The following is a 55,846-nucleotide window of genomic DNA, read 5'->3' on the forward strand; positions in this document are numbered from 1 at the left end:
ACACCCCCATCGGAGTGCTGCGCAGCGTCCAACGACCGGTCTACGACACGCTGATGTCAGACCAGCTGGACACCGCCCTCGAACGCGACGGCAAGGGCGACCTCGGTTCGCTCCTCGCCGGGAACGACACCTGGACGGTCGTCGGCTGAGCTCCGACCGTACGCGCGCCGCCCGGGGTTCGGGCCCGGTTCTCCCAGGGGATCAGGCCCGGGCCCCGTCGTATGCCCGGCGGGCCGCCTGCACCGCGTCCACCTGGCGTTCGGTCCAGCGGGCGAGCGCCCACACCTGCTCGGCGGCCTCGACGCCGAGCGGCGTGAGCGAGTAGTCGACGCGGGGCGGGATCACCGGCTTCGCGTCCCGGTGGACGAAGCCGTCGCGTTCCAGCGTCTGGAGGGTCTGGGCCAGCATCTTCTCGCTGACCCCGGCCACCGCGCGGCGCAGTTCGCTGAAGCGGCACGAGCGCTCCAGCAACGCCGCCAGCACGAGGACGCCCCAGCGGCTCGTCACGTGCTCCAGGATCAGCCGGGACGGGCACATGGGCTGGTTGACGTCCCAGGACAGGACAGAGGAAAGAGCCGCACCCCCGCCCGGAGCCGCGCCCCCGCCCGAGCCCTGTGAAGCCTCCACGCCCGGCGATCCCTCCGGTCGCTCCGCATTCTGCGGGCTCTGCGGGCTCTGCGGGCTCTGCGCAGTTTCCGGGCTCTGCGGGCTCGTCGCGTTCTTCGCACTCACTGCCATGCCAGTACCTTACTTCAAAGTGGGTACTTTCTCTCAGTTAGCGCTACCCGTAAGGTCGTGACCGAGGCGCGCAAGCGGGCCGAACCACCGGGTCCGAGCCGCCGCTCCCGAGCCTCAGTCCGAAACCGAAACCCGAACCCGAACCCGAATCCCAGAAAGCGGAGACCCACATGAGCATCGTTGTCACCGGAGCCACGGGCGCACTCGGCCGCCTCGTCGTCGACGCCCTGCTGGCCACCGTCCCAGCAAGCGAGGTCGTCGCGGTCGTACGCGACAAGGAGAAGGCCGCCGCCCTCGCCGCCCGAGGGGTGGAGCTGCGCATCGCGGACTACGACCGCCCCGAGACCCTCACCGGAGCCTTCCGCGCCGGCGACCGCGTGCTGCTGATCTCCGGCAGCGCGGTGGGCCGGCGGGTGCCGCAGCACGCCGCGGTCATCGACGCGGCGAAGGCGGCGGGCGTCGCCCAGCTCGCGTACACCGGCATCCTCGGCGGGCCGGAGGCGGACTTCACGCTGGCCGACGAGCACCGGACCACCGAGCGGCTGATCCTCGACTCCGGACTGCCGTACACCTTCCTGCGCAACGGCTGGTACACGGAGAACTACACCGCCAACCTGGCCCCGGTCCTGGCGCACCGCGCGGTCGTCGCGAACGCGGGCGACGGCCGTGTCGCCTCCGCCGCCCGGGCCGACTACGCCGCCGCCGCGGCCGTCGCACTGACCGGCGAGGGCCACCTGGGCGCCTCCTACGAGCTGAGCGGCGACACCGCGTGGTCGTTCTCCGAGTACGCCGCGCTGCTGTCCGAACTGACCGGCGAGACCATCGCGTACCGGAACGTCCCGGCCGCCGCACACCAGGAGATCCTGGTCGGCGCGGGGCTGCCCGAGGCTCTCGCGGCGATCCTCGCCGATGTGGACGAGGCGATCGGACGGGGCCGGCTCGCGGGGACGAGCGGCGACCTCGCCCGGCTCATCGGCCGCCCGACGACGCCCCTCGCCGAGACCGTGCGCGCCGCCCTGTCCGCCGCCTGAGCCTCGGCTCCTGCCCCTCCCCCGCAGGGCTGTCCGGCGGCGTCATGAGCCAGTCACATGCAGTGTCATGAGTGTTTCCGCGAGACGGCTATGACACACGGCCCTGCCGGCGCTACCGTCGTCCCGTCGGCGGACTGGCCGGCGCGGGCGGGCCGGGAGGGCACGTGGAGGGGAAGAACGAACAGCGAGCGGGTCTGCTGTACGGATTCGGCGCGTACGGGATGTGGGGCCTGGTCCCGCTGTTCTGGCCGCTGCTCAAACCGTCCGGGGCCATCGAGATCCTCGCCCACCGGATGGTCTGGTCGCTCGGCGTCGTCACCGTCGCCCTGCTGGTCGTACGGCGCTGGGCGTGGATCGGCGAGCTGGTGCGCGACCCGCGCCGGCTGGGCCTGATATCGGTCGCCGCGGCGACCATCACGGTCAACTGGGGCCTCTACATCTGGGCGGTGAACAACGGTCAGGTGGTCGAGGCTTCACTCGGGTACTTCATCAATCCGCTGGTCACCATCGCCATGGGCGTCCTGCTGCTGGGCGAACGGCTGCGGCCCGTCCAGTGGGCCGCGGTGGCCACGGGCCTGGTCGCCGTTCTCGTTCTGGCGATCGGGTACGGCAAGCCGCCCTGGGTCTCCCTGGTGCTGGCGTTCTCCTTCGCCACGTACGGCCTGGTGAAGAAGAAGGTGAACATGGGCGGCCTGGAGTCCCTGGCCGCCGAGACCGCCGTGCTCTTCGTGCCCGCGCTCGGCTTCCTGCTCTGGCTCGCCGCCACCGGCGGGTCGACGTTCACGGCCGGGGGCGCGGGACACGGGTTCCTGCTCGCCGCGACGGGCATCGTCACGGCGATCCCGCTGATCTGCTTCGGTGCGGCGGCGGTCCGGGTGCCACTGTCCACGCTGGGGCTGCTCCAGTATCTGGCCCCGGTCTTCCAGTTCGGTCTGGGCGTCCTCTACTTCCATGAGTCGATGCCGCCCGAACGGTGGGCCGGGTTCGCCCTCGTCTGGCTGGCGTTGTCACTGCTGACCTGGGACGCGTTGCGGACGGCTCGGCGCAACCGGGCTCTGGCGCTCAAGCTGCTGACGACGGCGGCCGCCGCGCCCGCGACCGCGAACCCGCCCCCCTCACCCGCGGCGCCCGCGACCGCCGCTCCGCTTCCCGCATCCGTCGCCTCCCCCACTCCTCCTCCCGCGTCCGCCGCCCCTCGCGCAGCGCCTGGCGGGCCGACCGCGCCCGAGCGGCCCGCGGGCCCCGGGGAGCCCGCGCAAGAAAAAGTAACCTAGTTGCTTTTTTGACTCGGTTGCGCTTTTCTGATGCCCCGGACGGTACCGCCGGACGAGGCGACAGAGGGAGCGGGCAGGCATGGCCGACATGGACGTATGCGACGACGTACTCATCGTGGGAGCGGGGCCCACCGGGCTGGTGCTGGCCTGCGATCTGGCCCGGCGCGGCGCTGCCGTGCGGATCGTGGACCGGTCGCCCGCGCCGCCGCGCACCTCGCGCGCCAAGGGCCCCAACCCCCGGTCCCTGGAGATCCTGGACGACCTCGGGGTGGCCGAGGAGGTGCTCGCCGCGGGCTCGGCTCCGCTGCCGATGCTCAAGTACCGTGACCGCCTCCCGGTCGCGGAGGCCGATCCGTGGGCGGACTCCGCGCCGTCCCCCGAGGCCCCCTACGACCGTGGACGGCTGATCGCCCAGTGGCGGTTGGAGGAAGTCCTCCGGGACCGGCTGGCCGGGTACGGCGTCCGTGTCGAGCTGGGCCGCGAGGTCGTGGGACTGACGCAGGGGCGGGGCGGGAGAGCCGGAGGCGGGGGAGCCCCGGGAGGCACCGGGTTCGACGAGGACGGCGGGCACGGCCGGGGCAGCGGCGGGAGCGGCCGGGGCAGCAGCGGGAGCGGCCGGGGCAGCAGCAGGGGCGGCAGGGGCAGCAGGGGCGGCAGGGGCAGCGGGGGCGGCAGGGGCCATGTCGACGTCACGTACGCCGAAGGGCCGGCGGGGCGGGCACGGTACGTCGTCGGCTGCGACGGCGCCCACAGCGCTGTACGGAAGCTGCTCGGGATCGGGTTCGAAGGGACCACGGACGAGGACCAGGTGATGGTCTGCGGCGATGTCGACCTGGTCGAGGGCGTTCTGGACCGTGCCCGCTGGCACCAGTGGTTCGACGAGGACGGCGCGGTCATGCTCTGCCCGGTCCCCGGTACGCGGGCGGGCTGGTGGTTCCAGGCCGGGCCGGAGCGGGACGGGCGGGGGCGGCCCCTCGCGCCCACCGCCGACGGGTTCCGGCGGCTGCTCGCCCACCACACGGCGCTGCCCGGCCAGGCCCTGGTGCGGGCCGAGCTGTTGTCGACGTACCGGGTCAACGTGCGGATGGCGGACCGTTTCCGCGCCGGGCGGGTCTTCCTGGCGGGCGACGCGGCGCACGTGCACGCCGTCGCGGGCGGCCTCGGGATGAACACGGGCATCCAGGACGCGTTCAACCTGGGCTGGAAGCTCGGCCTGGTCCTCGCCGGGCACGCGGACGAAGAACTGCTGGACACCTACGAGGAGGAGCGGCTCCCCGTGGCCGCCCGGACCCTGGACCTCACCTCGGAGCGGTTGCGGGCCACCCTGGAGGCGATCCGCCGGCCCGGCGGGGGCCTGGACGCGGCGATCACCCCGGACACCACCGGCCTGGACGTCGGCTACCGCTGGAGCTCCCTCGCCGCCCGCCCCGCTCACCCTCCCGTCGCGCCGGAGGCCGTCGACGGCTCGCCCCGCCCTCCCGCCTCCCCGGAGACCGACGGCGGCTCATCCACCGCCTCCACCGCCTCCACCGTCCCCGCCGTCCCCGCCGTCCCCTCCGACCCAGCCGACCCAGCCGACCCAGCCGACCCAGCCGCCTCCGCCGCCGGGGGCCGGGCGCCCGACACCGGGGGCCGGGCGCCCGCCGCCGGGAGGTCCGCCCCGTACGCCGGGGACCGGGCCCCGGACGCCCCGTGCGTGGACGCGGCGACCGGAGCGCGTACCCGCCTGCACCGCGTCTTCGCGGGCCCCCGCACCACGGTCCTCGGCTTCGGCCCCGGAAGCGCGGCGGTCCTGCGCGAGGCGGGGACGTCGTTCGGCGGCGCCGGGGTGCGGACCTGCCGGGTGTACGCCCCGCACGAGGACCGGGCCGGGGCGGAGCCGGGGGCGGTGGTCGACGACGCGGGCCACGCGGCCGCCGCGTACGGAACGAGGGCCTCCGGCGGGGCGGGCGCGGGCATCGTCGTGGTGGTCCGCCCCGACCATCACGTGGGCGTGTACGCCTCGGCGGACGACCCCCGCGCGGTACGGGAGTACCTGCGCCGGATACACGGAGCGGACCGGTCCGCGGGACGGTCGCCCGACATGGTGGACGCGTGCGGTAAAGGCTGATTGAGTGCCCGGATGGGGACTGTCCTGGGGGCCATGAGGAACGTGCGGTGGCATGAGCTGCGGCACGCGTACGGTTCCGCTTCCCAGGTTCCCGGTGTGCTGTCGCGGATCGCCTGGGGTGACGCTCCGACCTCGGACGAGGCCCTGGGCGATCTGGAGCGGTGGATCGGCACCCCGCCCGTCTTCGACTCGACGGCGGCGACGGTGCCCTTCCTCTGGGAGCTGGCGATGACGGACACGGTCAGGGACCGGGCGGGCGTCCTGGATCTGCTCGCCACGATCCTGGCCGCCGGAAACGCCGGCCACCCGGCGTGGACCCGCGCCGCGCACGAGGCGGTGGCGGCGGGCCGCGCCACGGCCGCCCGTCTGGCCGCCGCTCCCGGCGCACCCGGGACCGGCGTCGGGACCCCTCCCCCGGCACCGGCCGTACGCACGGCGGCCCTGCGCCTGCTGGCCGCGATCGACCGGCACGCCTGCCCCGCCTGCACCACCTGAGCCACCCCCGCCCCCGGCCCCGGCCCCGCCCCGGGACCGCGGTCACCAGGCTCGGCCCCGGATCACGGAGGAGCGGCCTGACCGGTGGCGGTGAGCCGGGCCCGATGGGCCCGGACCTTGTGGCGGTTGCCGCAGCGCTCCATCGAGCACCAGCGACGTCGGCCGGGGCGGGACGTGTCCACGAACAGCAGGCGGCAGTCGTGCGCGCCGCACGTGCGGATCCGGTGGGCGTAGGCCCCCGTGAACAGGTCGATCGCGTCACGGGCGACGGTGGACAGCAGCCCGGCCCCGGTGCCCCCCGATGCCCAGGCCCGATCGCCGCCCGCCGTCAGCCGGGCCGCCAGCGGCGGGTGCGCCGCCGCGTCGTTGAGGGTGGCGAGGTCGTCCGGAAGGGGCGGCGTTCCCTGCACATGGGCTTCCGCCAGCCGCCAGAGGGCGTCACGCAGCGCACGCGCGTCCGCCACCTCCGCCGCGCTCACGACGAGCGCTGCCGGGCCGGAACCGGTACGGGCGCCGGAGCCGGTACGGGCGCCGAGCCCGTCGGGCAGCCGACTCTCCGCCGCCCAGCGCATCAGGTCGGCCGGTTCGTGCAGCACCTCGAAGTGCGACAGGCGGCCGGGCCCCCCGGTCGGCAGCAGCTCCAGACACAGCGCGCCCGGATCGAACCGGAACGAACTCCCGTCCGGATGCCGGAGCAGCAGCCCCGGGGGCTCCTCCCGCCCCGGCCCCGGCCGTTCCCCCTGTTCCGGCGCGTCCGTTGCCTTTTCACTCATGTAACCACTATAAACGGTTTCCATGACGCAGACACTGTCCTGGAAACTCGTGATCGACAGCACCGACCCGCACGCGCAGGCGGGATTCTGGGCGGCAGCCCTCGGCTATCTCGTGGAGGACAACAGCCCGCTGATCGAGCGGCTGCTCACGGCCGGAGCCGTGCCCGAGGCCGCCACGACCCACGCCCACGGCCGCCGCGCCTGGCTCGACCTCGCGGCGGCCCGGCATCCGGACGACCCGTACGACGAGGTCAGCGGTACGGGGCAGGGGCGGAGGCTGCTTTTCCAGCGGGTGCCCGAGCCGAAGACGGTGAAGAACCGCCTCCACATCGATGTGCACGCGACCCCGGGGCAGCGCGACGCGGAGGCGAAGCGGCTGGAGGGGCTGGGCGCGCGGGCACTGCGCACGGTCGACGAGCAGGGCGGGAGCTGGATCGTCATGGCGGACCCCGAGGGCAACGAGTTCTGCCTGAACTGATCCCCCGCGACCCGCGGCTTCCGCCCGGGCCCCGCCCGGTCGGCGCGAGCCGGACCCGTACCGGCGGCCGCGAGGTGCGTCACGTCGGCGCAGCCCGTACAGACAGGCGGCAGGCGGCACCGGCTCGCCGCGCCGGCACCCGAGGCGGGCGCCGGGACCCATGACCACGCCACCGCCCGCGGCCGGCCGGGCAACCACCGCTACGGTAGATGCGTCGTACAGGGAAACGACGCGCAGCAAAGGGAGCGACAGACGCGATGGACGAACACCTGGTGAGAGCGTTCCGGTGGGCCGCACGCGGCGTGGGCACCGCCCTCGACTACGTCAACCTGCGCACCGGCGTCGGGACGCTCACCGGCGGCCTGCGGAACGCCGTAGGCCGCAAGCGGCGCTAGGCGTACCGACCCACGAGGCCGGGAGGCCGCGAGGCCGCGAGGGGTCGTAGTCCGGGGGCGGCGCGGGGGCCCATGGCCTCCGCGAAGGCACAGGGCCTCGGCCCGGCCCACGACGACCTCTGCCCGGTCCGTGACCTCAGGGTTCCTCCCCGTCGGCTCCGTCCCGGTCGCGTCGCACGTCCTCCCGGATGCGCTCCGCCATCAGGTCGGCGAGCGGGTCCCTCACATCCCAGGAGTGCGCGGCCGGGTGCCGGTCGTACAGCACGCAGGCGTCACCCTCCCTGACGGACAACCGGCGGATGACGGCCGGACACGGCAGCAGCTCCGTGAAGCGGAACGTCCTGCGCCCGCCACCGTCGGCCCAGAACATCCACAGATCCCGCCCGGCGGGAGCCGACGCCGACCAGAGCTGCGCCGCGTGCTCGACCGCCCCGTCGTGCTCACCGAGTTCACAGAGCAGGAAGTCGTCCAGATCGGGCGCCTCCGACGCCTGACCCGGCCCGTCCGCCAGACCCATGAGCGCGACGCGCGCACCCATCTCGGGAAGTTCGGTGAAGGCGGTGCACTGCAACATGACGCTCATCCTTGCCGGACAGGGGCTGAAAAGGCTGAAAGGGCTGAAGGGGCCGGAGGGGCGGGAGGGGCAGAGGTACGGGCGGGGGCCAGGGGGCGCATGACGAGCCCGTACCAGGCCGCCGCGTCCCGGGCGACGAACTCGTACGGCAGCCCGTCCGCGAGCCGCCCCAGCGCATAGTCGTGCTCACCGAAGCTGTCCGCCCAGCAACGGAGTTCGGCCGGCGCGTCACGCCGCCCCCCGGCAGGGACCGGATACAGCGCACGGGCCGGAACCCAGGGCGCGTACGGGACCGGGTCCAACGCGTCCGCGAAGCGCCGCGCCTGCCGCCGCAGCCAGCACAGGGCCAGCCGCCGCGAAGGGGCGAGCACCCCGCCGAGCCGGACAGACCGCGCCGCATCGCCCCCGTGACTCTCGGCGACATACCAACGACCCCGCACCTGCGCCGCGTTCACAGCACCTCACCCCGACTGCGGGCATTCAGCCGCGCGGTCCTGGCCCGAAGCTGCTCTATCAGGAGCGCGGGCCGGACCCGCCGCGGCTCGGCCTCCCACTCGGCCCCACCACCCACAGGCCGCAGCGACCAGTACGGGCCGGCGACCCCACGGAACTCCCCCACCCGGTCACCACGACCGGTGTCCACCACGAGCGTGCCAGGGGCCGGAGGGCCGGGAGGCTGCTGCGCGTTCGGGCAAACGTTCTCGCCGTACACCTATCGCTCCTCTCTGTAGCCAAATGACTACCGGGGCGATTCAGCGTGACCTACCGTGAGGAGCCATTCAACTTGCCCATTCGGCACGGAAGATCGGGGCGGGGTCCGTGAACATCAAGGAGTTGAACCCGGAAGCCTCCGCGCAGGCGGCCTACGGTGCACGTCTGCGCGGGTTACGGGAAACGCGGGGCTGGACGCAGGAGGAGCTGGGGAACCACAACGGCTACTCCAGCACGCACATCTCGTCGGTGGAAACTGGTCGCAAACTCGCGACCTTGCGCTTTTCGCGTAGTACGGACCGGGTGCTGGGGCTCACCGGGACCGAGGCGTCGTTCGAACGCGAGCTGGGCCAGATCAAGCACGGCAGCCTACTGGAGGGCTTCCCGGAGTTCCTCGGCTACGAGCGCCGGGCGGCGGAGATCCGGCTGTACGAGGTCGGAGTCATCCCTGGCCTGCTCCAGACGCCGGAGTACGCCAGGGTCCTGGCCGACAGCGCCGTCAGGCGACAGGCGATCACGGCCGACCAGGCGCAGGAGCGCGTCGCGCTGGTCGCGGAACGCCAGGCGGCCCTGGTCCGGGAGAAGCCGCCGCTGGTCTTCGCGATGCTGGACGAGAGCTGCGTCCGCAGGCCGGTCGGCGGGCCGGCGGTCATGAAGGCGCAGATGGACCGCCTGATCGAGTTCGCAGAGCAGCCCAACACCGTGATCCAGGTGGCGACGTTCGACATGGGCGAGCACCGCCCGTTCGACCTTCCGCTCTACATCCTGACCCTGCCCGACCGCTCGCTCATGTCGTACGCGGAGTCGGCGCAGCAGGGCTATCTGGAGCGCGAAAGTGGCTCGGTGGTTTCCCATCTGACGGCCTACCATCAGATGCAGGCGGTGGCGCCCTCCCAGGCGGCGTCCGTAGACATGTTCAGGCAGTTGCGAAAGGGCACCCCGTGACAACCGAGACTCCCCGTTGGTACACGTCCTCCTACAGCAACAACGGCGGCGCGTGCGTCGAGGTCGCCACCAACCTCGCCGCCCCGCACGGCATCGTCCCCGTCCGCGACTCCAAGAACGTCAGCGGCCCCGCGCTGAGCGTTCAGGCCGGCGCGTTCACGGCCTTCGTCACGGGTATCAAGTCCGGAGAGTTGCAGCACCCGTAACCACCAGGAGAGGGCACCCCGTGACAACCGAGACCCCCCGTTGGTTCACGTCCTCGTACAGCGACAACGGCGGCCAGTGCGTCGAGGTCGCCACCAACCTCGCCGCCCCGCACGGCATCGTCCCCGTCCGCGACTCCAAGAACGTCAGCGGCCCGGTCCTCGACGTCCCCGCCACAGCGTTCACCGCCTTCGTGGCCGGCGTCCGGACCGGGGGCTTCGGCACCGCCTGAGCCACCCGGACCGCCGGAGCAACGGCCCCACCGTACCCGCGCGGTGGGGCCGCCACCGTGCTGCTTCTTGACGCAGGACTCCTGGAAAGGACTTCTCGCGGACGGGTGCCCTCGACGCTGACGTGGTCGCCTCCGCCGAGGCCGGTGAGTGGTTTTGTGGAGCCCTGGCACCAAGGAAGCCCGGACGTTCAGAGTCTCGTCCACCTACCGTCAAGCGGCGGGCCCGGGATATCCCGAAACCCGCTCCGGGCTGCGCGAACGTCTCGTTCTTGCGCAGGTGGACGAGAGTGAGCATCGCCTGCTTGAAGCAACCGAGCTTGCTCCGACGGGTGTTGCGCGCCAGGCGGTGCTCGTACAGCAGCCCGAACGCGAGGCCGTGGCTCACCGCGCGCCGCTACGCTCGCCTCGTGAGCGAGATAGCGGTCGTACGTGATGGCTCCGGTCCCGAGGTCCTGTTCGTGCACGGCGGCGCGGGTCCGCGCACGACGTGGGGGCCGCTCGCTCCCCTGGCCGGCCGGTGGGCGCCGGCGTACGTCCATCGCCGCGGCTATCCGCCGAGCCCGCCACCACCGCAGGGGCGTCAGGACTTCGCCGTGGACGCCCTGGACCTGGCGCCGCTGCTCGTCGGCCGCCCGCATGTCGTCGCCCACTCCTACGGCGCTCTGGGGGCGTTGATCGCAGCCGCTGCCGCGCCGGGCGGCGTGCGGTCCCTCACCCTGATCGAGCCGCCGCTCAACTACCTCGTCCCTGACGATCCGGAGGTGGCACGACTGGAGCGCCTCGGGAACACGGTCCTCACCCACGGTATGGAAACCGACCCCGCCGCGCTGCGCGAGTTCCTCCGGCTCACGGGTGCTCCCGTCGGCGACGGCCCGCTCCCCGAGGGCGTGGCCGCCGGTGTCCGGCGGGCGCACGGTGGCCGGCCGACCGGCGAGGCGCGCCCGCAGCTCGATGCGATCCGTGCTGCCGGAATCCCGGTGCTCGTCGCGTCCGGAGGCCACTCGGCCGCGCTTGAGCGGATCTGCGACGCCCTCGCGGCCGTGCTCGGCGGGGAGCGCGGTGTGTATCCGGGCGCCGGTCACTTCGTCGCCGCGGCACCGGGCTTCACCGAGCGGCTTGAGACCTTCCTGCGCACGAACGACACATGACGGGCGGCGGACGGCCGGCCGGCCGGGCCGCGGTTCGTTCGACGCCGCTCGGCCACGGCCCGGGAAAGGTGGCCCTCCACCCGGCGGCCCTCGTCACCTGCTCACCGCCCCGCTCCCCTCCCACGCCCGGACACCACCTTGCCCTCATCCATGCTTGAGGTTCTACGGTGGCCGCGAGGCCCGCACGGCCGCACGGGACCGGACCGCACCACCGAGGGAGCATGCGTCATGACGGATCAGCAGCTCAGCGACGCCGAACTCGCCGGACAGCCCGCCGCCTACTGGACCGGGGTCGCCTACGAGGCGTTGATCGCCTACACCCGGGCGCAGCAGGCCGAGAAGGGCTACACCCAGCCGCAGTTCTGGCTTCTGCGCAACCTGTCGGCGAACGACATCTCGCCCGACGGCGAAGGGATGACCGTCCCCGAGCTCCAGCAGGCCATGGCGTCGTACATCCGGCCCGAGGACGACCTCGCGGCCGAGGGCGAGGAACTCGTGCGGCGGGGATGGCTGACCCGGGACGCGAGCGGCCGGCTGTGGATCACGGAGGAGGGGGAACAGACGCGCGTCGACCTCAGGCGCAACGCTCCGGCGATCCGCGCCGCACTGCACGACGGCATCGACGACGCCGACTACGTCACCACGATGAAGGTGCTGCGACGGCTGATCCGTAACGCCGGCGGGCCGGTCGCCTGACGGCAGCCCCCTATAGCCGATTCACCCCTGGCGGGCAAGCGGCCGTTCGGGCCCTTCTAGGGTGGGGCCCATGCCCACGCCACCCGCCTTCGCCCTCGTCGCCACGGACCTGGACGGCACCCTGCTGCGTCCCGACGACACCGTCAGCGCCCGGTCCCGCGCCGCGCTCGCACTCGCGGCCTCCGCGGGGGCCCGGCATCTGATCGTCACCGGGCGGCCGGTCCCGGGGATACGGGCGCTCCTCGCGGACCTGGCTTACAGCGGGCCGGTCGTCTGCGGGCAGGGCACCCAGCTGTACGAGGCCGGGGCGGGCGGCGGGCGGCTGCTGCGGTCCGTCACCCTGGACCGCGAGGCCGCCGACACCGCTCTGGGCAAGATCGAGGCGGAGGTCGGGGCCGTGTTCGCCGCCGTGGACCAGGACGGCGTGGACGGCGTGACCCTGATCGAGGCCGGGTACCGGATGCCGAATCCCACGCTTCCCGCCCAACGCGTCGGCTCGCGGGCCGCGTTGTGGGAGCAGCCGGTGATCAAGGTGCTGGTGCGCCATCCGGAACTGGGCGACGACGCGCTGGCAGCCGCCGCGCGGGGGGCCGTGGGCGATCTGGCGACGGTGACCATGGCGGGGCCCGGCACGGTGGAGCTGGCCCCGCCCGGGGTGGACAAGGGCACGGGTCTCGCGGTGGCCGCCGGACTGCTGGGGATCGGGGCGGAGCGGACGGTCGCGTTCGGGGACATGCCCAACGACCTGCCGATGTTCGCCGGTTCGGGCCACCGGGTGGCCGTGGGCAACGCACACCCGCAGCTGCGCGCGGCGGCCGACGAGGTGACCCTGTCGAACGCCGAGGACGGGGTCGCGGTGGTCCTGGAGCGCCTGTTCGGCGGCGACCGGGACGCCGCGTAGCGCCTGTTCGGCGACGGGAGCCGACATATGTCGCCGGTTCAGCGTCGGTTCCCGTACCGCCCGTTCGGCGAACCGGGCGTCCGGTCCGGCGGCACGGCGGCCCCGTACGGGCACTAGCTTGGTCTAGACCAAGCGGGGTACGCTTGCTTCGCCACCCATGACAGCCCCACGGTCATGGCGTTGCTGCTTGACATGCTCATGCCTATTCACTTCCGGGTGGACGGGCAGGAACCCCCACAGAGGAGTCGTCATGAAAAGCAAGAAGATGCTGGCCGTCGCCATCGGCGCGGGCATCGCCCCGCTCCTGGCCGTGAGCCTGCCGGCCGGCAGCGCGAGCGCACACGGCTACATATCCTCACCCCCCAGCCGACAGGCCCAGTGCGCCGCCGGCGTGGTCCCCTGCGGTTCCATCAAGTACGAGCCGCAGAGCGTCGAGGGCCCCAAGGGGCTGATGAGCTGTAGCGGAGGCAACGCCGCCTTTGCCGAGCTCGACAACGACGGCAAGGGCTGGAAGGTCACCCCGGTCGGCCGGACGACCAGCTTCAACTGGCGGCTGACGGCACGGCACGCCACCAGCACCTGGCAGTACTACGCGGGCGGCCGGAAGATCGCGGAGTTCAACGACGGCGGCGCCCGGCCCGGTGCGACCGTCACCCACCAGGTCGGCTTCGGCGGCCTGTCCGGCAAGCAGAAGGTGCTGGCGGTGTGGAACATCGCCGACACAGCCAACGCCTTCTACGCCTGCGTGGACGTCAACGTGAGCTGACGGGACACCGCACCACCCGGTCCCGCCGCACCTCCGGCCCCGCCGGGACGAATCCGCCCGGGCGCCGGAGCGCGCCGACGCGGTCGCGGGGACGCCGTCCTCGCGACCGCCCGCCGGTTCCCCGGGCAGCCGCCCAGCCGACAGGCCGGCCCACCGGTCGCCCCATCGAGACGAGGCCCCATGAAGCGCTACGAAGCCACCGCCCACGCCGTCGTCGTGACCCTGCTCGCCACCGGTCTCGCCGCCGGCCTCACCGCCGCCCCGGCGGCCGCGGCCCCCACCGCCACCGGACAGAAGGCCCGCGTCGGCGCCGACTGGTCGAGGCAGTCGATCACCTTCACCGCCGCCGCGGGACAGGCGAACGACCTCCACGTGGTCCCCATGGACCGGGGCGACGGGGTACGGCGGATCGGCTTCCGCGACGCGGTCCCGCTCGAACCGGGCGACCACTGCGCGTACCTCGAACCCGGGTACGACACCTACGTCGTCTGCGAGCTGCCCACCGACCGTGGCCGGCCGGACAGGATCGACGTCTTCCTCGGCGACCGCGACGACCGGATCGCGACCAGCGACCCCGGGGTCTCCACCGTCCGCGGCGGCCCCGGCGACGACGAACTGCACGCGCACTCCGCGCACACCGTACGGGGCGACGCGGGGGACGACATGGTCATGGGCCGCGCGGTCCTGGACGGCGGTGACGGCATGGACCACCTGATGGGCGACGACGGCGACCAGCGGCTGTGGGGTGGCCGGGGCGACGACATGATCGACGCGTACGAAGGTGCGGACGTCGTGTACGCCGGCCGGGGGAACGACCACGTCATGGGCGGGGACGGCGACGACGTCGTCCTCGGCGGCCCCGGCGACGACACGCTGCACGGCGAGGACGGTGACGACCTGGTCGCCGGCGGCACGGGGAAGGACACCGTTCAGGGCGGCCCCGGCCGGGACCTCGTCTTCCCGTAGGCGCTCCCGGGCCCCGCGAGACGCCCGGCGCGGCTCAGACCGGAGCCTTCGACTCCGGGGCGGGTCGAGCGGGCGGGGACGGCTCGGAGTCGTCGCCCGACAGCTCCTGTTCGGTCCACAGCACCTTGCCGTCCGGCCCGTGCCGGGCTCCCCAGTGCGAGGCGAGACGGGAGACGATGAACAGCCCCCGGCCGCCCTCGTCGACGGTCCGGGCGTGCCGCAGGTGCGGGGCGGCCGTGGAACCGTCGTGGACCTCGCAGGTGAGCGTGGAGTCCAGCAACAGGCGCAGGCGCAGCGGCGGGGTGCCGTAGCTGACGGCGTTGGTGACCAGTTCGCTGACGATCAGCTCCGTCGACTCGACGGTGTCCTCGTCCAGCCCCCAGTCCTGGAGCCGGTCGCGCACGAGCCCACGGGCGGTGGCCGGCGCCGTGCGGTCCTGGGCCAGGTCCCAGGTGGCGACCAGGTGATCGGAGACCGTACCCGTACGGGCCAGGAGCAGGGCCGCACCGGCGGAGCGGGTGTCCCCGGGCAGCGCGTACACGATGTCGTCGCCCAACTGCTGGAGACTGCGGCCCGGCCGGGCGAGCGTGTCCGTGACGCGTTCGGCGGCACGGTCTCCGGAGAGCAGGTCCGCGGTGCAGAACGCGAGGAGACTGCCCTCCTCCAGGGTGACGGAGCCCGGGGCGAAGAGGGCGCTGTCGGCCGAGAAGAGTCCGGGCCCCTCCGGTGCGTCGAGGGCCACCGCCCGGCCGTCGGGGCCGACGATCAGCGGCGCGGGGTGTCCGGCGCGCGCGACGGTGCAGGTGCGGGTGAACGGGTCGTAGACCCCGTACACGCAGCCAGCGCTCAGGGGCTCGCCCTGGAGGGGGTCTCCCGTGGGCAGGGCCGCGCGTTCGTGGGCGAGCCGGTCGGCGGTGTCCTTGAGCCGGGCGAGGACCTCCTCCGGCTCCAGGTCGAGGCCCGCCAGCGCCTGGATGACCGTACGCAGCTGGCCCATGACGATGGCCGACTGGAGGCCCTGCCCCGCGACATCGCCCACGACGAGCGCGGTACGGGCGCCCGACAGGGCGATGGTGTCGAACCAGCAGCCGCTGTCCCGGCCGGGCAGCAGGACGTGCGCGGTGTCGACGGCGGCCTGCTGCCGCTCGGCCTGCGGGAGCAGCCGCCGCTGGACGGTCGAGGCGATGACGTGCTCACGCTCGTAGCGTCGGGCGTTGTCGATGCTGAGGGCCGCCCGGGTCCCCACCGCGCCGGCCAGGGAGACGTCCTCGTCGTCGAAGGGCTCGGCCGCCCCGCAGCGGTAGAGGCTGACCAGCCCGAGGACCGCGCCCCGCAGGGTGAGGGGCACGACGATCAGGGAGTGGGCACCGGTCTCCGCGACGGCGCGCGCCCCCTCCGGGTCGGTTGCCAGCCAGGAGGTGTCCGGCCGGAGCGGGACGAGTCGGGCCCGCAGGTCGGCGGCGGCGAGCGCGTACGGCGTACGGACGGGGAGGCGGCGGGTCGCCCCGTCCGGACACTCCCGGGACCCGCTCCCGGCCTCCGCCGTGTCCCGGACGGCGTCGCACCGGCCGCTCGCGGCGCGGTGCAGCGGCGTCCTCGGCGGCAGCGGGCCCACCGGCGGGTCGGCGCCGCGCAGGACGTCGTCCACCACCTCGATGACCGCGAGGTCGGCGAAATCGGGTACCAGGGCGTCGATGAAGGAGCGGCAGGTGGCGGCGACGTCGAGGGAGCCGCCGACCGCGTCCCGCACCGCGGCGAGCGTGGCCTCCCTGGTGCGGGCCCGCTCCCGCTCGGTGACGTCCACGACCGCGGTCAGCAGGCCGAGGGCGGGCGCGTCGGGGCCGGCGGCGCCGTCTTCCGGGGCGCCTCCCGAGCCGTCTTCCGGGGTGCCCGCGGGGGTGCCCCCGCGGCGGCCTCCGGGGTCGTCGAGGCGGTAGGCGGAGACCAGGAACACCCGGTCGCCGGGAATCCGGCGCAGCCGGCCCCGGACGAGGTGGTCGCGCACCGGGCCTTCGCCGCGGAGGACCCCCTTCATGAGCTGCTCACAGCCGTCCGGGTCGTCGAGCCGGAAGGCGTCGGTGAACCGGCGTCCGATGTACTCCCCGGTCTCCTCTCCCTCGGCGAGCGAGTTGACGCGTACCAGCCGGAGCTTCGGGTCGAGCACCACCAGGCCGACGGCGGACTGGGCGAACAGTGTCGCCAGCGCGGCCGCGTCCAGCTGGTCCGGTCCGCCCTCGGGCGTCAGGGGCCCCGCGCCCGCCGTCCCGGCCGCCCCTCCCGGGCTCCCGGCCGTTTCCGAGCATTCGGTCCCTCCCGAATGTCGGGCCCCGGCCGTCTCGGCCGTCCTTCCAGGCCCGGCCGGGGTCTCGGCGTCCGCCACAGCTCCACCCGCCCTCCGGCTCGTGCGCACCGGTGCACCGGTGCCGGCACGCGCCGGACCAGCATCACCCGCCGCGCCCGGCCCGGCCACCGGTGCACGGCGGAGGCGTGAACGGCGGACCCCGAAACGGTGGCCGGCGCCCCGGGTCCCTGCGCCATACTGAACCGCTGAAGCACAGGGGGGCGCGGAGCGCATGGAGCACAGGGCGGACGGCAGGGGCCTGCCGGAACGTATCGGCGGGTACGCCGTGGAGCGGGAGCTGGGCGCCGGCGGGATGGGCACGGTCTATCTGGCGCGTTCCCGCGGCGGGCGGGCGGTCGCCGTGAAGGTGGCTCGCCCGGAACTCGCGGGCGACCCGCACTTCCGGGAGCGCTTCCGCGCCGAGGTCGCGGCCGCCCGTAGCGTGGGCGGCTTCCACACGGCTCCCGTGGTGGACGCGGACCCCACGGCGGACGCGCCCTGGCTGGCCACGGCGTACATTCCCGGGCCCACCCTCTCCGCGCTCCTGGTGGCCGAGGGGCCGATGGACGAGTCGCGGCTGCGGCGGCTGGGCGCGGCGCTCGCGGAGGCGCTGGCGGCGATCCACGGCTGCGGGCTGGTGCACCGGGACCTGAAGCCCGGCAACATCATCATGGCTCCGGACGGCCCGCGGGTCCTGGACTTCGGTATCGCGCGGGCGTTGGAGTCGACCCGTCTCACGGCCACCGGCACGGCCTTCGGCACACCGGGGTTCCTGGCCCCGGAGCAGGCCCAGGGGCAGGAGGTGGACGGGGCCGCCGACGTGTTCGCGCTGGGCGCGGTGCTCGTCGCGGCGGCGGGCGGCAGCGCGTTCGGGGCGGGTACGCCGATGGGCCTGATGTACCGGTCGGTGCACGAGCCGCCGGACCTGGCCGCGGTGCCGGAGGGGCTCCGGCCGGTCCTCGCGGCGTGCCTGGCCAAGGCCCCTGAGGAGCGGCCCTCGCCGGCGGGCCTGCTGGACCTGTTCGTACCGGACGCCGGGACGCACCCGCCCGCCGCGGCGTACGCCCCCACCGTGGCGGTGACCCCGCCGCCGCCCTCGTACGCCCCGTCCAACGCCCTCCTGCCGCACCTGGCCCCGACCGGGCCCGCACCGGTGGGCGGCGCGCCGGGCGACGAGGATCTCTCGTTCGTGGCGGTCGGCCCGGGGAGCTCCCTCCTGATCGACGCCTCGGGCGTGACCCTGGGCCCGGAGGGCGCGGAGGCGCAGTACTCCTGGGCGGAGATCAGTACCGTGACGTACGCGGCCGAGGGCCCCAAGCACCTCAAGGTCATCGTCTACCCGCACCGCGGCACGGCCCACCCGTGTCTTCTCGTCGCCCGCCGGCGGGCCCGCCTCCAGGAGTGGCTGGAGGATCTGCCGCTGATCCTGGAGTGCTTCGCGTAGCGGTCAGGTCTCCCCCGGTTCCGGTGACCGCCCGGCGGCTGCGGCGGAAGCCTCAGTGGCCCGGTGCGCCCAGCGACCGCAGGACGTGGTCCACCAGGGAGGCGATCCTCTCCTCGTCCTGGGCGGGCTTGCGCAGCACATAGCGGTAGTAGAGAGGGCCGTACAGCATCTCCACGGCCAGCGGGAGGTCCGCGCCGGGCGGGATCTGGCCCTGCTCCTGGGCTTTGCGCAGGCGGCCGACCGCTTCCTCGACGCGCGGATCGATCAGCTGCTCCCGCAGTTGCCGGGCCAGGATGTCGTCGTGGTGCAGCTCGGAGAGGATGCCCGCGTAGGCGGGGCCGAACGGCGGGACCGACAGCAGTTTCACCGCACCGGCGACGTGGGTGCGCAGGTCGGCGCCGATATCGCCGGTGTCCACGAACGGGGTGGCGTCGATCAGGGCGTCCGTGAACGCCTCCAGCAGCACCGCGCCCTTTGACGGCCACCAGCGGTAGATCGTCTTCTTGCTGACCCCGGCACCGGCCGCGATGGCCTCTATCGTGACGTGCCCGTACCCCCGCTCCGTGCAGAGGTCGAGGGCGGACCGCAGGATCGCGCGGCGTGACCGTTCGCTGCGGCGCACGCTGCTCGGCGATGTGATCATTCGGTGAGCATAGAGGGGTTCCAGCCAATCTCTTGTTGACAGCTCGTCGCCAAAGGCCGAACAATACCCAGGCGGAAACGGAACGTACCGTGTCGTGTCGTTCCCGTTGTCCGCACCGTTCGTGCCGTTCGTGCCGCGACGAGCCGATCGGGGGACGGCTCGCCCGGCCGACGGCGCGGACGACCTCCCGCCGATCCGATCCAGCCAGGGAGACGCCCCGACGGGATCAGGCGGTGATGTCCTTGGTCGTGAAACGGGCCCAGGCCGCCGAGCCGAACACCGCGACGTACAGCCCCTGAAGCTGGAAGTTCTTGATCAGGTCGTCCCAGTGGACGGGTTCGCGCAGGATGTCGGCGAACGACATCCAGTAGTGCGCGAACAGGTAGGGGTGCACGCCGCTCAGCTGCGGGATGCTGTCCACGATCTGCACCGTGATCAGCAGCCCGACGGTGGCCGCCATCGCCCCGATCCCGCTGCCGGTGAGCGTCGAGACGAACAGTCCGAGCGCGGCGAACCCGGTCAGGGACACCGCGACGGCCAACGCCGTCAGGGCCGCCCGCACCAGACCCTCTCCGACGCCGATCCGGGTCCCGGAGATCGTGGTGACCTCCCCCACCGGGAACAGCAGGGCGCCCACCGCCAGTGCCGACGCCGCCACGGCGAGGGTCGCGACCAGGCAGAAGGCGAGGACGGAGGCGTACTTCACGAGCAGCAGCCGGGTCCGGCCCGCCGGGGCGACCAGCAGATAGCGCAGGGTTCCGCCGCTCGCCTCGCCCGCGACCGCGTCACCCGCGACGACCCCGACGGCCATCGGCAGGAACACCGGGAGCGTCGCGGCGAGGGCGGCGAAGACGAGGAAGAGGCCGTTGTTGGTGACCTGGGCGAGGAACGCCGGCCCGGCCCCGCCGTCCGGCCCGCCCGCTCCGCCACCGCCGCCGCCCGTCTCGATCCGGACCGCGATCCCGATGAGGGCGGGCACGGCGGCGAGGACGCCGAGCAGGGCGAAGGTCCGGTGGCGGCGGAGCAGGGTGGTGATCTCGGACCGCAGCAGGCCCAGCGTCCACCACGGGCCGCGTGGGCGGGCCACCGCGCTCCCCGGCGGCGTGGCCCTCTCAGCCTGCGACATCGAATCCCTCTCCCGTGAGTGCGACGAAGGCGTCCTCCAGCGAGCCCCGCTCGACGCCGAAGGACCGCACCCGCACCCCGTCCGCCACCAACGCCGCGTTGAGGTCGGCGAGATCGACGGCGGCGGGCGGGGCGTCGGCGGTGAGCCGGTCGCCGTCGGCGCTCAGGCCGGTGAGCCCCCGCTCCCGGAGGACGCGGGCGGCGTCCTCGGGGTCGGGGGTGGTGACGGCGAGCCGGCCGCGGGCGCCTGCGGCGAGGTCGGCGACCGGGCCCTGGACGATGAGCCGGCCCCGGGCCATCACGGCGGCGTGCGTGCAGACCTGCTCGATCTCGTCCAGCAGGTGGGAGGAGAGGAACACCGTGGTGCCCTCGGCCGCCAGCTCACGGACCAGGGAACGGATCTCCCGCATCCCCTGCGGGTCGAGGCCGTTGGTCGGCTCGTCCAGGACCAGCAGCCGGCGCGGCCGGAGCAGGGCGGCGGCGAGGCCGAGGCGCTGCTTCATTCCGAGCGAGTACGCCTTGGCCTTCTTCCCGGAGGCGGCGGCGAGCCCGACCCGAGCCAGGGCCGCCTCGACGCGGGTCCGGCGGGTGCGCGGATCGGCGGTGGGGTCGGCCCGGTCGTACCGCAGGAGGTTGTCCCGGCCGTTCAGGAAGCCGTACAGCGCGGGCCCCTCGATCAGCGCTCCGACGTCCGGCAGCACCGTACGCGCGGCCGCCGGCATCGGGCGGCCCAGCACCTCGGCGGTGCCGGACGTCGGGTCGATGAGCCCCATCAGCAGCCGGATCGTGGTGGTCTTCCCGGAGCCGTTGGGGCCGAGGAATCCGAAGACGCTGCCGGCGGGCACGGTCAGGTCGAGGCCGTCCACGGCGAGCTGCCCGCCCCGGTAGCGTTTGGTCAGGCCCCTGGTGCGGATGACCGGACTCGTGCCTTCCGCGCCCTGCGCACCCACCGCGCCCTCCAGGTCCGTCGTCCCCGTCGTCGTCATCCCGGTCGTGCCTCTCCCGTCCGCGGCGGCGCACCCGCGCGGTGCCACCGCCCCGCCGCACGGGGTGCGACGGGGCGGGGTGTCCGGTACCGGCCGCCCGGCACAGCGGGCGGCCTTCCGTGTCCTACTCGGCGGCGTCGGCGGCGCGCACCAGCGCGTCCTTCGTCACCGCTCCGACGTACACCGAGCCGTCGTCCGTCAGCAGGGCGTTGACCAGGCGCGTCTTGAAGACCGTGCCCGAACCGAACTTCCCGGTGACCTTGTCGCCCAGCGCGTCGAGGAAGCCCTGCGCCTCGGCCGGGATGTCGCCCGAGCCTGCCGCGGGGAGGCCCGTGCCGCCGGGGACCTTGATCTCGGCGATCGAGGTCCAGCCCTCGCCGATGACGTTGGCGCCCTCGAAGCCGTCCAGCTCGGCCAGCGGTCCGGGGAGCGCCTTCTGCGCCGCGCCGTGCTCGCCCTCGCCGGTCCCCAGCTCGTCGGCCTCGGTCACCTTGGCGCCCTTGGGCGGCGTGAAGGCGAACGTGGAGGCGGCGGGCTTGGAGAAGTCGACCTTGGTGAAGCCGGCGTCGACCACGGCCTTGCCGCCGCTCGCGGCGGACAGGGTGAACTTCAGCGGTACGCCGTTCTCGGCGTCCACGGCGATGCGGACCGAACCGATCGTCGAGCCGGACTGCTTCGGCTTGATCACCAGCTGGTAGGCGTCCCGCCCGGCGACCCGCGCCGTGCCGCCCACGGTGACCGAGGTGGTGTCCCCGGCCGCCGCGAGCGCCTGCTCGGCGAAGTCCTTCGGGGTGGCCGGAGCGCCCTCGGGGATCTCCGGAGCCTTCCCGGTGCGGTCGCCGCCGTCCCGGCCCTCGGGGGCCTCGGCGTGGTAGACCTCGTCGGACGTGCTGTCGTACGCCCAGACCTCGCCCTGGTTGTGGATGACGCTGTACTCGGACGCCTCCCCGAGGATGGAGAGCTTCTGCCGCTCCGGGCCGTCGGCGGCCACCCGCAGCGTGTGCGTGCCGGACGTCAGCTCCATGAGCTTGTCCTGCGGGGCCGCCGCGCCGCCGTCCCTCTCGCCGGCGGCGGGTGCGAGCGAGCCCGCCAGCCCGTCGAGGGGCAGGCCCAGGTCGGTGCTGATCTTGAACGTGCCGGAGAGCTGCTCCTCGTCGGAGGCGGCGATCCTCTCGATCAGTTCCTGCGCGCTGATCTTCGGAAGGTCCGGGTCGCCGGTGCTCGCGAGCGCCGGGACGAGTCCGATCGTCGCGGCCGCCACCCCCGCGACCGCGACGGGGACGATGTAGCGCGCCGCCTTCCGGCGGCCCACCGTGCCCGCGGCCTCGCCGGTGGTCTCTGCGCTGTCGTTCGGTGCCATGTGTGCCCTACCTCCGTGGTCGGCGGCTTCCGTCCGGTTGCTCGTCCACTCCCCTGCCGCCATTCTCACCCGATGTGGTCAGGAGTGGTGGTATCCATCTGACCAAACGGGGCGGCTCCGGGCGTCAGCCCGGGGGATCAACTCCGCCTACCTCTCCGGTATGACAGCCGGGCGGAGGGGGCGGGGCATCCAGTAGGGGTCTCCCCCCTGCCGCATGACGTCGCATCAGGGCCACGGCGCTCACGTCACGGACGCGACACCTCGGGGACACCGCACGCCGGGCGTACGGCGCGGCGGGACCGCGGAGCGGCCGGCGCCGCCGCCGGGGGGATCAGCCCGCGCGGTGCACCACGGCGTCGCACAGCTCCTCCAGCGCGGACTTCGCGTACCCCTCGGGCAGCGGCGCGAGCGTGGCGCGCGCCGCCTGGGCGTAGTGCACGGTGTCCTGGCGGGCCCGCTCCAGCGCCGGGTGGGCGCGCAGCCGGCGCAGCACCTCGGTCAGGGCGTCGTCGTCGCTGAGGTCGCCGTCGAGCAGCTCGACGAGCTCCAGGTCGTCGGGCTTGCCGTCGGCCGCCGCCTGGGCGCGCAGCCGCAGGACCGGAAGCGTCGGGATGCCCTCGCGCAGGTCGGTGCCGGGGGTCTTGCCGGACTCGTGGGAGTCGGAGGCGATGTCGAGGACGTCGTCGGCGAGCTGGAAGGCGATGCCGAGCCGCTCCCCGTACTGGGTGAGGACGTCCACGGTCCGCTCGTCGGCGCCGGACATCAACGCGCCGAACCGGCCGGACACGGCGACCAGCGAGCCGGTCTTGCCGCTGAGGACGTCCAGGTAGTGGTCGACCGGGTCGCGGCCGTCGCGCGGGCCCGCCGTCTCCAGGATCTGGCCGGTGACGAGCCGTTCGAACGCCTCCGCCTGGATGCGGACGGCCTCGGGGCCGAGGTCGGCCAGGATGTGGGAGGCGCGGGCGAAGAGGAAGTCGCCGGTGAGGACGGCGACGGAGTTGCCCCAGCGGGTGTTGGCGCTGGGCACCCCGCGCCGCACGTCGGCCTCGTCCATCACGTCGTCGTGGTACAGCGTGGCCAGGTGGGTCAGCTCGACGACGACCGCCGAGGGGACGACTCCCGGCGCACCGGGATCGCCAAACTGTGACGCGAGCATGACCAGCAGGGGGCGGAACCGCTTGCCCCCCGCCCGCACCAGGTGCTGGGCGGCGTCCGTGATGAAGGGCACATCGCTCTTGGTGGCTTCGAGCAGCCCCGCCTCGACAGCGGCCAGGCCCGACTGGACATCGGCCTCAAGAGCCTGGTCCCGCACGTGCAGTCCGAACGGCCCGACGACGGTCACGAGGGCATCTCCTGTCTGCTGACGATCACACGCAATGTCGATGTGTCGCTGAGTCTCGAATCGACTTCAGCGTATCCGGTCCCCTGTGGATCACCGTGGGCGGCTTCCCGCCGCCGCCGGTATGTTCGGGATCAGCTCATACGATCAGGAGTCCCCGTTTTGTCCCACAGCACGGCCGCCACCGAGCCGACCCAGCCCCCTCCCGAGGACGACCACGCCTTCTTCGGCCAGCCACGGGGCCTGATGACCCTGTCCGGCCTGGAGGTCTGGGAGCGGTTCTCGTTCCTGGGCATGCAGGCCATCCTGGTGCTGTTCTTCGCCGACACGGTGAGAGACGGCGGCATGGACATGGACCCCGGCACCGCCGCCTCCGTCTCCGCCGCCTACGGGACACTGGTCTACCTGGTGTCCGTGGCGGGCGGCTGGCTGGCCGACCGCATCCTCGGCTCCTACCGGGCCGTGCTGTACGGCGGAATCCTCATCGCCTGCGGGCACTACTGCATGGCCGTTCCCACCGACGCCATGACCTGGGTCGGCCTCGGTCTGATCAGCGCCGGAACGGGCCTGCTCAAGCCCAATGTGGCCTCCATGGTCGGCAAGCTCTACCGCACCGAGGACGAGCGGCGCGACGCCGGCTTCGCCCTCTACTACATGGGCATCAACGTCGGGGCCTTCGCCGGCCCGCTGATCACCGGCTGGCTGGGCGACCACGCGAGCTGGCACTGGGGCTTCTCCGCCGCCGCGATCGGCATGACCCTCGGCCTGATCCAGTACGTCGCGGGCCGCCGTCACCTGGCCGGACGCAAGCACGCCGCCGAGTTCGCGCTGGCCCCCGAGGCGATGCGCCGGGCCGTCCGGCTCATCGTCGGCGGGGCCGTGGCGGTCGCCGTCGTCGCCACGCTGCTGGCCCTGGCGGGCTGGCTGACGATGGACCGCTTCGTCGACGTCCTGACCGTCATCTCGGTGATCGCCCCGATCGCCTACTTCACGGTGATGTTCCGCTCCCCCCGGGTCACCGCCGAGGAACGCGGCAGGCTGCGCCCGTACGTCGTGCTGTTCCTGGGGTCCGTCGTCTTCAACTTCATCCTCTTCCAGGCGTACTCGACGATGATGCTCCTGGCGTCGACGAACGCCCGGACCGAGATCCTCGGCTTCACCTTCCCGGCCAGCTGGTACGCCTCCGCGCTGGGCGCCTTCGAGGTCGCCCTCGCCCCCGTCGTCGCCGCGGTCTGGGCGAAGATGGGCCCCCGCCAGCCGCACGCCTCCAACAAGATCGCGTTCGGGGTGATCCTCGGCGGGCTCTCCTTCCTGCTGATGGTCCTGCCGACCTCCGGGCACGGGGACGACGTGTACCGCATGGCCGCCTGGTGGATCGTCGGCTCGTACCTGCTGCTCGGGCTCGGCGACATCCTGCTGGAGACCTCCGGCATGTCCGCCACCACCAAGCTCGCCCCGAAGGCGTTCGCCAGCCAGACGATGGCCCTGTGGTTCCTCTCGCTCGCCCTGGCCAACGGCATCCAGTCCCAGATCGTGAAGCTGTACGGCGAGGTCTCCAACCCCGCCTACTTCGGCGTCAACGGTGCGATCGCCGTCGCGGCCGGTGTGGCGATGATCGTCGCCACCCCCTGGCTGCGGCGCACGATGCACCCCGTCCACTAGCGGCCCCGCAGAGGCGTCCCCGTCCCCCACCGAGGTGACCCATGAACATCACGACCGAGTTCCCGTACGAGAGCACCCGCGAGGACGTGTACATCCCGCTGTCCGACGGCACCCGGCTCTACGCCCGGATCTGGCGCCCGCTGACCGACGAACCGGTCCCGGCACTGCTGGAGTACCTGCCCTACCGGCTGAGCGACTGGACCGCGCCCCGGGACTGGCAGCGCCACCCCTGGTACGCGGGCCACGGCTACGCCTCCGTACGGGTCGACGTGCGGGGCCACGGCAACAGCGAGGGGCTGCCGGGCGACGAGTACGACGCGCAGGAACTGGAGGACGGGGTCGCCGTCATCCACTGGCTGGCCCAGCAGGAGTGGTGCTCCGGCCGCGTGGGGATGTTCGGCATCTCCTGGGGCGGTTTCAACTCGCTCCAGATCGCCGCGCTCGCCCCCGAGCCGCTGAAGGCGGTCGTCACCGTCTGCTCGGCGGACGACCGCTACGACAACGACGTCCACTACATGGGCGGCTCCGTCCTCGCCGTGGACATGCACGCCTGGGCCGCCACCATGCTCGCCTTCGTCTGCCGGCCGCCCGACCCGGCCCAGGTCGGCGACGACTGGAAGGAGATGTGGCTGAAGCGGCTGGAGTCCGTCGACCCCTTCATCCACACCTGGCTCGCCCACCAGAGCCGCGACGCCTACTGGAGGCACGGCAGCGTCTGCGAGGACTACGGCGCGATCAAGGCGAACGTCCTGGCCGTGGGCGGCTGGCACGACCCCTACCGCGACACGGTCCTGCGGCTCGTGGAGCACCTCGACCCGGAGCGGGTGCGCGGGCTGATCGGCCCCTGGTCGCACCAGTACCCGGACCGGGGGCTGCCGCCGGGGCCCGCGATCGGCTTCCTCCAGGAGACGCTGCGCTGGTGGGACCAGCACCTCAAGGGCAAGGAGACGGGCGTGATGCGGGAGCCGCTGCTGCGGTCCTGGATCAGCGGCTCGCACCCGCCCGCCACGGTGTACGAGACACTGCCCGGCCGCTGGGTCGGGGACGCGAGCTGGCCCTCGGAGAACGTCTCCCCGGTGGCGTACGCCCTCCAGGGCGGTGAGCGGATCGTCGCCTCGCCGCAGCAGACCGGCCTGGACGCGGGCCGCTTCTTCCCGTTCGGCAACGACGCGGACCTGCCGCCGGATCAGCGGGACGAGGACGCGAAGTCGGTGTCGTTCGAATTCCCCGTCGAGGAGGCGCCGATCGAGATCCTCGGCCGCCCCCGGGTGAAGCTCCGCATCCGGATGGACGCGACCCGCGGCCAGGCCATCGCCCGCCTCTGCGACGTCGCGCCCGACGGCTCCTCCACCCTGGTCACCCGGGGGGTCCTCAACCTCGCCGCCCGGCACGGCCGCGACCGCGCCGACGACTGGGTCCCGGGCGAGACCGAGGACGTGGTCTTCGACCTCAACGGCATCGGGCACACCTTCCCGCCCGGCCACCGCATCCGGCTCGCCGTCTCCTCCTCGTACTGGCCCTGGATCTGGCCGCAGGCCGGCTCGGCGGGCTTCACCCTGGACGCCGACGGCAGCCTGGTCGAACTGCCGGTGCGCCGCCACACCGAGGACCCGGCGATCGTCTTCGGGGAGCCCGAGCAGTCCGAACCGCTCGGCGTGGTCCACCCGGTCAGCCTGGAGGAGCCGCGCCCCGAACGCCTCGTCGTCCGCGATGTGGCCAAGGGCGAATGGCGGCTGGAGGTGGACCCCCGCTACGGCGGTACGCGGGTCTATCCCGACGGCCTCGAATTCACCGAGGACGCCCTGGAGACGTACACGATCCAGCAGGACGACCCGCTCTCCGCGCGGACCCGCTCCGACTGGCGGATCCGGTTGCACCGCCCGGAGGCGGCCTGGGACGTCACGATCGAGACCCGCTCCGAGATCGCCGCCGACGACCACGACTTCATCACCTCCAACGAGGCGATCTGCAAGGACGGCGAGGAGATCGTCTTCCACCGCACCTGGGAGAAGCGCATCCCGCGCACGGCGGGCTGAGCGGCCCGCCCGCCCCGCCCCCCGGGGCATCCGGGGGGTCGGGCGAACTTTCCGGGCAATGTGCGCAGTTGGGGACAGTCAGGGCACTGCCGCTGGGTAGGAGCACCGACGTAACGTGTCCTCCACGCGACCTGGAAAGCGAGGCAGCACCCACATGCCCGAGCAGAGCAGCCCGCTCGATCTGGCCGAGGGCGACCCCTTCGGCCCCCACAACCTTCCGTACGGTGTGTTCTCCACCCCCGACCGCCCCGACGACCGGCGGGTCGGCGTCCGCATCGGCGACCACGTCCTGGACGCCGGGGCCGCCGCCCACGCGCTGGGCTCCCCCTACGCGGGCCTGCTGGCGCAGCCGACCCTGACGCCGCTGCTCGCGGCGGGCCGCACCGCCTGGCGGGACGTGCGCCGCGCGCTCACCGCCTGGCTGACCGTCCCCGCCCACCGCGCGGACATCGAGCCGCTGCTGCACCCGGTGCACGCGGTGACCCTGCACCTGCCGTACGAGGTCGCCGACTACGTCGACTTCTACGCCAGCGAGCACCACGCCACCAACGTCGGAAAGATCTTCCGGCCGAACGGCGACGCGCTGACCCCCAACTGGAAGCATCTGCCGATCGGCTACCACGGCCGCTCCGGCACCGTCGTGGTCTCGGGCACGGACGTGGTGCGCCCCAGCGGCCAGCGCAAGGCCCCCGCCGACCCGGCTCCCGTCTTCGGGCCATCGGTGAAGCTGGACATCGAGGCTGAGGTCGGCTTCGTCGTCGGCGTCCCCTCCGCGCACGGCACTCCGGTGCCGCTGGCCGACTTCCGCGAGCACGTCTTCGGGCTCTCGCTCCTCAACGACTGGTCCGCCCGCGACCTCCAGGCATGGGAGTACGTGCCGCTCGGCCCGTTCCTCGGCAAGTCCTTCGCCACCTCCGTCTCCGCCTGGGTCACCCCGCTGGAGGCCCTGGACGCCGCCCGCACCGCGCCCCCGGCCCGCGACTTCCCGCTCCTCCCCTACCTCGACGACGCGGAGGACGAGGAGCCGGGCGGCTTCGACATCCGGATCAGCGTCGAGATCAACGGCCAGGTGGTCGCCGAGCCGCCGTTCGCCTCGATGTACTGGACGGCCGCCCAGCAGCTCGCCCACATGACGGTGAACGGCGCCTCGCTGCGCACCGGCGACCTGTACGGCTCCGGCACCGTCAGCGGCCCCGAGCCCGCCCAGCGCGGCTCGCTCCTGGAGCTCACCTGGAACGGCCGCGACGCGCTGGAGCTGCCCGAGGGCAAGCGGACGTTCCTGGAGGACGGCGACACGGTCACCCTGACCGCCTGGGCCCCCGGCCCGCACGGCACCCGCGTGGGCCTCGGCGACGTGACCGGCAGGATCGTCACCGCGCCATGACGCCTGAAGCCCGCGCGCTGACGCTGCCCGAGGAACTGATCCTGCTCGCCCTGGACCCGGAGCGGGGCAAGCCGACCTGCAACGCCCGCGATCTGGCGTACGGGACCGCCGGGGCCGTCCTCGCGGAGCTGGAGATCCAGGGGCGGATACGGGAGGAGCGCGGCCGGGTCCAGGTGGTGAACCCGCTGGACCCGGCCGACCCGCTCCTCGCCGCCCTGCTCCGGACCCTGGACCCGCCGGCCAAGGGCCGCCGCCCGGGGGTCCGCGCCCGGCGCTGGGTGGGTGACCACGACCGGCACGTACAGGAGAAGTACCTGGACTTGCTGGTCGAACGCGCCGTCCTGTCCCGGGAGACCCGCCGCTTCCTCGGCGTCTTCCCGTACCACCGCCACTTCCCTGGCGTGCCGGACCTGGCGCGGGGGGTCCTCCACCGGTTCACGGCGGCCGAGGCGGCGGGGTACCCGGACCACCGCGACCGGGTGCTGGCCGCCCTGGTCTCGGCGATCGGCCTCGCCGGGGAACTCACCCGCCTCGGCCGCACGGGCCGGACGGTCATGAAGGTCATGCGCCGCTCCGAGTGGACCGCCGTGGCCGTCCACCACAACGTGAAGCAGAACGAGTCCGGCGACGGCTGGAGCGGCGGGGGCGGAGAGAGCGGCGGCTGCGGAGGGGGCGGCGGGGACTAGGGGATGGGCCGGGAGGGGGCCCGGCCAGCGGCGCGGGAGGCGTGCACACGTTCGGGGGAGCCTCATCCGGTTCCCGGCGGATACGCTGGTCGGGCCCGCGAGACTCTCCCCATGGGAGCAATGATGAGCGTCGAACCCGAGGCATCCGAGCCGCGGTGGGCGGTCCCGCCCGAGGGCGGCTGGACCGCCGATGACCTGGACACACTCCCGAATCTGCCTCCGCACACGGAGCTGATCGACGGGAGCCTCGTTTTCGTGAGTCCGCAGACCCTGTTCCATTCACGAGCAGTCGACTTCTTCAACTGGCAGCTACAGTCCCTGGCTCCGCCCGAGCTGGAGGTCGTGCGCGAGTTCACCATCGACATCGACCGCTACAACCGGCCCGAGCCCGATGTGATCGTCATCGACGGTGACATCATCCAGGACCCGAGCCAGACCCGGTTCCCCGCCGAGTCGGTGCGCCTCGCCATCGAGGTCGTCTCCCCGCAATCCCGGTCTCGCGACCGGGAGACCAAGCCCGTGAAATACGCCCGCGCCACGATCCCCCACTACTGGCGGGTGGAGAACCACGACGGGCATGCCGTGGTGTACGTCTTCGAGCGGGAGCCGGCCACCGGTGCGTACACCTCGACGGGGATCTTCCACGACCGGATGAAGGTCGCGGTGCCCTTCCCCGTCGACCTGGACCTCACCGCGATCACGCCCCGCCGCCGGGCGGCGGACCTGGGATAGGTCCGCCGCCTCCGCCCGGTACGCGTGTCACTCGTACTCGGGCGGTTCCTCGTCCCAGGCGAACTCGGGGTCGCCGTGCTGCGGGGCCGGGGCGACCGGGGCCTTGGCGCGAACCGGGGCCGCCGGACGTGAGGCGGGCACGGAGGCCGTGGGAGCGGCGGCGGGCGACGCGGCCGGGGCGGCGGGAGCCAGTGCCTCCGGGGACGCCGGTGCCGCGTCTCCAGACGTCTGCGCCAGGACCTCCAGCACGCCCTCCCCGTAGGTCGCCAGCTTCTTCTCGCCCAGGCCGCTGACGCCGCCCAGCTCCGCGAGGGAGGAGGGGTGCAGGGTCGCGATCTCGCGCAGGGTCGCGTCGTGGAAGATGACGTACGCCGGGACGCCCTGCTCCTTCGCCGTGGCCCCGCGCCAGGCGCGCAGCGCCTCGAAGACCGGGACGGCGGACTCGGGGAGGTCCGCGGCGGCCGCCTTGCCCTTGGCTCCGCCGGAGGACGAGGACGAACGGGTCGTGGGCTTCTTGGGCTCCTTGCGGAGCAGCACGTCCCGCTCCCGGCCCAGGACCGTCGCGCTCTCCTCCGTGAGGACCAGCGTGCCGTACTCCCCCTCGACGGCGAGCAGCCCCTGGGCCAGCAGCTGGCGCACCACACCGCGCCACTCCGCCTCGGCCAGCTCCTCGCCGATGCCGAAGACGGAGAGCTGGTCGTGGTCGAACTGGATGACCTTGGCGGTCTTGCGGCCCAGCAGGATGTCGATGATCTGGCCCGCGCCGAACTTCTGGTTCCGCTCGCGCTTCAGCCGCACCACCGTGGAGAGCAGCTTCTGCGAGACGACCGTGCCGTCCCAGGTCTCCGGCGGGACGAGGCAGGTGTCGCAGTTGCCGCAGGCGGGGGCCGTGGGCTCCTGGCCGAAGTAGGTCAGCAGCTGGGCCCGGCGGCACTGGACCGTCTCGCACAGGGCCAGCATCGAGTCCAGATGGGAGGCGGCCCGGCGGCGGAACGCCTCGTCGCCCTCGCCGCCCTGGATGAGCTTGCGCTGCTGGACGACGTCCTGGAGTCCGTACGCCATCCAGGCCGTCGACGGCTCCCCGTCACGGCCCGCGCGGCCGGTCTCCTGGTAGTACCCCTCGACGGACTTGGGAAGGTCGACGTGGGCCACGAAGCGGACGTCCGGCTTGTCGATGCCCATGCCGAACGCGATCGTCGCGACGACGACGAGCCCCTCCTCCCGGAGGAAGCGCGCCTGGTGGGTGGCGCGCGTGGCGGCGTCCAGGCCCGCGTGGTACGGCACGGCCTCGACGCCGTTGCGGCAGAGGTACTCGGCGATCTTCTCGGTGGAGTTACGGGAGAGGCAGTAGACGATGCCCGCGTCCCCGGCGTGCTCCTCCTTGAGGAAGGAGAGCAGCTGCTTCTTGGGCTCGGACTTCGGCACGATCCGGTACTGGATGTTCGGCCGGTCGAAGCTCGCGACGAAGTGCTTCGCGTCCGGCATGCCGAGCCGGCGGGTGATCTCCTCGTGCGTGGCATGGGTCGCGGTCGCCGTCAGGGCGATGCGCGGAACGTCCGGCCAGCGCTCGCCGAGCACGGACAGGGCCAGATAGTCGGGGCGGAAGTCGTGGCCCCACTGGGCGACGCAGTGCGCCTCGTCGATCGCGAAGACGGAGATCTCGCCCCGGGCCAGCAGGGAGAGGGTGGAGTCCAGGCGGAGCCGCTCGGGCGCGAGGTAGAGCACGTCCAGCTCGCCCGCGAGGAACTGGGCCTCCATCGAGCGGCGCTCGTCGAAGTCCTGCGTGGAGTTCATGAAGCCGGCCCGGACGCCGAGCGCGCGCAGGGCGTCGACCTGGTCCTGCATGAGGGCGATCAGCGGCGAGACCACGACACCGGTGCCCCGGCGGACCAGGGACGGGATCTGGTAGCAGAGGGACTTTCCGCCGCCGGTGGGCATGAGCACGACCGCGTCGCCGCCCGCCACCACATGCTCGATGACCGCGCCCTGCTCGCCACGGAACGACTCGTAGCCGAAGACGCGGTGCAGCGTCCGCCGCGCCTCGCTCTCGCCGCCCGTGTCGGTGTCGGCGTCGGTTTCGGTGTCGGCGTCGGTTTCGGTGTCGGTCACCGTCCCGGTCACATCCATGGTCACACCCAATGCTCTGTCCCCCGAGGTCCGCGCGTCCCGGCCCTGTCCTGTCTGTCCCGTCCCCGACCACGATAGGCGGCTCCTACGACAGCGCCGGACGGTCCTGTGGATATCGGACCGTCCGGCGCTGCTGCCGTGCATACTGCGGGGCTCCGCGCGGGCTACCGCACGAACACTCCCGCCTGGCTCGCCAGGTCCAGGAAGTACTGCGGGGCCAGGCCCAGCACCAGGGTGACGGCCACACCGACCGCGATCGTCGTCATGGTCAGCGGGGACGGGACGGCGACCGTGGGGCCGTCCGCCTTCGGCTCGCTGAAGAACATCAGGACGATCACCCGGATGTAGAAGAACGCCGCGACGGCCGAGGAGAGCACCCCGACGATGACGAGCGGGGCCGCGCCGCCCTCGGCAGCCGCCTTGAAGACAGCGAACTTCCCGGCGAAGCCGGAGGTCAGCGGGATACCCGCGAAGGCCAGCAGGAACACCGCGAAGACCGCCGCGACCAGCGGCGAGCGGCGGCCGAGCCCGGCCCACTTCGACAGGTGGGTGGCCTCGCCGCCCGCGTCGCGCACCAGCGTGACGACGGCGAACGCGCCGACCGTCACGAAGGAGTAGGCCAGCAGGTAGAAGAGGACCGAGGAGATCCCCTCCGGGCTGGCCGCGATGACGCCCGCGAGGATGAAGCCCGCGTGCGCGATCGAGGAGTAGGCCAGCAGCCGCTTGATGTCGGTCTGGGTGATCGCGACGATCGCGCCGCCCAGCATCGTGACGATGGCCACCGACCACATGACCGGGCGCAGGTCCCAGGTGAGGCCGGGCAGCGCCACGTACAGCAGGCGCAGCATCGCGCCGAACGCGGCGACCTTCGTGGCCGCGGCCATGAAGCCGGTCACCGGGGTCGGGGCGCCCTGGTAGACGTCCGGAGTCCACATGTGGAACGGGATCGCACCGACCTTGAAGAGCAGGCCGACCAGGATCATCGCCCCGCCGATGAGCAGCAGCGCGTCGTTGCCCATGGTGTCGGCGAGTGCCGGGTCGATCTCCAGGACCGAGCCGTCGACGACATTGGCGATGTCGGCGTAGGCGAGGGAGCCCGCGTAGCCGTAGAGGAGGGCGATCCCGAAGAGGAAGAACGCCGAGGAGAACGCGCCGAGCAGGAAGTACTTCACGGCGGCTTCCTGCGACAGCAGCCGCTTGCGGCGGGCCACGGCGCACAGGAGGTAGAGCGGGAGGGAGAAGACCTCCAGCGCGATGAACAGGGTCAGCAGGTCGTTGGCCGCCGGGAAGACCAGCAGGCCCGCCACGGAGAACAGGAGCAGCGGGAAGACCTCGGTCGTGGCGAAGCCGGCCCGGACCGCGGCCTTCTCGCCCTCACCGCCCGGTACGGCTCCGGCCTGGGCGGCGAAGGAGTCGACCCGGTTGCCGTGGGCGGTGGGGTCCAGCCGCCGCTCGGCGAAGGTGAACACCGCCACCATGGCGACCAGCAGAATGGTGCCCTGGAGGAACAGGGTGGGACCGTCGATCGCGATGGCGCCCATGGCCGCGATCTGGGCCTTCGTGGTGCCGTATCCTCCGGCCGCGAGGCCGACGATCGCGGCGAACGAGGCGGCGACCGCCACCACGGTCAGGAAGAGCTGGGTGTGGTAGCGGGCCCGGCGCGGCACGAACGCCTCCACCAGGATGCCCAGGACGGCGGCGCCCACGATGATCAGGACCGGCATCAGCTGGGTGTACTCGATCTCGGGCGCCGTGAAGGAACTGCCCGGTGCCGCCGATGTCACCCCGCTCGCCGTCGTCCACAGACTGTGGACAGCTGTTGCGCTCACTTGGCGGCCTCCACCTCGGGCTGGGGGTCCTTCTTCTGTACGTCGGACATGGTGTGCTCCACCGCCGGGTTGACGACCTCGGTGAGCGGCTTCGGGAAGACGCCCAGGAAGATCAGCACGGCGATCAGCGGAAGGGCGACCGCCAGCTCCCGGGCCCTGAGGTCCGGCATCCCGCGGACCGATTCCTTCACCGGGCCGGTCATCGTGCGCTGGTAGAGGACCAGGACGTAGAGCGCGGCGAGCACGATGCCGGAGGTGGCGATGACACCGGCCACCGGATACGCGCTGAACGTGCCGACGAGGACCAGGAACTCACTGACGAACGGGGCGAGTCCGGGCAGCGACAGGGTGGCGAGCCCGCCGATGAGGAACGTCCCGGCCAGCACGGGGGCGACCTTCTGCACCCCGCCGTAGTCCGCGATGAGCCGTGATCCGCGCCGGGTGATGAGGAATCCGGCGACCAGCAGCAGCGCGGCCGTCGAGATTCCGTGGTTGACCATGTAGAGCGTGGCGCCCGACTGGCCCTGGCTGGTCATCGCGAAGATGCCCAGGATGATGAAGCCGAAGTGCGAGATCGAGGCGTAGGCGATGAGCCGCTTGATGTCGCGCTGGCCGACCGCGAGCAGCGCCCCGTACACGATGGAGACGAGCGCCAGGGCGATGACCACCGGGGTCGCCCACTTGCTGGCCTCCGGGAAGAGCCCGAGGCAGAAGCGGAGCATCGCGAAGGTGCCGACCTTGTCGACGATCGCGGTGATCAGCACGGCGACCGGGGCGGTCGCCTCGCCCATCGCGTTGGGGAGCCAGGTGTGCAGCGGCCACAGCGGGGCCTTGATCGCGAAGGCGAGGAAGAACCCGAGGAAGAGCCACCGCTCGGTGCTGGTCGCCATCTCCAGGGAGCCGTTGGCGCGGGCCTCGGCGATCTCGGAGAGCGAGAAGCTGCCCGCGACCACGTACAGCCCGATGACGGCGGCCAGCATGATCAGGCCGCCGGCCAGGTTGTAGAGGAGGAACTTGACCGCCGCGTAGGAACGCTGGGTCGCGGCGTTCTCGTCGGTGCCCGCGTGGGCCCGGTCGCCGAAGCCGCCGATGAGGAAGTACATCGGGATGAGCATGGCTTCGAACAGGATGTAGAAGAGGAAGACGTCGGTGGCGACGAACGACAGGATCACCATGGCCTCGACCATGAGGATCAGGGCGAAGAAGCCCTGTGTCGGACGCCAGCGAGAGGACTTCGTCTCCTGGGGATCGGCGTCGTGCCAGCCCGCGACGACGACGAACGGGATCAGCAGCGCGGTGAGGCCGAGGAGCGCCACCCCGATGCCGTCCACGCCCAGTTCGTAGCGGACGCCGAAGTCGGCGATCCAGGAACGGGACTCGGTGAGCTGGTAGCGGTCGCCGCCCGGTTCGAAGCGGAGGAAGACGACGGCCGCCAGGACGAGCGTGCCGAGCGAGAAGAGCAGCGCGAGCCATTTGGCCGCGGTGCGCCGCGCGGCGGGGACGGCGGCGGTGGCGATGGCGCCGATCGCCGGGAGCGCCGCCGTCGCGGTCAGGAGGGGAAAGGACATGTGATCAGACCGCCCTCATCAGCAGGGTCGCGGCGATGACGACCGCCGTACCGCCGAACATCGAGACCGCGTAGGTGCGGGCGTAGCCGTTCTGCAGCTTGCGCAGCCGGCCGGACAGCCCGCCGACCGAGGCGGCCGTGCCGTTGACGACGCCGTCGACCAGGGAGTGGTCCACGTAGACCAGCGAGCGGGTGAGGTGCTCGCCGCCGCGGACCAGGACCACGTGGTTGAAGTCGTCCTGGAGGAGATCGCGGCGGGCGGCCCGGGTGAGGACCGAGCCGCGCGGGGCCACGACCGGGACGGGCTTGCGCCCGTACATCGCCCAGGCGGTCCCGACGCCGATGACCAGGGCCACCACGGTGGCTCCGGTGACCGTGGCCGCGCTCAGCGGGGCGTGCCCGTGGTCGTAACCGGTCACGGGCTCCAGCCAGTTGATGAACCGGTCGCCGATGGCGAAGAACCCGCCGGCGAAGACCGAGCCGAAGGCCAGCACGACCATCGGGACCGTCATCGACTTCGGGGACTCGTGCGGGTGCGGCTCGCGGCCTTCGGCGTCGGGCTGCCAGCGCTTCTCGCCGAAGAAGGTCATCAGCATCACGCGGGTCATGTAGAACGCGGTGATCGCGGCGCCCAGCAGGGCCACGGAGCCGAGGATCCAGCCCTCGGTGCCGCCCTTGGCGAACGCCGCCTCGATGATCTTGTCCTTGGAGAAGAAGCCGGACAGGCCAGGGAAGCCGATGATGGCCAGATAGCCGAGGCCGAAGGTGACGAAGGTGACCGGCATGTACTTCCGCAGGCCGCCGTACTTGCGCATGTCGACCTCGTCGTTCATGCCGTGCATGACGGAGCCCGCGCCGAGGAAGAGCCCGGCCTTGAAGAAGCCGTGCGTCACCAGGTGCATGATCGCGAAGATGTAGCCGATGGGGCCGAGGCCCGCGGCCAGGATCATGTAGCCGATCTGCGACATCGTGGACCCGGCGAGGGCCTTCTTGATGTCGTCCTTCGCGCAACCGACGATCGCACCGAAGATCAGCGTGACCGCGCCGACGATGACGACGACCAGCTGCGCGTCCGGGGCGGCGTTGAAGATCGCGCCGGAGCGGACGATGAGATAGACGCCGGCGGTGACCATGGTCGCGGCGTGGATGAGGGCGGAGACCGGGGTCGGGCCCTCCATCGCGTCGCCGAGCCAGGACTGCAGCGGCACCTGGGCCGACTTGCCGCAGGCGGCCAGCAGCAGCATCAGCCCGATGGCGGTCAGCTTGCCCTGGCTCGTCTCGCCCGCCGACTCCAGCACCGGCCCGAAGGCGAAGGTGCCGAAGGTGGTGAACATCAGCATGATGGCGATCGACAGGCCCATGTCGCCGACCCGGTTGACCAGGAATGCCTTTTTCGCCGCGGTGGCCGCGGTGGGCTTGTGCTGCCAGAAGCCGATGAGCAGGAACGACGCCAGACCGACGCCCTCCCACCCGACGTACAGCAGCAGGTAGTTGTCGGCGATGACGAGGATGAGCATCGCCGCGAGGAACAGGTTGAGATAGCCGAAGAAGCGGCGCCTGCGCTCGTCGTGCTCCATGTAGCCGATGGAGTAGATGTGGATCAGGGTGCCCACACCCGTGATGAGCAGGACGAACGTCATCGACAACTGGTCGAGCTGGAAGGCGATGTCGGCCTGGAAGCCCTCCACCGGAATCCAGCTGAACAGGTGCTGGTGCAGGGCCCGGTCCTCCGCGCCCTTCCCCAGCATGTCGGTGAACAGAATGAGTCCGACGACGAACGAGGCGCCGGCGAGCAGGGTTCCGAGCCAGTGGCCGGTCCGGTCCAGCCGGCGGCCGCCGCAGAGCAGGACCGCGGCTCCGAGCAGGGGCGCCGCGACGAGCAGCGCAATCAGGTTCTCCACGTTTCCGACCCCTTACAGCTTCATCAGGCTGGCGTCGTCGACCGAGGCCGAGTGGCGGGAGCGGAACAGCGACACGATGATCGCGAGTCCGACGACGACTTCCGCGGCGGCGACGACCATCGTGAAGAACGCGACGATCTGCCCGTCGAGGTTGCCGTGCATCCGGGAGAACGTGACGAGCGCCAGATTGCACGCGTTGAGCATCAGCTCGACGCACATGAACAGCACGATCGTGTTCCGCCTGATCAGCACCCCGGAGGCGCCGATCGCGAAGAGCAGGGCCGCGAGGTAGAGGTAGTTGACCGGGTTCACTTGGCGGCCTCCGTGTTCTCCGCCGCGGGTGCGGCGTCCGCTCCGCGCGCCACGGCGTCCGCGTCCTCACGTCCCAGCCGCTCCCCGGAGCGCTGCTCCAGGGCCTTGAGATCGGCGAGTGACTGCCGCGAGACGTCACGGATCTGACCGCGCTCGCGCAGGGTCTGCATGACGGTGAGCTCGGACGGCGTGCCGTCGGGGAGCAGGCCGGGGATGTCCACGGCGTTGTGCCGGGCGTAGACGCCGGGGGCGGGGAGCGGCGGGAGGTGCTTGCCGCGCACGCGCTCCTCGGACATCTCCCGCTGCGTCTTGGCCCGCTCGGTGCGCTCGCGGTGGGTGAGCACCATCGCGCCGACGGTCGCGGTGATCAGCAGCGCGCCGGTGATCTCGAAGGCGAAGACGTACTTGGTGAAGATGAGGTTGGCGATGCCCTCGACGTTGCCTCCGTGCCGGGCGTTGGCCGCGCCCAGTCCGTTGAAGGTGCTCAGGGAGGCGTTGCCGATGCCGGCGATCAGCAGCACGGCGAATCCGAGGGCGCACCCCAGGGCCAGCCAGCGCTGCCCCTTGAGGGTCTCCTTCAGGGAGTCCGCCGCGGTGACGCCGACGAGCATGACGACGAAGAGGAACAGCATCATGATCGCGCCGGTGTAGACGACGATCTGGACGATGCCGAGGAAGTACGCGCCGTTGGCGAGGTAGAACACGGCGAGGATGATCATGGTCCCGGCGAGCGACAGGGCGCTGTGCACGGACTTCTTCATCAGCACCGTGGAGAGCGCGCCGATCACGGCGACGGTGCCCAGGATCCAGAACTGGACGGCCTCGCCGGTCGAGGTGGTGGTGGCCGCGGCCAGGGAGTTCACGCCCCCACCCCCTTGTCCTGCCGGGCGTCGGAGGCCCGGGTGGACTCGATGGGGTCCTCGTCGCCCTCGGCGGTCTCGCCCTTGGACACGGCCGTCTGACGGACCGTGCCGTGCGCGGCCTCGGTGACCACGCCCCGGTAGTAGTCCTGTTCGTCCATGCCTGGGAAGATCGCGTGCGGGCTGTCGACCATGCCTTCCTCCAGGCCCGCGAGCAGCTCGTCCTTGGTGTAGATGAGGCTCTCGCGGGTGGTGTTGGCCAGCTCGAACTCGTTCGTCATGGTCAGCGCCCGGGTGGGGCACGCCTCGATGCAGAGTCCGCACAGGATGCAGCGCGCGTAGTTGATCTGGTAGACGCGGCCGTAGCGTTCGCCCGGGGAGTAGCGCTCCTCGTCGGTGTTGTCCGCGCCTTCGACGTAGATGGCGTCCGCCGGGCAGGCCCAGGCGCACAGCTCGCAGCCGACGCACTTCTCCAGGCCGTCCGGGTGCCGGTTGAGCTGGTGGCGGCCGTGGAAGCGGGGCGCCGTCACCTTCGGCGTCTCCGGATACTGCTCGGTGAGCCGCTTCTTGAACATGGCCTTGAAGGTCACGCCGAAGCCGGCCACCGGGTTCTGGAACTTCTCCCCCGAGTCCCCCGAGGACTCGGCGGATCCCGATGAGCCCGTGAGCTCTGGTTTCTCAGACACCGCCGGCCTCCTTTCCGTCACTCGCGTTTCCGTCACTCTGAGTATCCGCCCCGCCACTGACAACGAGCTCCCGTTCCCGTCGTGGGACGCGCCTGGGCACGGGCGGCAGCGTCTGTCCGGGCAGCGGGGGCACCGGGAACCCGCCCGCCATCGGGTCGAAGGCGGGCTCGGGCCCGGCGGCCTCCTCCTCGGCCCGGGACCTGCGGTCGCGGAACATGTCGACGACGAAGGAGATCAGCAGGATCGTGATCACGGCCGCGCCCACGTACAGCACGATCCGCGAGAAGTCGTACCCCTCGTTCCGCAGCGCCCGGACGGTGGCGACGAGCATCAGCCACACCACCGAGACCGGGATGAGGACCTTCCAGCCCAGCTTCATCAACTGGTCGTAGCGGACGCGGGGAAGCGTGCCGCGCAGCCAGATGAAGAAGAAGATCAGCACCTGGAGCTTCAGGAAGAACCAGAGCATCGGCCACCAGCCGTGGTTCGCGCCCTCCCAGAAGGCGGAGACCGGGTACGGGGCCCTCCAGCCGCCGAGGAACAGCGTCACCGCGATCATCGACACGGTCACCATGTGGATGTACTCGGCGAGCATGAACATCGCGAACTTGATGGAGCTGTACTCGGTGTTGAATCCGCCGACGAGGTCGCCCTCGGACTCCGGCATGTCGAACGGCGCCCGGCTGGCCTCACCGACCATCGTCACCATGTAGATGATGAACGAGACCGGCAGCAGCATGATGTACCAGCGGTCCGCCTGGGCCTCCACGATGGTCGAGGTGGACATCGACCCGGAGTAGAGGAAGACCGAGGCGAAGGCCGCACCCATGGCGATCTCGTACGAGATCATCTGGGCGGACGACCGGATTCCGCCGAGCAGGGGGTACGTCGAGCCCGAGGACCAGCCGCCGAGGACGAAGCCGTACACCCCGACCGCGCCGACGGCGAGGATGTAGAGCGCGGCGATCGGGAGGTCGGTCAGCTGCATCGTGGTGCGCTGTCCGAAGATGGAGACCTCGTTGCCCGACGGGCCGAAGGGGATCACCGCGATCGCCATGAAGGCGGGGATCGCGGCGAGGACGGGCGCGATGACGTAGACCGCCTTGTCCGCGCGCTTGACGATCACGTCTTCCTTCAGCATCAGCTTGATGCCGTCGGCCAGTGACTGGAGCAGCCCCCAGGGGCCGTGCCGGTTGGGGCCGACGCGCAGCTGCATCCAGGCGACGACCTTGCGCTCCCACACGATGGAGAACAGCACGATCAGCATCAGGAACGCGAAGCAGAAGACCGCCTTGATGACGACGAGCCACCAGGGGTCGGTGCCGAACATCGAGAGATCCTCGGCGGCGAGGACGACGCGCTCGGGCGCCGTCGTGAGTGCGGCGAGGCCAGTCACGCTCGTACCTCCGATGGTTCGACGGGAGCACCCGGTACGGCGGCGGGACCGATCCGCACCAGGCCGCCGGGGTTCGCGCCGGTGTCGGCGGGGATGCCGCGCCCGACCGAGTTCAGCGGCACCCAGACCACCCGGTCCGGCATGTCGGTGACCGCGAGGGGCAGTTCGACGGTGCCGGCGGGTCCGGTGACGGCGAGCAGGTCGCCGTCCTTGACGCCGGTCTCGGCCGCGGTGGCGGCCGAGAGCCGGGCGAGCGCCGCGTGCCGGGTTCCGGCGAGGGCGGTGTCGCCCTCCTGGAGCCGGCCCAGGTCGAGCAGCATCCGGTGGCCCGCGAGGACCGCCTCGCCGTCGCCGGGCCGGGGCAGCGGCTGCGCGCTCTCACGCGGGTCGTCCGCACGGCCGCCCTCCCAGCCGCCGAGCCGGTCCAGCTCGCGGCGGGCGGCGGTCAGGTCCGGCAGGGCGAAGTGCACGTCCATGGCGTCCGCCAGCATGTGCAGCACCCGGGAGTCCGTCGGCGCGAGCGTCCGGGGCAGCTGTTCGGGCTTCAGCGCCGCCTGGAACATCCGGGCCCGGCCCTCCCAGTTGAGGAAGGTGCCGGACTTCTCCGCGACGGCGGCTACCGGGAAGACCACGTCCGCCCGGGCGGTGACCGCGCTCGGCCGCAGTTCCAGCGAGACCAGGAAGCCGACCTCGTTCAGCGCCTGGAGGGCGCGGTTCGGGTCGGGCAGGTCCTCGACGCCGACCCCGGCGACGAGCAGCGCGCCCAGCTCGCCGGTGGCCGCGGCCTCGACGATCTGGCCGGTGTCGCGGCCGTGGCGGGTGGGCAGTTCGGCCACCCGCCACAGCTCGGCGACCTCCTCGCGGGCCCGCGGGTCGGTGGCCGGGCGGCCGCCGGGCAGCAGGGTGGGGAGCGCGCCCGCCTCCACCGCGCCCCGGTCGCCGGCCCGGCGCGGAATCCACACCAGGCGTGCGCCGGTGGCGGTGGCGGTGCGGACGGCGGCGGACAGTGCGCCGGGCACTCCGGCGAGCCGTTCACCGACGATGATCAGGGAGTGCTCGGCGCGGAGCGCCTCGGCGGCGGCCGACCCTTCGGCCTCCAGGCCGATGCCGCCCGCGAGCGCGTCCAGCCACTCGGTCTCGGTGCCGGGGGCGGCGGGCAGCAGGGTGCCGCCCGCCTTCACCAGGCCCCGGGTGGCGTGCGAGGCGAGCGCGAAGGTCCGCTGGCCGTTCTTGCGGTGGGCCTTGCGCAGCCGCAGGAAGACGCCGGGCGCCTCCTCCTCGGACTCGAACCCGACGAGCAGGACCGCCGGGGCCTTCTCCAGCGCGGTGTACGTGACCCCCTCGCCGTCCAGGTCCCGGCCGCGTCCGGCGACCCGGGCGGCCAGGAAGTCGGCCTCCTCGGCGCTGTGGACCCGGGAGCGGAAGTCGACGTCGTTGGTGCCGAGGGCGACCCGGGCGAACTTGCTGTAGGCGTAGGCGTCCTCGACGGTCAGCCGGCCGCCGGTCAGGACGCCGGTACGGCCGCGGGCGGCGAGGAGTCCGGCCGCCGCCGCTTCCAGCGCCTCGGGCCAGCTCGCCGGCTCCAGGACGCCTTCGGCGTTGCGGACCAGCGGGGTGGTGAGCCGGTCGCGCTGCTGGGCGTAGCGGAAGCCGAACCGCCCCTTGTCGCAGAGCCACTCCTCGTTGACCTCGGGGTCGTTGGACGCGAGGCGTCGCATGACCTTGCCGCGCCGGTGGTCGGTCCGGGTCGAGCAGCCGCCCGCGCACTGCTCGCACACCGAGGGGGTGGAGACCAGGTCGAAGGGGCGGGAGCGGAAGCGGTACGCCGCGGAGGTCAGCGCGCCGACCGGGCAGATCTGGATGGTGTTGCCGGAGAAGTACGACTCGAAGGGGTCGCCCTCGCCGGTGCCGACCTGCTGGAGCGCGCCGCGCTCGATCAGCTCGATCATCGGGTCGCCCGCCACCTGGTTGGAGAACCGGGTGCAGCGCGCGCAGAGCACGCACCGCTCGCGGTCCAGCAGCACCTGGGTGGAGATCGGGACGGGCTTCTCGAACGTCCGCTTCCTGCCCTCGAAGCGGGAGTCGGCGCCGCCGTGCGACATCGCCTGGTTCTGGAGCGGGCACTCGCCGCCCTTGTCGCAGACGGGGCAGTCCAGCGGGTGGTTGATCAGCAGCAGCTCCATCACGCCCTTCTGCGCCTTCTCGGCGACAGGAGAGGTGATCTGCGACTTGACGACCATGCCGTCGGTGCAGGTGATGGTGCAGGAGGCCATCGGCTTGCGCTGGCCCTCGACCTCGACGATGCACTGGCGGCAGGCGCCGGCGGGGTCGAGGAGCGGGTGGTCGCAGAAGCGCGGGATCTCGATGCCGAGGAGTTCGGCGGCGCGGATGACCAGGGTCCCCTTGGGGACGCTGATCTCGATGCCGTCGATGGTCAGCGTGACCAGGTCCTCGGGCGGGATGGCCGCCTCGCCGCCCCCGGAGGGCGCACTCGTGGTGACTGTCATGCGTTCACCCCCCGGTGAGCGTTCTTGCCGTCGGTGTTCTTGTCGTCGGCCCAGGCCGTGGACCGGGCGGGATCGAAGGGGCAGCCCTTGCCCGTGATGTGCTGCTCGTACTCCTCGCGGAAGTACTTGAGCGAGGAGAAGATCGGCGAGGCGGCGCCGTCGCCGAGCGCGCAGAACGACTTGCCGTTGATGTTGTCGGCGATGTCGTTGAGCTTGTCGAGGTCGGCCATCTCGCCCTTGCCGGCCTCGATGTCGCGGAGCAACTGGACCAGCCAGTAGGTTCCTTCGCGGCAGGGTGTGCACTTGCCGCAGGACTCGTGGGCGTAGAACTCGGTCCAGCGGGTGACGGCCCGCACGACGCAGGTCGTCTCGTCGAAGCACTGGAGCGCCTTGGTGCCGAGCATGGACCCGGCGGCGCCGACGCCCTCGTAGTCGAGGGGGACGTCGAGGTGCTCCTCGGTGAACATCGGGGTGGAGGAGCCGCCCGGGGTCCAGAACTTCAGGCGGTGTCCGGCCCGGATGCCGCCGCTCATGTCGAGCAGCTGGCGCAGGGTGATGCCGAGCGGGGCCTCGTACTGGCCGGGGCTGGTGACATGGCCGCTGAGCGAGTAGAGCGTGAAGCCCGGGGACTTCTCGCTGCCCATCGACTTGAACCAGTCCTTGCCCTTGTTCAGGATCGCGGGAACCGAGGCGATGGACTCGACGTTGTTCACCACAGTGGGGCAGGCGTACAGACCGGCGACCGCGGGGAAGGGGGGTCGCAGCCGGGGCTGGCCGCGTCGTCCTTCGAGAGAGTCGAGCAGCGCGGTTTCCTCACCGCAGATATACGCACCGGCGCCCGCGTGCACCGTGAGTTCGAGATCGAGTCCCGAGCCCAGGATGTCCGTCCCCAGATAGCCCGCCTCGTACGCCTCTCGTACGGCCTCGTGCAGGCGTCGCAGCACGGGGACGACCTCACCCCGCAGATAGATGAACGCGTGCGACGAACGGATCGCGTAACAGGCGATCACGATGCCCTCGATGAGGCTGTGCGGGTTCGCGAAGAGGAGGGGGATGTCCTTGCAGGTCCCCGGCTCCGACTCGTCGGCGTTGACGACGAGATAGTGCGGTTTGCCGTCGCCCTGCGGGATGAACTGCCACTTCATCCCGGTGGGGAAGCCCGCGCCGCCGCGTCCGCGCAGACCGGAGTCCTTGACGTACGCGATCAGGTCGTCGGGGTCCATGGCCAGGGCCTTGCGCAGCCCTTCGTAGCCCTCGTGGCGGCGGTAGGTGTCCAGCGTCCAGGATTCCGGCTGGTCCCAGAAGGCGGAGAGGACGGGTGCGAGCAGCTTGTCGGGGCTCGTCCCGTTGTGGTCGATCTCGGCGGCCAAGGTCATCACTCCCCCTCCTCGGCGACGGGCCCGGCCGGGTGCTCCGGGTCGGAGGCCGAGGTCTTCTGCGGTGCGTCGTGCGAGCTGAGGTGCTCGGACGGCGAAGGGTCGTGCGGCTGCGCTTCCCGGGGCTGTCCGGCGCGCGGGGAGACCACGCGCGCCTTGGGGGGCGCCTCGCCCTTGGCGAGCTTCAGCCCGACGAGGGAGGCGGGGCCGGCGCCGCCGGTCGCCTCGACGGCGCCGGGGCGCTCGTCGGGGAAGCCGGCCAGGATGCGGGCGGTGTCCTTGTACGAGCAGAGCGGTGCGCCGCGGGTGGGCTCCACGGTCCGGCCGGCGATCAGGTCGTCGACGAGCTGCGTGGCGCTCTGGGGCGTCTGGTTGTCGAAGAACTCCCAGTTGACCATCACGACGGGCGCGAAGTCGCAGGCGGCGTTGCACTCGATGTGTTCGAGGGTGACCTTGCCGTCCTCGGTGGTCTCGTTGTTGCCGACGCCGAGGTGCTCCTTGAGCGTGTCGAAGATGGCGTCGCCGCCCATGACCGCACAGAGGGTGTTGGTGCAGACGCCGACCTGGTAGTCGCCGCCGGCCCGCCGCCGGTACATGGAGTAGAAGGTCGCGACGGCGGTGACCTCGGCGGTGGTGAGGTCGAGCGTCTCGGCGCAGAAGGCCATGCCCGTACGGGAGACGTATCCCTCCTCGGACTGCACGAGGTGCAGCAGCGGCAGGAGGGCGGAACGGCTGCCGGGGTAGCGGGCGAGCACCTCCTTCGCGTCCGCGTCGAGCCGGGCGCGCACCTCGGCCGGGTAGGGGGTGGCGGGGAGCTGCGGCATCCCCAGACTGACGTCCTGGCGTGGTGTGGTCACCGGTCGACGCCTCCCATCACGGGGTCGATGGACGCGACGGCGACGATGACGTCGGCGACCTGGCCGCCTTCGCACATCGCCGCCATGGCCTGCAGGTTGGTGAAGGACGGGTCGCGGAAGTGGACCCGGTAGGGGCGGGTGCCGCCGTCGGAGACGACGTGCACGCCGAGTTCGCCCTTGGGGGACTCGACGGCGGTGTACGTCTGTCCGGCGGGGACCCGGAAGCCTTCCGTCACCAGCTTGAAGTGGTGGATCAGGGCTTCCATGGAGGTGCCCATGATGTTCCTGATGTGGTCGAGCGAGTTGCCGAGACCGTCGGGGCCGAGGGCGAGCTGGGCGGGCCAGGCGATCTTCTTGTCGGCGACCATGACCGGTCCCGGCTCCAGGCGCTCGATGCACTGCTCGACGATGCGCAGCGACTGGCGCATCTCCTCCAGGCGGATGAGGAAGCGTCCGTAGGAGTCGCAGGTGTCGGCGGTGGGCACGTCGAAGTCGTATGTCTCGTAGCCGCAGTACGGGTCGCTCTTGCGCAGGTCGTGCGGGAGTCCGGCGGAGCGCAGCACCGGGCCGGTGGCGCCGAGCGCCATGCAGCCGGTGAGGTCGAGGTAGCCGACGTCCTTCATACGGGCCTTGAAGATGGGGTTGCCGGTGGCGAGCTTGTCGTACTCCGGCAGGTTCTTCTTCATGGTCTTGATGAACTCGCGCAGCTGGTCGACCGCGCCCGGGGGCAGGTCCTGGGCGAGGCCGCCGGGGCGGACGAACGCGTGGTTCATCCGGAGCCCGGTGAACAGCTCGAAGAGGTCGAGAACCAGTTCACGATCGCGGAAGCCGTAGATCATGATCGTGGTCGCGCCGAGCTCCATGCCGCCGGTGGCGATGCACACCAGGTGCGAGGCGAGCCGGTTGAGCTCCATCAGCAGGACGCGCAGGACGGTGGCCCGGTCGGGGATCTGGTCCTCGATGCCGAGGAGCTTCTCGACGCCCAGGCAGTACGCCGTCTCGTTGAAGAACGGCGTCAGGTAGTCCATCCGCGTGACGAAGGTGGTGCCCTGGGTCCAGTTGCGGAATTCGAGGTTCTTCTCGATGCCGGTGTGGAGGTAGCCGATGCCGCAGCGGGCCTCGGTGACGGTCTCGCCGTCGATCTCCAGGATGAGGCGCAACACGCCGTGCGTGGACGGGTGCTGGGGGCCCATGTTGACGATGATGCGCTCGTCGTCGGACTTCACCGCGGACTCGACGACCTCGTCCCAGTCGCCGCCGGTGACCGTGTACACGGTCCCCTCGGTCGTGGCGCGGGGATCCGAAAGGGGCGTCCCGGAGGGACTCGATGAGGGGCCGTGGCCGGGCGACGGGTGGGAGTGGGGAGTGGTCATCAGGAGTACGACCTCCGCTGGTCCGGAGCCGGGATCTGGGCGCCCTTGTACTCGACCGCGATGCCGCCGAGCGGGTAGTCCTTGCGCTGGGGGAAGCCCTGCCAGTCGTCCGGCATCATGATCCGGGTCAGGGCCGGGTGCCCGTCGAAGACGAGTCCGAAGAAGTCGTACGTCTCGCGCTCGTGCCAGTCGTTGGTCGGGTAGACCTCGACGAGCGACGGGATGTGCGGGTCGCTGTCCGGGGCGGACACCTCCAGCCGGATCAGCCGGCCGTGGGTGAGGGAGCGCAGGTGGTAGACGGCGTGCAGCTCTCGGCCCTTGTCGCCCGGGAAGTGGACGCCGCTCACGCCCGTACAGAGTTCGAACCGCAGGGCCGGGTCGTCGCGCAGGGTGCGGGCGACCTGGACCAGGTGCTCGCGGGCGATGTGGAAGGTCAGCTCGTCGCGGTCGACGACCGTCTTCTCGATGGCGTTGGCGGGGAGCAGGTCCTGTTCCTCCAGGGCCCCTTCGAGCTCGTCGGCCACCTCGTCGAACCAGCCGCCGTACGGCCGGGAGGCGGCTCCCGGCAGGGTGACGGTGCGGATGAGGCCGCCGTAGCCGGAGGTGTCGCCGCCGTTGTTCGCGCCGAACATGCCCTTGCGGACGCCGATGACCTCGCCACCGGTGTCGCGCGGGGCGGGTACGGCCTTGCCGTTGCGCTCGTCGCCGTTCGCGTCGGGGTTCTCGGTCACCGCAGCAGCCCCTTCATCTCGATCAGGGGCAGTGCCTTGAGGGCCGCTTCCTCCGCCTCGCGGGCGGCCTCCTCCGCGTTGACCCCGAGTTTGCCGTCCTGGATCTTCTGGTGGAGCTTGAGGATGGCGTCCAGCAGCATCTCGGGGCGCGGCGGGCAACCCGGCAGATAGATATCAACCGGGACAATATGATCAACACCTTGCACAATGGCGTAATTGTTGAACATCCCGCCCGATGACGCGCAAACCCCCATGGAGATGACCCACTTGGGATTCGGCATCTGGTCGTAGACCTGCCGCAGGACAGGCGCCATCTTCTGGCTCACCCGCCCCGCGACGATCATCAGGTCCGCCTGCCGCGGCGAGCCGCGGAAGACCTCCATCCCGAACCGGGCCAGGTCGTAGCGGCCCGCGCCGGTCGTCATCATCTCGATGGCGCAGCAGGCCAGTCCGAACGTCGCCGGGAAGACGGAGGACTTCCGCACCCAGCCCGCGGCCTGCTCGACCGTGGTCAAGACGAAGCCGCTCGGCAGTTTCTCTTCGAGTCCCATGGTGTGCCCCTCAGCCCCTCAGTCCCATTCCAGGCCGCCGCGACGCCACACATACGCGTAGGCGACGAAGACGGTGAGCACGAAGAGCAGCATCTCCACGAGCCCGAAAATCCCCAGGGCGTCGAAGGAGACCGCCCAGGGATAGAGGAAGACGATCTCGATGTCGAAGACGATGAAAAGCATCGCCGTCAGGTAGTACTTGATGGGAAAGCGGCCGCCTCCGGCCGGAGTCGGGGTGGGTTCGATACCGCACTCGTACGCTTCGAGCTTTGCCCGGTTGTACCGCTTGGGGCCGATAAGCGTGGCCATGACCACGGAGAAGATCGCAAACCCTGCCCCGAGGGCGCCGAGCACGAGGATGGGCGCGTAGGCATTCACGCTCCTCGCTCCTTCCAGTCGTCCTTGACCTTTGGACCGCATCGGGCGACCGGCTCGCCACCTCACCAAGATCGTGCACATGTGAGGCAGTTCACAAGCCCGACTGCCCCGCATCCTATGCCCGGCCCCCTGTGATCTGCGACACGGGGTGCGACAACACCTTTGTGATCTCCACCACCTGACGAAGGATCATGAAGTCGTATGAGCGGTGATCTTCGTACGCGAAGCGGCCGAGTGATCACGAGACGTGACATTCGACGGTGTTACCGCTGGTCAAAGGCGTGCCGCGCTATCAATGCGCGGCCCCTACAAGCAAATTGGCAGTGGGACGCCCACACGTGATAAGGGCTGCGGTCAACCTCGAAGCTCACCCGGAAGAGGGGCGGCGGGGACCGATGGGGACATGTGCACGCATTCACGAACTTCACGGATCGGCCGCCCGAGGGCTCCCCCGGCTCCGGCCCGGCGGACTTCGCCCGCCCGTCCCGGGACGCGCCGGACGGCGGCCCGGCGCACGGGTGGAGCCGCCCCCGAGCCGCCCCCTCCGCCGACGGGCGGGCCCGGAGCGGACCACGGACTCGACCGCGGGCGGCCCGGTGCGCCCACGCGGATCGCGGGTGCGAGGGTTGCCCGTTCCGGCGGACTCACGCTGTGACCTGCGCCACTCGGCGCCGCGTCCGGAAAAACCGGGCTTGGCCATCGGTGTGAACGGATGGTAAGTGACGGGCAATTCGGGCGTATTGCCGAAAACCCGTGATCACGGGCCTGCTGACAGACGCCCGATATGCCCGTTACGGCGTCAATAAGGGTGCTCAGAAAGCGGATTCACAGATTCCGAACGTAACTGTGTCGCAACACACGTTTCTTGATGGGACCCCTACACCCCTGATAGCGCTAGTACTCATGTCCCACACCGCTCACATACCCAGCCACCGGAAGCCCCGCCAGAGCGCCTCGAAGTCGGCGCTGCGAGCCGGAGTTGCCGGTGGCGTCCTCAGCACCATCGCGGTCGCGGGTGCCGCCGGTCCGGCCCAGGCCGAGCCGGTGACCCAGACCATCGAGATGCCCACCATCACGTCCGGCTTCTCCACCGCTGTGGCCGCCTCCGCTCAGGCCACCCAGCAGGTCGCCCTCGACCTGGAGACGCAGGCCCACGAGGACGCCGCGGCCGAGAAGGCCGCGAAGACGGCCAAGAAGGCCCACGCCGAGGCCGTCCGCAAGGCCGAGGCCGAGAAGAAGGCCGAGGCCGCCGCGAAGGCCAAGGCCGAGGCCGAGGCCCAGGCCGAGGAGCGCGCCCAGCGCGCCTCCCGGACCGCCGAGCGCACGACGCTCAGCGCCTCCTCCGGCTCCTCGAACTCCTCGGGCAGCTCCGCCTCCGCCCCCTCCTCGTCCTCGTCGAACGTGAGCGGTTCGGCCGCCTCCATCGTCGCGTTCGCCAAGGCCCAGGTCGGCGACGCGTACGTGCCCGGCGGCACCGGCCCCAACTCCTGGGACTGCTCGGGCCTGGTCCAGGCCGCGTACCGCACGGCGGGCATCGACCTCCCTCGCGTCTCGCAGGCCCAGTCGACCGCCGGCACCCAGGTCTCCCTGAACAGCCTCCAGCCCGGCGACATCCTGTACTGGGGCGGCGCGGGCAGCGCGTACCACGTCGCGATCTACGTCGGCGGCGGCCAGTTCGTCGGTGCGCAGAACTCCAACACCGGCACGGTGCAGCGCTCCATGGACTACGACCGGCCGACCGGCGCGGTCCGCGTTCTCTGATTCACAAGCGCCCCCGGGCGCACCGGTGCACGGCTGAGGGCCGCCGCTCCCCCGCTCGGGGGCGGCGGCCCTTCGCCGTGGCCGCCGCGGCGACGAGCACCGCCAGGACCATCAGCAGGGTGCTCACCCAGACCGGCGCCCGGTAGCCCGACCCGGCGTCCAGGGCCAGGCCGCCCGCCCACGGCCCCACGGCCGCCCCCAGGTTGAACGCGGTCGTCGAGAAGGCCCCGGCCAGCGTCGGGGCGCCGGGGGCGAGGCTCAGGACCCGGGTGATCAGGGCGGTGCCCGTGCCGAAGGCGAGCATGCCCAGGAGCGGGATCAGGGCCAGGGTGAGCACCGGGCTGCCCGCCGCCAGGGCGAGGGCGGCCCAGCCGAGGGTCAGGGCGGCCATGCCCGTGGCCACCACGGCGACCGGACGGGCGTCGGCGAAGCGGCCCGCCACCGTGACCCCGGCGAACGAGCCCGCCCCGAACAGCGCCAGACACACCGGCACCCACCCCGCCCCCAGGCCCGTCTCCCGGGTGAGGAGCGGTTCCAGGTAGGAGAAGGCGCAGAACGTCGCCCCCTGCACCAGGGCCATAGTGAGCAGGACCGGCCGCGGCCGGGGGCCGGTCAGCGCCCGCAGTTCGTCCCGTGCCCGTGTCCCGGCCGCCCGGGATGGAGCGCAGCACCGCGAGGACGGCGGGCAGGGAGACGACCGCGACCGCCCAGAAGGCCGACCGCCAGCCCCAGTGCTCCCCCAGCACCGCGCCGGCCGGTACGCCCACCACGCAGGCGATCGTCACTCCGCCGACCACCACGGCGGTGGCCCGCCCCTTGAGCCGGTTGGGGACCATCGCGACGGCCGTCGTCAGAGCCACCGCCCAGAAGCCCGCGTTGGCGAGGGCCCCGACGAAGCGGGTCGCGAGGAGCACCCCGTAGTTCGGGGTGAGAGCGCCGGCGACATGGACGGCGACGAAGACGGCGAGGAAGAGGAGCAGGGCACGGCGGCGGGGCCGGCGGCGGCTGGAGAGGGCCATCAGGGGCGCCCCGATGACCATCCCGACGGCGAAGGCGGAGGTGAGGAGGCCGGCGGCGGAGAGGGAGACGTCGAGGTCGGCGGCGATGCCCGAGACGAGCCCGGCGAGCATGAACTCGGAGGTGCCCTGGGCGAAGACCGCGAGCCCGAGGACGTAGACGGCGAATGGCATGGGTGAGTAGCCCCTTGGACGGAACCGTCGGGTGGACAGACAGACCGGAGTGCGGGGATACGGGTCGCGCGGACGTCCGCCGGAGGACCGGCGGAACGGCGCGGAGGAGTGCCCTGGCGGTGATCGGCCGGTGGCCGGCGTCGATCGGCCGGTGGCACGGACCCCGCGTACGGCGGTGCTTCAGCGCGTACGCGAGGGGGAAACGGCCCGTACCCGCGGTGATCCGGCGGGCGTGGAGCCGTACGGGAGGAGGCCGGTGACCCGGAAGGTCAGCCGGCGACGCTCAGCACGGACACGGCCACCGGCGCACCGGCGGCCGGAGTCTGTCGGACTCGGGGGCGACCATGGAAGGGGAGCCTACCGGCCGGGCGGCGGGGCCTCCAGCGGTTTCCCGGCCGGAGGACCGCCGTCCGGGTCAGCGGCGGCGCTGGCGGCGGTTCGTCCGCTCCGGCTCCTTGGCCGAGGTGGTGGGCGCGGGCGGCGCGTCGTACGGGGCGTCGAAGTCCTCGTCGTCGTCCGTCGCCGTCGGGTCCACGGCGAAGCGCGGCTCCAGGAAGAGGCCGTGGTGCTGGGGCGTGGCGGCGGCCGGTTCCGGAAGGGTGGACTTCCGGGGCAGGGAGGCGGTGGTCATGGCTGTCTGTCCTTGGGGTCGAGCAGCGCTGTATCGGCTTGTTCCGTACCCCGCTGGCCTGCGTTCGATGGGAGCGTGCGTCAAAGAAGAGTGGTGTGCACCGCGTGCCGCCGCTTCGGGCGGGGGCGGGCGCCGGCCGGTCCGGACTGCCGACGACCGGGGGGCGCGCAAATCATCGCACACGATCACCCGCAGAGCTGAGGATTAGGGGCTGCGCTGCTGCCGGGCGGCGGATCGGCGGTGGGGCGGGCCGGTCTCCTCCCCCGCGTCCGGGGGCGTTTCCGCCTGGCCCGGCCGCTCCGGAGCCACCGGCCGGGCACGCGCATTGGCCCACACGAACGACCGCCGAATGGCCCACGGTCAGGGCCGCCGGGCGCTCTAGATTCGGAGCCGGCGCAGGTGGCTGCCCATGCCACGCGTCCGGGACGGACGGTCATGCCCGCGCGATGGATTCCCGCCGCCGGCCCCGCGCGCGGGCTGGCGGTGGCCCAGTTGGTCAACTCGCTCGGGGACGGCGCCTATTACGTCTGCTCCGCGCTGTACTTCTCGCGGGTGGTCGGCCTCTCCGCTGCGGAGATCGGGCTCGGCCTGACGGTCGCGTGGGGGGTGGGAGCGGTCGCGGGGGTGCCGCTCGGGCACCTCGCCGACCGTCGTGGCCCGCGCGGGACGGCCATCGGGCTGGCCCTCGCCACGGCGGTCTCCGTGGCCGCCTTCCTCATGGTGCGGTCGTTCCCCCCCTTCGTCCTCGCGGCCTGCGTGTACGCGACCGCGCAGTGCGGGCTCGCCGCCGCCCGGCAGTCGCTGCTGGCCGGGCTCGTGGCCCCGGACGGGCGGACCGGCGTGCTCGCCCGTCTCCAGGCCGCTCTCAACGCGGGCCTGGCCCTGGGGGCGGCCCTCGGCGGGGTGGCCCTGCACATCGGCTCGGCCGGGTCCTACCGCGCCGCGCTGGCCCTGAACGCCGCGGCGTTCATCGGCTGCGCGCTGCTGCTCGCCCGTCTGCCGGCGCCGCCCCGGGCCGGGAGAGCGGAAGCCCCGGGGGCCGGGGAAGCCGTGGCAGCGCGCCCCGGCGGGTCCGTACCGGGGCGGGGCGCCGGCCCGGCCGTTCTGCGGGACGGGCCGTACGCTCTCGTCGCCCTGCTCAACATGATCATGCTGCTCCGGATGCCGCTGATCAGCCTGGCCATTCCGCTCTGGATCGCCGAACGCACCACCGCGCCGGGCTGGACCGTCTCGGCCCTCCTGGTGCTCAACACGGGGGCCGTCATGCTCTTCCAGGTCCGTGCGGCGTCCGCCGTACGGGATCTGCCGAGCGCCGTACGCACCGTGCGGAGCGGGGGCCTTCTGATGCTGGCCTCCTGCGCGGCCTTCGCCTGCACCGCGCTCGACGCGCCGCTGTGGGCGCTGTTCGCGGTCCTGCTGCTCGCCGCCGGGCTCCAGGTGTGGGGGGAGATGCGGCAGTCGGCGGGGGCGTGGCAGATCAGCTTCGAACTGGCCCCGGCGGGGCGGCAGGGGCAGTACCAGGGCCTCTTCGGGGCGGGGGTTCCCGTGGCGAGGATGCTCGGGCCCCTGGTGCTGACCGCGTCGATCCTGTCCTGGGGAGTTCCCGGGTGGCTGCTGCTCGGGGCGCTGTTCCTCGGGGCGGGCCTGGCCATGGGACCGGCGGTGCGGTGGGCGCAGCGGAGCCGCCCGGCCGCACCCGACCCGGTCCCGGCCGGTCTCATGCCTTCGGGGCCACCTTCGACAGGCCGTTGATGATGCGGTCCATCGCGTCGCCGCCCTGCGGGTCGGTCAGGTTGGCCAGCATCTTCAGGGTGAACTTCATCAGCAGCGGGTGGGTCAGGCCCCGCTGGGTGGCGACCTTCATGATCTTCGGGTTGCCGATCAGCTTCACGAAGGCGCGGCCCATCGTGTAGTAGCCGCCGTAGGTCTCCTTGAGCACCTTCGGGTAGTTGTTCAGGGCCAGTTCGCGCTGGGCGGGGGTGGCGCGGGCGTGGGCCTGGACGATGACGTCGGCCGCGATCTGGCCCGACTCCATGGCGTACGCGATGCCCTCGCCGTTGAACGGGTTGACCATGCCGCCCGCGTCGCCGACGAGGAGGAGGCCCTTCGTGTAGTGCGGCTGCCGGTTGAAGGCCATCGGGAGGGCCGCGCCCCGGATCGGCATCGTCATGTTGTCCGGGGTGTAGCCCCAGTCCTCCGGCATCGAGGCGCACCAAGCCTTGAGGACCTCGCGCCAGTCCAGCTCCTTGAAGGCGGAGGAGGAGTTGAGGATGCCGAGGCCCACGTTGGACGTCCCGTCGCCCATGCCGAAGATCCAGCCGTAGCCGGGAAGCAGCCGGTCCTCGGCGCCGCGCTTGTCCCACAGCTCCAGCCAGGACTCCAGGTAGTCGTCGTCGTGGCGGGGCGAGGTGAAGTAGGTCCGGACCGCGACGCCCATCGGGCGGTCCTCGCGGCGGTGCAGGCCCATGGCCAGGGAGAGCCGGGTGGAGTTGCCGTCGGCGGCGACGACGAGCGGGGCGTGGAAGGTGACCGGGGTCTTCTCCTCGCCGAGCTTGGCCTCGACGCCCGTGATACGGCCCGTGCGCTCGTCCCGGACGGGCGCGCCCACGTTGCAGCGCTCGTACAGCCGGGCGCCGGCCTTCTGCGCCTGCCGGGCCAGCTGCTCGTCGAAGTCGTCGCGCTTGCGGACCAGCCCGTAGTCCGGGTAGGAGGCGAGATCCGGCCAGTCCAGCTGGAGCCGCACCCCGCCGCCGATGATGCGCAGGCCCTTGTTGCGCAGCCAGCCCGCCTCCTCGGAGATGTCGATCCCCATGGAGACGAGCTGCTTCGTGGCACGGGGGGTGAGCCCGTCGCCGCAGACCTTCTCCCGAGGGAAGGCGGTCTTCTCCAGGAGCAGGACGTCGAGTCCGGCCTTGGCGAGGTAGTAGGCGGTCGTGGAGCCGGCTGGGCCCGCTCCGACGACGATGACGTCCGCGCTGTGCTCGGAGAGGGGCTCGGTCACGGTCGGATCTCCCGAAGACTCGAATTCACGTGCCGCGCGGCACAGGTCCCGTGCAGTCTATGGGGGCCTGCTGACCCACCCTCCGAAGGGCTCCCCCATGTCGATCGCGCCTGCCACGCCCCATGCTTCGGCCCCTGCCGTACGCCTCCGTGTTCCGACGGACGAGGACGCCCTGACCTGGCACCGGGTCTTCGACGACCCGGGGGTGATGGAGTTCTTCGGCGGGCGGAGCGCGGAGTTGTCCGCGTACGAGGAGCTCACCGCGCGCCAGCGGCGGCACGACGCGGAACTGGGCTACTGCCTGTGGACGCTCACGGACGAGGAGGACGCCGTCCTCGGGTTCACCGGGGCGCAGCCGTGGCCGCACACGCACTACGGGCCGGTCGGCGCGACCGAGATCGGCTGGCGGCTGGGGCGTTCGGCGTGGGGGCGCGGGTATGCCACCGCCGCCGCCCGCACCACGCTGGAGCGGCTGCGGGCGGCGGAGGTGGGCGAGGTGGTCGCGATGGTCCACTCCCGCAACGTCCGGTCGATGGCGGTCGCGGAACGGCTCGGGATGCGGCGGGCCGAGTCGTACGCCACGCCGCGCGGGCAGGAGGCGTACTGCTTCCGGCTGGAGCTCTGACGCCGCCCCGGA

The 55,846-nt window shown here is 72.1% G+C and carries 51 protein-coding genes and 3 pseudogenes; 24 read left to right on the forward strand and 30 right to left on the reverse strand.

What is annotated here, in order from left to right:
* Window positions 1-149, forward strand: a pseudogene (locus ACIQMU_RS09640) (2-oxoacid:ferredoxin oxidoreductase subunit beta); the annotation flags it as partial.
* A gap of 52 nt (window positions 150-201) precedes the next feature.
* Here ACIQMU_RS09640 and ACIQMU_RS09645 read toward each other — a convergent pair.
* Window positions 202-537 carry a winged helix-turn-helix transcriptional regulator gene (locus ACIQMU_RS09645; RefSeq protein WP_402688746.1) on the reverse strand — a complete coding sequence of 112 codons (336 nt, stop codon included), beginning with the start codon at window positions 535-537 and terminating at the stop codon, window positions 202-204.
* Window positions 538-908: 371 nt separating this feature from the next.
* Between ACIQMU_RS09645 and ACIQMU_RS09650 the strand changes: the two genes are divergently transcribed.
* The 4 genes from ACIQMU_RS09650 (at window position 909) to ACIQMU_RS09665 (ending at window position 5,648) form a co-directional block, all read left to right on the forward strand.
* Window positions 909-1,769 carry an SDR family oxidoreductase gene (locus ACIQMU_RS09650; protein WP_352242845.1) on the forward strand — a complete coding sequence of 287 codons (861 nt, stop codon included), beginning with the start codon at window positions 909-911 and terminating at the stop codon, window positions 1,767-1,769.
* A gap of 164 nt (window positions 1,770-1,933) precedes the next feature.
* Window positions 1,934-3,043: an EamA family transporter RarD gene (rarD, locus tag ACIQMU_RS09655; RefSeq protein WP_356733907.1), complete on the forward strand. Its 1,110-nt coding sequence runs from the start codon at window positions 1,934-1,936 to the stop codon at window positions 3,041-3,043.
* Between the two features lie 79 nt (window positions 3,044-3,122).
* A complete protein-coding gene (locus ACIQMU_RS09660) occupies window positions 3,123-5,153 on the forward strand; it encodes an FAD-dependent monooxygenase (protein WP_402688587.1) in 2,031 nt (676 codons plus the stop codon).
* Between the two features lie 12 nt (window positions 5,154-5,165).
* The gene (locus tag ACIQMU_RS09665; RefSeq protein ID WP_352242848.1) at window positions 5,166-5,648 is read left to right on the forward strand and encodes a hypothetical protein; all 483 of its coding nucleotides are present in this window, start codon (window positions 5,166-5,168) and stop codon (window positions 5,646-5,648) included.
* Window positions 5,649-5,710: 62 nt separating this feature from the next.
* On the opposite strand, the gene ACIQMU_RS09670 is transcribed toward ACIQMU_RS09665, so the two are convergent.
* Window positions 5,711-6,421, reverse strand: coding sequence for a CGNR zinc finger domain-containing protein (locus tag ACIQMU_RS09670; protein WP_402688588.1), 711 nt, complete (start codon window positions 6,419-6,421; stop codon window positions 5,711-5,713).
* A gap of 22 nt (window positions 6,422-6,443) precedes the next feature.
* Between ACIQMU_RS09670 and ACIQMU_RS09675 the strand changes: the two genes are divergently transcribed.
* Together ACIQMU_RS09675 and ACIQMU_RS09680 are read left to right on the forward strand one after the other, a co-directional pair.
* Entirely contained in the window at window positions 6,444-6,899 is a 456-nt protein-coding gene (locus ACIQMU_RS09675) for a VOC family protein (protein ID WP_402688589.1), read from the forward strand.
* A 257-nt stretch (window positions 6,900-7,156) separates the two neighbouring features.
* Window positions 7,157-7,294, forward strand: coding sequence for a hypothetical protein (locus tag ACIQMU_RS09680; RefSeq protein WP_402688590.1), 138 nt, complete (start codon window positions 7,157-7,159; stop codon window positions 7,292-7,294).
* 136 nt (window positions 7,295-7,430) lie between these two features.
* Here ACIQMU_RS09680 and ACIQMU_RS09685 read toward each other — a convergent pair whose 3' ends face one another.
* Genes ACIQMU_RS09685 through ACIQMU_RS09695 form a run of 3 tightly spaced genes read right to left on the reverse strand, consistent with a single transcriptional unit; the run spans window position 7,431 to window position 8,580 of the window.
* Window positions 7,431-7,868, reverse strand: coding sequence for a hypothetical protein (locus ACIQMU_RS09685; protein ID WP_402688591.1), 438 nt, complete (start codon window positions 7,866-7,868; stop codon window positions 7,431-7,433).
* Window positions 7,869-7,873: 5 nt separating this feature from the next.
* Window positions 7,874-8,323, reverse strand: a complete 450-nt coding sequence (locus tag ACIQMU_RS09690; protein ID WP_402688592.1) for a hypothetical protein — start codon at window positions 8,321-8,323, stop codon at window positions 7,874-7,876.
* Entirely contained in the window at window positions 8,320-8,580 is a 261-nt protein-coding gene (locus ACIQMU_RS09695; RefSeq protein ID WP_352239731.1) for a hypothetical protein, read from the reverse strand. The genes ACIQMU_RS09690 and ACIQMU_RS09695 overlap by 4 nt, the downstream gene beginning before the upstream one ends.
* A gap of 107 nt (window positions 8,581-8,687) precedes the next feature.
* Between ACIQMU_RS09695 and ACIQMU_RS09700 the strand changes: the two genes are divergently transcribed.
* Genes ACIQMU_RS09700 through ACIQMU_RS09710 form a run of 3 tightly spaced genes read left to right on the forward strand, consistent with a single transcriptional unit; the run spans window position 8,688 to window position 9,960 of the window.
* Window positions 8,688-9,524, forward strand: a complete 837-nt coding sequence (locus tag ACIQMU_RS09700; RefSeq protein ID WP_352242854.1) for a helix-turn-helix transcriptional regulator — start codon at window positions 8,688-8,690, stop codon at window positions 9,522-9,524.
* The gene (locus ACIQMU_RS09705; protein WP_352242855.1) at window positions 9,521-9,730 is read left to right on the forward strand and encodes a DUF397 domain-containing protein; all 210 of its coding nucleotides are present in this window, start codon (window positions 9,521-9,523) and stop codon (window positions 9,728-9,730) included. The genes ACIQMU_RS09700 and ACIQMU_RS09705 overlap by 4 nt, the downstream gene beginning before the upstream one ends.
* 20 nt (window positions 9,731-9,750) lie before the next feature.
* Window positions 9,751-9,960 (forward strand): DUF397 domain-containing protein, encoded by a 210-nt coding sequence (locus ACIQMU_RS09710; RefSeq protein WP_402688593.1) that lies wholly within the window; start codon window positions 9,751-9,753, stop codon window positions 9,958-9,960.
* A gap of 104 nt (window positions 9,961-10,064) precedes the next feature.
* Here ACIQMU_RS09710 and ACIQMU_RS09715 read toward each other — a convergent pair.
* Window positions 10,065-10,345, reverse strand: a pseudogene (locus ACIQMU_RS09715) (transposase family protein); the annotation flags it as partial.
* A 22-nt stretch (window positions 10,346-10,367) separates the two neighbouring features.
* On the opposite strand from ACIQMU_RS09715, the gene ACIQMU_RS09720 reads away from it, so the two are divergent.
* From ACIQMU_RS09720 to ACIQMU_RS09740, 5 genes are all read left to right on the forward strand, one after another.
* Window positions 10,368-11,108 carry an alpha/beta fold hydrolase gene (locus ACIQMU_RS09720; RefSeq protein ID WP_402688594.1) on the forward strand — a complete coding sequence of 247 codons (741 nt, stop codon included), beginning with the start codon at window positions 10,368-10,370 and terminating at the stop codon, window positions 11,106-11,108.
* 228 nt (window positions 11,109-11,336) lie between these two features.
* Complete coding sequence (locus ACIQMU_RS09725) at window positions 11,337-11,804, forward strand: MarR family transcriptional regulator (protein ID WP_402688595.1); 468 nt, start codon at window positions 11,337-11,339, stop codon at window positions 11,802-11,804.
* Between the two features lie 70 nt (window positions 11,805-11,874).
* Window positions 11,875-12,705, forward strand: a complete 831-nt coding sequence (locus ACIQMU_RS09730; RefSeq protein WP_402688596.1) for an HAD family hydrolase — start codon at window positions 11,875-11,877, stop codon at window positions 12,703-12,705.
* 250 nt (window positions 12,706-12,955) lie between these two features.
* Complete coding sequence (locus tag ACIQMU_RS09735) at window positions 12,956-13,471, forward strand: lytic polysaccharide monooxygenase auxiliary activity family 9 protein (RefSeq protein ID WP_352242860.1); 516 nt, start codon at window positions 12,956-12,958, stop codon at window positions 13,469-13,471.
* A 180-nt stretch (window positions 13,472-13,651) separates the two neighbouring features.
* Complete coding sequence (locus tag ACIQMU_RS09740) at window positions 13,652-14,437, forward strand: calcium-binding protein (RefSeq protein ID WP_402688597.1); 786 nt, start codon at window positions 13,652-13,654, stop codon at window positions 14,435-14,437.
* Window positions 14,438-14,471: 34 nt separating this feature from the next.
* On the opposite strand, the gene ACIQMU_RS09745 is transcribed toward ACIQMU_RS09740, so the two are convergent.
* Window positions 14,472-16,655: a SpoIIE family protein phosphatase gene (locus ACIQMU_RS09745; RefSeq protein ID WP_402688747.1), complete on the reverse strand. Its 2,184-nt coding sequence runs from the start codon at window positions 16,653-16,655 to the stop codon at window positions 14,472-14,474.
* A gap of 355 nt (window positions 16,656-17,010) precedes the next feature.
* Between ACIQMU_RS09745 and ACIQMU_RS09750 the strand changes: the two genes are divergently transcribed.
* Window positions 17,011-18,222 carry a serine/threonine-protein kinase gene (locus ACIQMU_RS09750; protein ID WP_402688598.1) on the forward strand — a complete coding sequence of 404 codons (1,212 nt, stop codon included), beginning with the start codon at window positions 17,011-17,013 and terminating at the stop codon, window positions 18,220-18,222.
* Window positions 18,223-18,274: 52 nt separating this feature from the next.
* Here the strand turns inward: ACIQMU_RS09750 and ACIQMU_RS09755 are convergent, their stop codons facing one another.
* The 5 genes from ACIQMU_RS09755 to ACIQMU_RS09775 form a co-directional block, all read right to left on the reverse strand.
* Window positions 18,275-18,865, reverse strand: coding sequence for a TetR/AcrR family transcriptional regulator (locus ACIQMU_RS09755; protein ID WP_402688599.1), 591 nt, complete (start codon window positions 18,863-18,865; stop codon window positions 18,275-18,277).
* Between the two features lie 226 nt (window positions 18,866-19,091).
* Window positions 19,092-19,991, reverse strand: coding sequence for an ABC transporter permease (locus tag ACIQMU_RS09760; protein WP_402688600.1), 900 nt, complete (start codon window positions 19,989-19,991; stop codon window positions 19,092-19,094).
* Window positions 19,978-20,976 carry an ABC transporter ATP-binding protein gene (locus ACIQMU_RS09765; RefSeq protein ID WP_402688601.1) on the reverse strand — a complete coding sequence of 333 codons (999 nt, stop codon included), beginning with the start codon at window positions 20,974-20,976 and terminating at the stop codon, window positions 19,978-19,980. Before ACIQMU_RS09765 ends, ACIQMU_RS09760 begins: the two co-directional genes overlap by 14 nt.
* Before the next feature lie 124 nt (window positions 20,977-21,100).
* Window positions 21,101-22,336 carry an outer membrane lipoprotein carrier protein LolA gene (locus ACIQMU_RS09770; protein ID WP_402688602.1) on the reverse strand — a complete coding sequence of 412 codons (1,236 nt, stop codon included), beginning with the start codon at window positions 22,334-22,336 and terminating at the stop codon, window positions 21,101-21,103.
* Window positions 22,337-22,667: 331 nt separating this feature from the next.
* Entirely contained in the window at window positions 22,668-23,678 is a 1,011-nt protein-coding gene (locus ACIQMU_RS09775; RefSeq protein WP_402688603.1) for a polyprenyl synthetase family protein, read from the reverse strand.
* Between the two features lie 159 nt (window positions 23,679-23,837).
* Between ACIQMU_RS09775 and ACIQMU_RS09780 the strand changes: the two genes are divergently transcribed.
* From ACIQMU_RS09780 to ACIQMU_RS09800, 5 genes are all read left to right on the forward strand, one after another.
* Window positions 23,838-25,337, forward strand: a complete 1,500-nt coding sequence (locus ACIQMU_RS09780; protein WP_352242869.1) for a peptide MFS transporter — start codon at window positions 23,838-23,840, stop codon at window positions 25,335-25,337.
* Between the two features lie 41 nt (window positions 25,338-25,378).
* Window positions 25,379-27,373 carry a CocE/NonD family hydrolase gene (locus ACIQMU_RS09785; protein ID WP_356729435.1) on the forward strand — a complete coding sequence of 665 codons (1,995 nt, stop codon included), beginning with the start codon at window positions 25,379-25,381 and terminating at the stop codon, window positions 27,371-27,373.
* Window positions 27,374-27,527: 154 nt separating this feature from the next.
* Window positions 27,528-28,757 (forward strand): fumarylacetoacetase, encoded by a 1,230-nt coding sequence (gene fahA / locus ACIQMU_RS09790; protein WP_352242871.1) that lies wholly within the window; start codon window positions 27,528-27,530, stop codon window positions 28,755-28,757.
* On the forward strand, window positions 28,754-29,443 hold the full coding sequence (locus tag ACIQMU_RS09795; RefSeq protein WP_352242872.1) for a GPP34 family phosphoprotein: 690 nt from the start codon (window positions 28,754-28,756) through the stop codon (window positions 29,441-29,443). Before fahA ends, ACIQMU_RS09795 begins: the two co-directional genes overlap by 4 nt.
* A gap of 123 nt (window positions 29,444-29,566) precedes the next feature.
* Window positions 29,567-30,175 carry a Uma2 family endonuclease gene (locus tag ACIQMU_RS09800; protein WP_352242957.1) on the forward strand — a complete coding sequence of 203 codons (609 nt, stop codon included), beginning with the start codon at window positions 29,567-29,569 and terminating at the stop codon, window positions 30,173-30,175.
* Between the two features lie 27 nt (window positions 30,176-30,202).
* Here the strand turns inward: ACIQMU_RS09800 and recQ are convergent, their stop codons facing one another.
* The 15 genes from recQ to ACIQMU_RS09875 all read right to left on the reverse strand — a co-directional run bounded on the left by recQ (window position 30,203) and on the right by ACIQMU_RS09875 (window position 48,626).
* Window positions 30,203-32,302, reverse strand: a complete 2,100-nt coding sequence (gene recQ, locus ACIQMU_RS09805; protein ID WP_402688604.1) for a DNA helicase RecQ — start codon at window positions 32,300-32,302, stop codon at window positions 30,203-30,205.
* Window positions 32,303-32,466: 164 nt separating this feature from the next.
* On the reverse strand, window positions 32,467-34,131 hold the full coding sequence (gene nuoN, locus ACIQMU_RS09810) for an NADH-quinone oxidoreductase subunit NuoN (RefSeq protein ID WP_352242874.1): 1,665 nt from the start codon (window positions 34,129-34,131) through the stop codon (window positions 32,467-32,469).
* Window positions 34,128-35,699, reverse strand: a complete 1,572-nt coding sequence (locus tag ACIQMU_RS09815; RefSeq protein ID WP_402688605.1) for an NADH-quinone oxidoreductase subunit M — start codon at window positions 35,697-35,699, stop codon at window positions 34,128-34,130. Before ACIQMU_RS09815 ends, nuoN begins: the two co-directional genes overlap by 4 nt.
* Window positions 35,700-35,703: 4 nt before the next feature.
* Window positions 35,704-37,599 carry an NADH-quinone oxidoreductase subunit L gene (gene nuoL / locus ACIQMU_RS09820; protein WP_402688606.1) on the reverse strand — a complete coding sequence of 632 codons (1,896 nt, stop codon included), beginning with the start codon at window positions 37,597-37,599 and terminating at the stop codon, window positions 35,704-35,706.
* A 12-nt stretch (window positions 37,600-37,611) separates the two neighbouring features.
* Complete coding sequence (nuoK, locus tag ACIQMU_RS09825) at window positions 37,612-37,911, reverse strand: NADH-quinone oxidoreductase subunit NuoK (RefSeq protein ID WP_018960446.1); 300 nt, start codon at window positions 37,909-37,911, stop codon at window positions 37,612-37,614.
* The gene (locus ACIQMU_RS09830; protein WP_352242877.1) at window positions 37,908-38,774 is read right to left on the reverse strand and encodes an NADH-quinone oxidoreductase subunit J; all 867 of its coding nucleotides are present in this window, start codon (window positions 38,772-38,774) and stop codon (window positions 37,908-37,910) included. Before ACIQMU_RS09830 ends, nuoK begins: the two co-directional genes overlap by 4 nt.
* Window positions 38,771-39,457, reverse strand: coding sequence for an NADH-quinone oxidoreductase subunit NuoI (nuoI, locus tag ACIQMU_RS09835; protein WP_402688607.1), 687 nt, complete (start codon window positions 39,455-39,457; stop codon window positions 38,771-38,773). The genes ACIQMU_RS09830 and nuoI overlap by 4 nt, the downstream gene beginning before the upstream one ends.
* Entirely contained in the window at window positions 39,450-40,853 is a 1,404-nt protein-coding gene (gene nuoH, locus ACIQMU_RS09840) for an NADH-quinone oxidoreductase subunit NuoH (RefSeq protein ID WP_352242879.1), read from the reverse strand. Before nuoH ends, nuoI begins: the two co-directional genes overlap by 8 nt.
* A complete protein-coding gene (locus tag ACIQMU_RS09845; protein ID WP_352242880.1) occupies window positions 40,850-43,360 on the reverse strand; it encodes an NADH-quinone oxidoreductase subunit G in 2,511 nt (836 codons plus the stop codon). The genes nuoH and ACIQMU_RS09845 overlap by 4 nt, the downstream gene beginning before the upstream one ends.
* Window positions 43,357-44,736 (reverse strand): NADH-quinone oxidoreductase subunit NuoF, encoded by a 1,380-nt coding sequence (gene nuoF, locus ACIQMU_RS09850; protein ID WP_352242881.1) that lies wholly within the window; start codon window positions 44,734-44,736, stop codon window positions 43,357-43,359. The genes ACIQMU_RS09845 and nuoF overlap by 4 nt, the downstream gene beginning before the upstream one ends.
* A complete protein-coding gene (gene nuoE / locus ACIQMU_RS09855) occupies window positions 44,736-45,560 on the reverse strand; it encodes an NADH-quinone oxidoreductase subunit NuoE (RefSeq protein ID WP_352242958.1) in 825 nt (274 codons plus the stop codon). Before nuoE ends, nuoF begins: the two co-directional genes overlap by 1 nt.
* Window positions 45,561-45,589: 29 nt before the next feature.
* The gene (locus ACIQMU_RS09860) at window positions 45,590-46,966 is read right to left on the reverse strand and encodes an NADH-quinone oxidoreductase subunit D (RefSeq protein WP_352242882.1); all 1,377 of its coding nucleotides are present in this window, start codon (window positions 46,964-46,966) and stop codon (window positions 45,590-45,592) included.
* Window positions 46,966-47,697 carry an NADH-quinone oxidoreductase subunit C gene (locus tag ACIQMU_RS09865; protein WP_352242883.1) on the reverse strand — a complete coding sequence of 244 codons (732 nt, stop codon included), beginning with the start codon at window positions 47,695-47,697 and terminating at the stop codon, window positions 46,966-46,968. Before ACIQMU_RS09865 ends, ACIQMU_RS09860 begins: the two co-directional genes overlap by 1 nt.
* Window positions 47,694-48,248: an NADH-quinone oxidoreductase subunit B family protein gene (locus ACIQMU_RS09870; RefSeq protein ID WP_018490715.1), complete on the reverse strand. Its 555-nt coding sequence runs from the start codon at window positions 48,246-48,248 to the stop codon at window positions 47,694-47,696. The genes ACIQMU_RS09865 and ACIQMU_RS09870 overlap by 4 nt, the downstream gene beginning before the upstream one ends.
* A gap of 18 nt (window positions 48,249-48,266) precedes the next feature.
* Window positions 48,267-48,626: an NADH-quinone oxidoreductase subunit A gene (locus ACIQMU_RS09875; protein WP_003967084.1), complete on the reverse strand. Its 360-nt coding sequence runs from the start codon at window positions 48,624-48,626 to the stop codon at window positions 48,267-48,269.
* A gap of 903 nt (window positions 48,627-49,529) precedes the next feature.
* Here ACIQMU_RS09875 and ACIQMU_RS09880 point away from each other — a divergent pair.
* Window positions 49,530-50,387 (forward strand): C40 family peptidase, encoded by an 858-nt coding sequence (locus tag ACIQMU_RS09880; protein WP_352242884.1) that lies wholly within the window; start codon window positions 49,530-49,532, stop codon window positions 50,385-50,387.
* A gap of 1 nt (window position 50,388) precedes the next feature.
* On the opposite strand, the pseudogene ACIQMU_RS09885 reads toward ACIQMU_RS09880, so the two are convergent.
* Both ACIQMU_RS09885 and ACIQMU_RS09890 read right to left on the reverse strand, forming a co-directional pair.
* Window positions 50,389-51,577, reverse strand: a pseudogene (locus ACIQMU_RS09885) (Cmx/CmrA family chloramphenicol efflux MFS transporter).
* Window positions 51,578-51,992: 415 nt separating this feature from the next.
* Window positions 51,993-52,208, reverse strand: a complete 216-nt coding sequence (locus ACIQMU_RS09890) for a hypothetical protein (RefSeq protein ID WP_352242886.1) — start codon at window positions 52,206-52,208, stop codon at window positions 51,993-51,995.
* 435 nt (window positions 52,209-52,643) lie between these two features.
* Between ACIQMU_RS09890 and ACIQMU_RS09895 the strand changes: the two genes are divergently transcribed.
* Entirely contained in the window at window positions 52,644-53,960 is a 1,317-nt protein-coding gene (locus tag ACIQMU_RS09895; protein ID WP_402688608.1) for an MFS transporter, read from the forward strand.
* Here ACIQMU_RS09895 and ACIQMU_RS09900 read toward each other — a convergent pair.
* Window positions 53,926-55,209, reverse strand: a complete 1,284-nt coding sequence (locus ACIQMU_RS09900) for a geranylgeranyl reductase family protein (RefSeq protein WP_352242888.1) — start codon at window positions 55,207-55,209, stop codon at window positions 53,926-53,928. The two genes, ACIQMU_RS09895 and ACIQMU_RS09900, sit on opposite strands and share 35 nt — an antisense overlap.
* 97 nt (window positions 55,210-55,306) lie before the next feature.
* Between ACIQMU_RS09900 and ACIQMU_RS09905 the strand changes: the two genes are divergently transcribed.
* The gene (locus tag ACIQMU_RS09905; RefSeq protein ID WP_352242889.1) at window positions 55,307-55,834 is read left to right on the forward strand and encodes a GNAT family N-acetyltransferase; all 528 of its coding nucleotides are present in this window, start codon (window positions 55,307-55,309) and stop codon (window positions 55,832-55,834) included.
* The last annotated feature ends 12 nt before the right edge of the window (window positions 55,835-55,846 follow it).

Origin of the sequence: Streptomyces sp. NPDC091649, from assembly GCF_044756785.1 — a bacterium.
Classification (GTDB): Bacteria; Actinomycetota; Actinomycetes; order Streptomycetales; family Streptomycetaceae; genus Streptomyces.

What these genes read in the sequence shown, in the direction of transcription:
- ACIQMU_RS09685 (WP_402688591.1), bottom strand. Translation starts at nt 7,868, where the DNA reads ATGTTGCAGTGCACCGCCTTCACCGAACTTCCCGAGATGGGTGCGCGC.
- ACIQMU_RS09860 (WP_352242882.1), bottom strand. Translation starts at nt 46,966, where the DNA reads ATGACCACTCCCCACTCCCACCCGTCGCCCGGCCACGGCCCCTCATCG.
- nuoF (WP_352242881.1), bottom strand. Translation starts at nt 44,736, where the DNA reads ATGACCTTGGCCGCCGAGATCGACCACAACGGGACGAGCCCCGACAAG.
- ACIQMU_RS09645 (WP_402688746.1), bottom strand. Translation starts at nt 537, where the DNA reads ATGTGCCCGTCCCGGCTGATCCTGGAGCACGTGACGAGCCGCTGGGGC.
- ACIQMU_RS09725 (WP_402688595.1), top strand. Translation starts at nt 11,337, where the DNA reads ATGACGGATCAGCAGCTCAGCGACGCCGAACTCGCCGGACAGCCCGCC.
- ACIQMU_RS09755 (WP_402688599.1), bottom strand. Translation starts at nt 18,865, where the DNA reads ATGATCACATCGCCGAGCAGCGTGCGCCGCAGCGAACGGTCACGCCGC.
- ACIQMU_RS09765 (WP_402688601.1), bottom strand. Translation starts at nt 20,976, where the DNA reads ATGACGACGACGGGGACGACGGACCTGGAGGGCGCGGTGGGTGCGCAG.
- ACIQMU_RS09795 (WP_352242872.1), top strand. Translation starts at nt 28,754, where the DNA reads ATGACGCCTGAAGCCCGCGCGCTGACGCTGCCCGAGGAACTGATCCTG.
- ACIQMU_RS09735 (WP_352242860.1), top strand. Translation starts at nt 12,956, where the DNA reads ATGAAAAGCAAGAAGATGCTGGCCGTCGCCATCGGCGCGGGCATCGCC.
- ACIQMU_RS09770 (WP_402688602.1), bottom strand. Translation starts at nt 22,336, where the DNA reads ATGGCACCGAACGACAGCGCAGAGACCACCGGCGAGGCCGCGGGCACG.
- fahA (WP_352242871.1), top strand. Translation starts at nt 27,528, where the DNA reads ATGCCCGAGCAGAGCAGCCCGCTCGATCTGGCCGAGGGCGACCCCTTC.
- ACIQMU_RS09870 (WP_018490715.1), bottom strand. Translation starts at nt 48,248, where the DNA reads ATGGGACTCGAAGAGAAACTGCCGAGCGGCTTCGTCTTGACCACGGTC.
- ACIQMU_RS09665 (WP_352242848.1), top strand. Translation starts at nt 5,166, where the DNA reads ATGGGGACTGTCCTGGGGGCCATGAGGAACGTGCGGTGGCATGAGCTG.
- ACIQMU_RS09895 (WP_402688608.1), top strand. Translation starts at nt 52,644, where the DNA reads ATGCCCGCGCGATGGATTCCCGCCGCCGGCCCCGCGCGCGGGCTGGCG.
- nuoE (WP_352242958.1), bottom strand. Translation starts at nt 45,560, where the DNA reads ATGCCGCAGCTCCCCGCCACCCCCTACCCGGCCGAGGTGCGCGCCCGG.
- ACIQMU_RS09650 (WP_352242845.1), top strand. Translation starts at nt 909, where the DNA reads ATGAGCATCGTTGTCACCGGAGCCACGGGCGCACTCGGCCGCCTCGTC.
- ACIQMU_RS09800 (WP_352242957.1), top strand. Translation starts at nt 29,567, where the DNA reads ATGAGCGTCGAACCCGAGGCATCCGAGCCGCGGTGGGCGGTCCCGCCC.
- ACIQMU_RS09670 (WP_402688588.1), bottom strand. Translation starts at nt 6,421, where the DNA reads ATGAGTGAAAAGGCAACGGACGCGCCGGAACAGGGGGAACGGCCGGGG.
- ACIQMU_RS09880 (WP_352242884.1), top strand. Translation starts at nt 49,530, where the DNA reads ATGTCCCACACCGCTCACATACCCAGCCACCGGAAGCCCCGCCAGAGC.
- ACIQMU_RS09890 (WP_352242886.1), bottom strand. Translation starts at nt 52,208, where the DNA reads ATGACCACCGCCTCCCTGCCCCGGAAGTCCACCCTTCCGGAACCGGCC.
- ACIQMU_RS09740 (WP_402688597.1), top strand. Translation starts at nt 13,652, where the DNA reads ATGAAGCGCTACGAAGCCACCGCCCACGCCGTCGTCGTGACCCTGCTC.
- ACIQMU_RS09680 (WP_402688590.1), top strand. Translation starts at nt 7,157, where the DNA reads ATGGACGAACACCTGGTGAGAGCGTTCCGGTGGGCCGCACGCGGCGTG.
- ACIQMU_RS09905 (WP_352242889.1), top strand. Translation starts at nt 55,307, where the DNA reads ATGTCGATCGCGCCTGCCACGCCCCATGCTTCGGCCCCTGCCGTACGC.
- ACIQMU_RS09675 (WP_402688589.1), top strand. Translation starts at nt 6,444, where the DNA reads ATGACGCAGACACTGTCCTGGAAACTCGTGATCGACAGCACCGACCCG.
- ACIQMU_RS09815 (WP_402688605.1), bottom strand. Translation starts at nt 35,699, where the DNA reads ATGTCCTTTCCCCTCCTGACCGCGACGGCGGCGCTCCCGGCGATCGGC.
- recQ (WP_402688604.1), bottom strand. Translation starts at nt 32,302, where the DNA reads ATGGATGTGACCGGGACGGTGACCGACACCGAAACCGACGCCGACACC.
- ACIQMU_RS09730 (WP_402688596.1), top strand. Translation starts at nt 11,875, where the DNA reads ATGCCCACGCCACCCGCCTTCGCCCTCGTCGCCACGGACCTGGACGGC.
- ACIQMU_RS09750 (WP_402688598.1), top strand. Translation starts at nt 17,011, where the DNA reads ATGGAGCACAGGGCGGACGGCAGGGGCCTGCCGGAACGTATCGGCGGG.
- ACIQMU_RS09660 (WP_402688587.1), top strand. Translation starts at nt 3,123, where the DNA reads ATGGCCGACATGGACGTATGCGACGACGTACTCATCGTGGGAGCGGGG.
- ACIQMU_RS09785 (WP_356729435.1), top strand. Translation starts at nt 25,379, where the DNA reads ATGAACATCACGACCGAGTTCCCGTACGAGAGCACCCGCGAGGACGTG.
- ACIQMU_RS09845 (WP_352242880.1), bottom strand. Translation starts at nt 43,360, where the DNA reads ATGACAGTCACCACGAGTGCGCCCTCCGGGGGCGGCGAGGCGGCCATC.
- ACIQMU_RS09760 (WP_402688600.1), bottom strand. Translation starts at nt 19,991, where the DNA reads ATGTCGCAGGCTGAGAGGGCCACGCCGCCGGGGAGCGCGGTGGCCCGC.